Source organism: Allobaileyella intestinalis (assembly GCF_009695865.1).
Taxonomy (GTDB): Bacteria; Bacillota; Clostridia; order Peptostreptococcales; family Anaerovoracaceae; genus Allobaileyella; species Allobaileyella intestinalis.
This window is the reverse complement of the sequence record NZ_VUNB01000004.1, coordinates 1-57,671: the sequence shown is the minus strand read 5'-3', so window position 1 is coordinate 57,671 and position 57,671 is coordinate 1. Positions and strand designations below refer to the sequence as shown.

Annotated in this window: 54 protein-coding genes, 1 pseudogene and 1 riboswitch (1 of these 56 running past the window's edge); of the genes and pseudogenes, 12 read left to right on the top strand and 43 right to left on the bottom strand. The window is 44.5% G+C overall.

The genetic code is table 11. The features are described from left to right. Positions 1 to 280, bottom strand: the 5' portion of a protein-coding gene (locus FYJ66_RS05260) for an O-acetylhomoserine aminocarboxypropyltransferase/cysteine synthase family protein (protein ID WP_154572470.1). It extends 995 nt beyond the left edge of the window; 280 of the gene's 1,275 nt are visible here — the first part of the coding sequence; it begins with the start codon at positions 278 to 280; its stop codon lies off the left edge, out of view. A gap of 316 nt (positions 281 to 596) precedes the next feature. Between FYJ66_RS05260 and sstT the strand changes: the two genes are divergently transcribed. Beyond that, a complete protein-coding gene (gene sstT, locus FYJ66_RS05255) occupies positions 597 to 1,865 on the top strand; it encodes a serine/threonine transporter SstT (RefSeq protein WP_154572469.1) in 1,269 nt (422 codons plus the stop codon). A 126-nt stretch (positions 1,866 to 1,991) separates the two neighbouring features. Here the strand turns inward: sstT and cls are convergent, their stop codons facing one another. Further along, on the bottom strand, positions 1,992 to 3,566 hold the full coding sequence (gene cls, locus FYJ66_RS05250; RefSeq protein ID WP_154572468.1) for a cardiolipin synthase: 1,575 nt from the start codon (positions 3,564 to 3,566) through the stop codon (positions 1,992 to 1,994). Positions 3,567 to 3,864: 298 nt separating this feature from the next. Here cls and FYJ66_RS05245 point away from each other — a divergent pair, with 298 nt between their 5' ends. The 3 genes from FYJ66_RS05245 (at position 3,865) to argF (ending at position 7,624) form a co-directional block, all read left to right on the top strand. Beyond that, positions 3,865 to 5,097, top strand: coding sequence for an argininosuccinate synthase (locus FYJ66_RS05245; RefSeq protein WP_154572467.1), 1,233 nt, complete (start codon positions 3,865 to 3,867; stop codon positions 5,095 to 5,097). A gap of 124 nt (positions 5,098 to 5,221) precedes the next feature. Beyond that, positions 5,222 to 6,595 (top strand): argininosuccinate lyase, encoded by a 1,374-nt coding sequence (argH, locus tag FYJ66_RS05240; RefSeq protein WP_154572466.1) that lies wholly within the window; start codon positions 5,222 to 5,224, stop codon positions 6,593 to 6,595. An 18-nt stretch (positions 6,596 to 6,613) separates the two neighbouring features. Further along, the gene (gene argF, locus FYJ66_RS05235) at positions 6,614 to 7,624 is read left to right on the top strand and encodes an ornithine carbamoyltransferase (RefSeq protein WP_465250560.1); all 1,011 of its coding nucleotides are present in this window, start codon (positions 6,614 to 6,616) and stop codon (positions 7,622 to 7,624) included. Between the two features lie 220 nt (positions 7,625 to 7,844). On the opposite strand, the gene FYJ66_RS05230 is transcribed toward argF, so the two are convergent. Then, positions 7,845 to 9,254: a FadR/GntR family transcriptional regulator gene (locus FYJ66_RS05230; RefSeq protein ID WP_154572465.1), complete on the bottom strand. Its 1,410-nt coding sequence runs from the start codon at positions 9,252 to 9,254 to the stop codon at positions 7,845 to 7,847. A gap of 257 nt (positions 9,255 to 9,511) precedes the next feature. On the opposite strand from FYJ66_RS05230, the gene thiT reads away from it, so the two are divergent. Then, on the top strand, positions 9,512 to 10,183 hold the full coding sequence (thiT, locus tag FYJ66_RS05225) for an energy-coupled thiamine transporter ThiT (protein ID WP_154572464.1): 672 nt from the start codon (positions 9,512 to 9,514) through the stop codon (positions 10,181 to 10,183). 37 nt (positions 10,184 to 10,220) lie between these two features. Here thiT and FYJ66_RS05220 read toward each other — a convergent pair whose 3' ends face one another. From FYJ66_RS05220 to FYJ66_RS05185, 8 genes are all read right to left on the bottom strand, one after another. Further along, a complete protein-coding gene (locus FYJ66_RS05220; RefSeq protein WP_154572463.1) occupies positions 10,221 to 10,679 on the bottom strand; it encodes a threonine/serine exporter family protein in 459 nt (152 codons plus the stop codon). Between the two features lie 11 nt (positions 10,680 to 10,690). Continuing rightward, on the bottom strand, positions 10,691 to 11,479 hold the full coding sequence (locus FYJ66_RS05215) for a threonine/serine exporter family protein (protein WP_154572462.1): 789 nt from the start codon (positions 11,477 to 11,479) through the stop codon (positions 10,691 to 10,693). Beyond that, on the bottom strand, positions 11,460 to 12,224 hold the full coding sequence (locus tag FYJ66_RS05210; RefSeq protein WP_154572461.1) for a 5'-methylthioadenosine/adenosylhomocysteine nucleosidase: 765 nt from the start codon (positions 12,222 to 12,224) through the stop codon (positions 11,460 to 11,462). Before FYJ66_RS05210 ends, FYJ66_RS05215 begins: the two co-directional genes overlap by 20 nt. Before the next feature lie 19 nt (positions 12,225 to 12,243). Beyond that, positions 12,244 to 13,923 (bottom strand): AMP-binding protein, encoded by a 1,680-nt coding sequence (locus FYJ66_RS05205; RefSeq protein ID WP_154572460.1) that lies wholly within the window; start codon positions 13,921 to 13,923, stop codon positions 12,244 to 12,246. Between the two features lie 163 nt (positions 13,924 to 14,086). Continuing rightward, positions 14,087 to 15,784, bottom strand: a complete 1,698-nt coding sequence (locus FYJ66_RS05200; protein WP_154572459.1) for a sensor histidine kinase — start codon at positions 15,782 to 15,784, stop codon at positions 14,087 to 14,089. Between the two features lie 2 nt (positions 15,785 to 15,786). Continuing rightward, positions 15,787 to 16,455, bottom strand: coding sequence for a response regulator (locus FYJ66_RS05195; RefSeq protein ID WP_154572458.1), 669 nt, complete (start codon positions 16,453 to 16,455; stop codon positions 15,787 to 15,789). 56 nt (positions 16,456 to 16,511) lie between these two features. After that, positions 16,512 to 18,284 carry a Na/Pi cotransporter family protein gene (locus tag FYJ66_RS05190; protein WP_154572457.1) on the bottom strand — a complete coding sequence of 591 codons (1,773 nt, stop codon included), beginning with the start codon at positions 18,282 to 18,284 and terminating at the stop codon, positions 16,512 to 16,514. Positions 18,285 to 18,405: 121 nt separating this feature from the next. After that, positions 18,406 to 18,867 carry a YbaK/EbsC family protein gene (locus FYJ66_RS05185; protein WP_154572456.1) on the bottom strand — a complete coding sequence of 154 codons (462 nt, stop codon included), beginning with the start codon at positions 18,865 to 18,867 and terminating at the stop codon, positions 18,406 to 18,408. A gap of 180 nt (positions 18,868 to 19,047) precedes the next feature. On the opposite strand from FYJ66_RS05185, the gene FYJ66_RS05180 reads away from it, so the two are divergent. Continuing rightward, positions 19,048 to 21,558 carry a bifunctional diguanylate cyclase/phosphodiesterase gene (locus FYJ66_RS05180; RefSeq protein ID WP_154572455.1) on the top strand — a complete coding sequence of 837 codons (2,511 nt, stop codon included), beginning with the start codon at positions 19,048 to 19,050 and terminating at the stop codon, positions 21,556 to 21,558. A 56-nt stretch (positions 21,559 to 21,614) separates the two neighbouring features. Here the strand turns inward: FYJ66_RS05180 and FYJ66_RS05175 are convergent, their stop codons facing one another. From FYJ66_RS05175 to FYJ66_RS05150, 6 genes are all read right to left on the bottom strand, one after another. Beyond that, positions 21,615 to 22,889 carry a bifunctional folylpolyglutamate synthase/dihydrofolate synthase gene (locus FYJ66_RS05175; protein ID WP_154572454.1) on the bottom strand — a complete coding sequence of 425 codons (1,275 nt, stop codon included), beginning with the start codon at positions 22,887 to 22,889 and terminating at the stop codon, positions 21,615 to 21,617. 47 nt (positions 22,890 to 22,936) lie between these two features. Further along, positions 22,937 to 23,485, bottom strand: a complete 549-nt coding sequence (locus FYJ66_RS05170) for a folate family ECF transporter S component (protein WP_206157003.1) — start codon at positions 23,483 to 23,485, stop codon at positions 22,937 to 22,939. A gap of 97 nt (positions 23,486 to 23,582) precedes the next feature. Next, positions 23,583 to 23,680: riboswitch (THF riboswitch) on the bottom strand. A gap of 74 nt (positions 23,681 to 23,754) precedes the next feature. Continuing rightward, complete coding sequence (locus FYJ66_RS05165; RefSeq protein ID WP_154572452.1) at positions 23,755 to 25,308, bottom strand: GGDEF domain-containing protein; 1,554 nt, start codon at positions 25,306 to 25,308, stop codon at positions 23,755 to 23,757. 109 nt (positions 25,309 to 25,417) lie between these two features. Then, the gene (locus FYJ66_RS05160; RefSeq protein WP_154572451.1) at positions 25,418 to 26,335 is read right to left on the bottom strand and encodes a cation diffusion facilitator family transporter; all 918 of its coding nucleotides are present in this window, start codon (positions 26,333 to 26,335) and stop codon (positions 25,418 to 25,420) included. A gap of 20 nt (positions 26,336 to 26,355) precedes the next feature. Further along, positions 26,356 to 27,303 (bottom strand): AEC family transporter, encoded by a 948-nt coding sequence (locus FYJ66_RS05155; RefSeq protein ID WP_154572450.1) that lies wholly within the window; start codon positions 27,301 to 27,303, stop codon positions 26,356 to 26,358. Between the two features lie 3 nt (positions 27,304 to 27,306). Continuing rightward, a complete protein-coding gene (locus FYJ66_RS05150) occupies positions 27,307 to 27,957 on the bottom strand; it encodes an HAD family hydrolase (protein ID WP_206157002.1) in 651 nt (216 codons plus the stop codon). 285 nt (positions 27,958 to 28,242) lie between these two features. Here FYJ66_RS05150 and FYJ66_RS05145 point away from each other — a divergent pair, with 285 nt between their 5' ends. Continuing rightward, the gene (locus FYJ66_RS05145; protein ID WP_465250538.1) at positions 28,243 to 29,058 is read left to right on the top strand and encodes a beta/alpha barrel domain-containing protein; all 816 of its coding nucleotides are present in this window, start codon (positions 28,243 to 28,245) and stop codon (positions 29,056 to 29,058) included. 110 nt (positions 29,059 to 29,168) lie between these two features. On the opposite strand, the gene FYJ66_RS05140 is transcribed toward FYJ66_RS05145, so the two are convergent. The 5 genes from FYJ66_RS05140 to FYJ66_RS05120 all read right to left on the bottom strand — a co-directional run bounded on the left by FYJ66_RS05140 (position 29,169) and on the right by FYJ66_RS05120 (position 36,101). Then, complete coding sequence (locus FYJ66_RS05140) at positions 29,169 to 30,980, bottom strand: sensor domain-containing diguanylate cyclase (protein ID WP_154572448.1); 1,812 nt, start codon at positions 30,978 to 30,980, stop codon at positions 29,169 to 29,171. 160 nt (positions 30,981 to 31,140) lie between these two features. Beyond that, complete coding sequence (locus FYJ66_RS05135; protein ID WP_154572447.1) at positions 31,141 to 32,460, bottom strand: MATE family efflux transporter; 1,320 nt, start codon at positions 32,458 to 32,460, stop codon at positions 31,141 to 31,143. A gap of 15 nt (positions 32,461 to 32,475) precedes the next feature. Continuing rightward, a complete protein-coding gene (locus FYJ66_RS05130; RefSeq protein WP_154572446.1) occupies positions 32,476 to 33,258 on the bottom strand; it encodes an aspartate/glutamate racemase family protein in 783 nt (260 codons plus the stop codon). A gap of 129 nt (positions 33,259 to 33,387) precedes the next feature. Further along, positions 33,388 to 34,170: a TSUP family transporter gene (locus FYJ66_RS05125; protein WP_235897366.1), complete on the bottom strand. Its 783-nt coding sequence runs from the start codon at positions 34,168 to 34,170 to the stop codon at positions 33,388 to 33,390. Positions 34,171 to 34,364: 194 nt separating this feature from the next. Next, positions 34,365 to 36,101 (bottom strand): diguanylate cyclase domain-containing protein, encoded by a 1,737-nt coding sequence (locus tag FYJ66_RS05120; protein WP_154572445.1) that lies wholly within the window; start codon positions 36,099 to 36,101, stop codon positions 34,365 to 34,367. 212 nt (positions 36,102 to 36,313) lie between these two features. Here FYJ66_RS05120 and FYJ66_RS05115 point away from each other — a divergent pair, with 212 nt between their 5' ends. Next, a complete protein-coding gene (locus tag FYJ66_RS05115) occupies positions 36,314 to 36,850 on the top strand; it encodes a type IV pilin protein (protein ID WP_154572444.1) in 537 nt (178 codons plus the stop codon). Between the two features lie 108 nt (positions 36,851 to 36,958). Here the strand turns inward: FYJ66_RS05115 and FYJ66_RS05110 are convergent, their stop codons facing one another. The 5 genes from FYJ66_RS05110 to FYJ66_RS05090 form a co-directional block, all read right to left on the bottom strand. Continuing rightward, positions 36,959 to 37,582 carry a type II secretion system protein gene (locus FYJ66_RS05110; RefSeq protein WP_154572443.1) on the bottom strand — a complete coding sequence of 208 codons (624 nt, stop codon included), beginning with the start codon at positions 37,580 to 37,582 and terminating at the stop codon, positions 36,959 to 36,961. Positions 37,583 to 37,641: 59 nt separating this feature from the next. Further along, positions 37,642 to 40,611 carry a bifunctional diguanylate cyclase/phosphodiesterase gene (locus tag FYJ66_RS05105; RefSeq protein WP_154572442.1) on the bottom strand — a complete coding sequence of 990 codons (2,970 nt, stop codon included), beginning with the start codon at positions 40,609 to 40,611 and terminating at the stop codon, positions 37,642 to 37,644. A 204-nt stretch (positions 40,612 to 40,815) separates the two neighbouring features. Then, entirely contained in the window at positions 40,816 to 41,715 is a 900-nt protein-coding gene (arsB, locus tag FYJ66_RS05100) for an ACR3 family arsenite efflux transporter (protein ID WP_276529032.1), read from the bottom strand. Between the two features lie 34 nt (positions 41,716 to 41,749). Further along, positions 41,750 to 42,082: an ArsR/SmtB family transcription factor gene (locus FYJ66_RS05095; RefSeq protein WP_154572440.1), complete on the bottom strand. Its 333-nt coding sequence runs from the start codon at positions 42,080 to 42,082 to the stop codon at positions 41,750 to 41,752. Between the two features lie 162 nt (positions 42,083 to 42,244). Next, on the bottom strand, positions 42,245 to 42,769 hold the full coding sequence (locus tag FYJ66_RS05090) for a TetR/AcrR family transcriptional regulator (protein WP_206157001.1): 525 nt from the start codon (positions 42,767 to 42,769) through the stop codon (positions 42,245 to 42,247). Between the two features lie 135 nt (positions 42,770 to 42,904). Between FYJ66_RS05090 and FYJ66_RS05085 the strand changes: the two genes are divergently transcribed. Both FYJ66_RS05085 and FYJ66_RS05080 read left to right on the top strand, forming a co-directional pair. Then, positions 42,905 to 43,696, top strand: coding sequence for a DUF1295 domain-containing protein (locus FYJ66_RS05085; RefSeq protein ID WP_154572438.1), 792 nt, complete (start codon positions 42,905 to 42,907; stop codon positions 43,694 to 43,696). After that, positions 43,696 to 44,223 (top strand): hypothetical protein, encoded by a 528-nt coding sequence (locus FYJ66_RS05080; protein ID WP_154572437.1) that lies wholly within the window; start codon positions 43,696 to 43,698, stop codon positions 44,221 to 44,223. The genes FYJ66_RS05085 and FYJ66_RS05080 overlap by 1 nt, the downstream gene beginning before the upstream one ends. Positions 44,224 to 44,241: 18 nt before the next feature. Here the strand turns inward: FYJ66_RS05080 and FYJ66_RS05075 are convergent. The 4 genes and pseudogenes from FYJ66_RS05075 to FYJ66_RS05060 all read right to left on the bottom strand — a co-directional run bounded on the left by FYJ66_RS05075 (position 44,242) and on the right by FYJ66_RS05060 (position 46,770). Further along, positions 44,242 to 44,754 (bottom strand): annotated as a pseudogene (locus FYJ66_RS05075) (nitroreductase family protein). A gap of 107 nt (positions 44,755 to 44,861) precedes the next feature. Continuing rightward, positions 44,862 to 45,425, bottom strand: coding sequence for a pyridoxamine 5'-phosphate oxidase family protein (locus FYJ66_RS05070; RefSeq protein ID WP_154572436.1), 564 nt, complete (start codon positions 45,423 to 45,425; stop codon positions 44,862 to 44,864). Between the two features lie 2 nt (positions 45,426 to 45,427). Then, positions 45,428 to 46,126 carry an alpha/beta hydrolase gene (locus tag FYJ66_RS05065; RefSeq protein ID WP_154572435.1) on the bottom strand — a complete coding sequence of 233 codons (699 nt, stop codon included), beginning with the start codon at positions 46,124 to 46,126 and terminating at the stop codon, positions 45,428 to 45,430. A gap of 11 nt (positions 46,127 to 46,137) precedes the next feature. After that, the gene (locus FYJ66_RS05060) at positions 46,138 to 46,770 is read right to left on the bottom strand and encodes a GyrI-like domain-containing protein (protein ID WP_154572434.1); all 633 of its coding nucleotides are present in this window, start codon (positions 46,768 to 46,770) and stop codon (positions 46,138 to 46,140) included. 286 nt (positions 46,771 to 47,056) lie between these two features. On the opposite strand from FYJ66_RS05060, the gene FYJ66_RS05055 reads away from it, so the two are divergent. Further along, positions 47,057 to 47,593, top strand: a complete 537-nt coding sequence (locus FYJ66_RS05055) for a methylated-DNA--[protein]-cysteine S-methyltransferase (protein WP_154572433.1) — start codon at positions 47,057 to 47,059, stop codon at positions 47,591 to 47,593. Positions 47,594 to 48,199: 606 nt separating this feature from the next. Here the strand turns inward: FYJ66_RS05055 and FYJ66_RS05050 are convergent. The 4 genes from FYJ66_RS05050 to FYJ66_RS05035 form a co-directional block, all read right to left on the bottom strand. Beyond that, positions 48,200 to 48,421, bottom strand: a complete 222-nt coding sequence (locus FYJ66_RS05050; RefSeq protein ID WP_338071150.1) for a hypothetical protein — start codon at positions 48,419 to 48,421, stop codon at positions 48,200 to 48,202. 135 nt (positions 48,422 to 48,556) lie between these two features. After that, positions 48,557 to 49,234, bottom strand: coding sequence for a DsbA family protein (locus FYJ66_RS05045; protein ID WP_154572432.1), 678 nt, complete (start codon positions 49,232 to 49,234; stop codon positions 48,557 to 48,559). A gap of 31 nt (positions 49,235 to 49,265) precedes the next feature. After that, a complete protein-coding gene (locus FYJ66_RS05040; RefSeq protein WP_154572431.1) occupies positions 49,266 to 50,144 on the bottom strand; it encodes a B12-binding domain-containing radical SAM protein in 879 nt (292 codons plus the stop codon). Between the two features lie 101 nt (positions 50,145 to 50,245). After that, positions 50,246 to 50,560: an ArsR/SmtB family transcription factor gene (locus FYJ66_RS05035; protein ID WP_154572430.1), complete on the bottom strand. Its 315-nt coding sequence runs from the start codon at positions 50,558 to 50,560 to the stop codon at positions 50,246 to 50,248. Between the two features lie 185 nt (positions 50,561 to 50,745). Here FYJ66_RS05035 and FYJ66_RS05030 point away from each other — a divergent pair, with 185 nt between their 5' ends. After that, complete coding sequence (locus FYJ66_RS05030) at positions 50,746 to 50,910, top strand: integrase (RefSeq protein WP_154572429.1); 165 nt, start codon at positions 50,746 to 50,748, stop codon at positions 50,908 to 50,910. Between the two features lie 52 nt (positions 50,911 to 50,962). Here the strand turns inward: FYJ66_RS05030 and FYJ66_RS05025 are convergent, their stop codons facing one another. From FYJ66_RS05025 to FYJ66_RS04990, 8 genes are all read right to left on the bottom strand, one after another. Beyond that, positions 50,963 to 52,264: a hypothetical protein gene (locus FYJ66_RS05025; protein WP_154572428.1), complete on the bottom strand. Its 1,302-nt coding sequence runs from the start codon at positions 52,262 to 52,264 to the stop codon at positions 50,963 to 50,965. Positions 52,265 to 52,560: 296 nt separating this feature from the next. Further along, positions 52,561 to 53,502 (bottom strand): hypothetical protein, encoded by a 942-nt coding sequence (locus tag FYJ66_RS05020; protein ID WP_206157000.1) that lies wholly within the window; start codon positions 53,500 to 53,502, stop codon positions 52,561 to 52,563. A 53-nt stretch (positions 53,503 to 53,555) separates the two neighbouring features. Next, positions 53,556 to 53,780 (bottom strand): GNAT family N-acetyltransferase, encoded by a 225-nt coding sequence (locus FYJ66_RS09310; RefSeq protein WP_417281402.1) that lies wholly within the window; start codon positions 53,778 to 53,780, stop codon positions 53,556 to 53,558. A 68-nt stretch (positions 53,781 to 53,848) separates the two neighbouring features. Continuing rightward, a complete protein-coding gene (locus FYJ66_RS05010) occupies positions 53,849 to 54,007 on the bottom strand; it encodes a hypothetical protein (protein WP_465250559.1) in 159 nt (52 codons plus the stop codon). Between the two features lie 560 nt (positions 54,008 to 54,567). Next, positions 54,568 to 55,476: a radical SAM mobile pair protein B gene (locus FYJ66_RS05005; protein WP_154572427.1), complete on the bottom strand. Its 909-nt coding sequence runs from the start codon at positions 55,474 to 55,476 to the stop codon at positions 54,568 to 54,570. After that, the gene (locus FYJ66_RS05000) at positions 55,464 to 56,153 is read right to left on the bottom strand and encodes a radical SAM mobile pair protein A (protein ID WP_154572426.1); all 690 of its coding nucleotides are present in this window, start codon (positions 56,151 to 56,153) and stop codon (positions 55,464 to 55,466) included. Before FYJ66_RS05000 ends, FYJ66_RS05005 begins: the two co-directional genes overlap by 13 nt. Then, positions 56,150 to 56,587, bottom strand: coding sequence for a radical SAM mobile pair system MarR family transcriptional regulator (locus FYJ66_RS04995; RefSeq protein WP_154572425.1), 438 nt, complete (start codon positions 56,585 to 56,587; stop codon positions 56,150 to 56,152). The genes FYJ66_RS05000 and FYJ66_RS04995 overlap by 4 nt, the downstream gene beginning before the upstream one ends. Positions 56,588 to 56,810: 223 nt before the next feature. Beyond that, positions 56,811 to 57,272 carry a hypothetical protein gene (locus FYJ66_RS04990; RefSeq protein WP_206156999.1) on the bottom strand — a complete coding sequence of 154 codons (462 nt, stop codon included), beginning with the start codon at positions 57,270 to 57,272 and terminating at the stop codon, positions 56,811 to 56,813. Positions 57,273 to 57,671: the final 399 nt, after the last annotated feature.

Sequence of the window (57,671 nt, the reverse complement as noted above, 5' to 3'; positions counted from 1 at the left end):
GGGCCAGATTGAAAACTGCAAAGAAATTTGCCGCCTGCCCGGAGGAAGTGAGCATAGCCGCTGAACCGCCTTCAAGAGCACAAATTTTTGCAGCAACATAATCGCTGGTTGGATTCTGGAGCCTGGAATAAAAATATCCTGATGCTTCCAGATCGAACAGTTTGCCCATATCCTCACTTGTATCATATTTAAAGGTGGTGCTCTGAATAATAGGAATCATTCTCGGATCACCATTTCCCGGGTTATATCCAGCCTGAATACACTTTGTTTCCTGCCTCATAAGCGTAATACTCCTTTCGCTTTTCTTAGATCAAAGGATCAAGAGCATCTGAAACTACGTTCATCTGCAGATGCCTTTAATAGTATACATCTCATAGGCTCCTTACTTCTACGGAAATTTCCCTGTTTTCATAGTCCAGGTATATTTTTTTGTTATTATAAATATAAATTCTTTTTATCAACAGTTTGTATCTAACACATTTATATGTTATTGTATTATCGCTCAATTAATAGTGAATTTTGTTGTACTACGGTACAATAAAATTCAAGAAAAACGAGGAAATACGAAATACTATTTAGTTCAGAAAGGAAAAATCATGTCCGTCTTAAAGGGTATCGTAAAGAAGTATAACGACACCAGTCTGATAGTTAGAATTGTAATTGGACTGATCATCGGCGCTGCTCTTGGAGTTGCTGTTCCAGGAGCAAAGGGACTAAGCGTTTTCGGTGATATGTTCGTAGGCGCATTGAAGGCTGTTGCGCCGATTCTGGTGTTTGTTCTCGTCATAGCATCTCTATGCCAGAGTTCCAGCAAGCTGGACCGCCGCTTCGGTCTTGTTATAGTACTCTACCTTGCAGGAACAACACTGGGCGGTGTAACTGCAGTTGTGGGAAGCTCTATTTTTCCACAGACCATCACATTTGCAAAGGCGGCAGCCTCTGAAACAAACCCTCCAAGCGGCTTTGCCGAGGTTTTTCACAATCTCCTGATGAATCTTGTAGACAACCCTGTCAGCGCACTGGTCAATGCCAATTATCTGGGCATACTGGCCTGGGCAGTCATTCTCGGTCTTGCTCTGAAGATTTATGCTGCTGATTCAACAAGGAGATTCATGAGCGACCTTTCCGACGCAGTATCCCAGGCCGTAAGATGGGTCATTAACCTTGCTCCTTTCGGTATCATGGGACTTATGTTCACCAACGTTTCTTCAAACGGACTGGCTATTTTCAAAGACTATGGCTCTCTCCTTCTCCTTTTGATAGGATGCATGTTCTTCGCTGTGCTGATAGTCAACCCATTGCTCTGTTTCATCATTCTCAGGAGAAATCCGTATCCCCTGCTTATGAGATGCCTGAAGGAATCTGCTGTCATGGCCTTCTTCACCCGTTCATCTGCAGCCAACATACCGGTTAACCTTAAACTCTGCGAGAAATTAGGCCTTGACGAAGATATGTACACTGTATCTATTCCTCTGGGTGCTACTATTAACATGAACGGCGCAGCTATTACCATTGCTGTAATGACCATGGCCGCCTGCCACACTCTTCACATACAGGTGGATATTGCCTCCTCCGTTGTTCTGTGTGTTCTTGCAGCCCTCTCTGCTGCAGGAGCTTCCGGAGTAGCTGGCGGTTCCCTCATGCTGATACCTATGGCATGTTCCCTTTTCGGAATCAGCAACGACCTGGCCATGCAGGTAGTAGGGGTTGGCTTCATCGTTGGAGTTATCCAGGATTCTCTCGAAACAGCTCTGAATTCATCAGGTGACGTATTCTGGACAGCAACAGCTGAGTATAAGACATGGATGAGACAAGGAAAAGAACTTCCTACATTTCTTGGAGGTTCACGTCAGGTTGGAATATAACCATTTTCCATATTATTCCATCTCTAACAGTAAGGGGAGCCGCGGATACGGCTCCCCTTGCTGTTATTAAAAAGCATCTACTTTACTGCATAATTCTGCCTTATGCTGCCTCATATTCTGCAGATTCTACAGCAACGGGGCAATGAGTCTCAGGAGGCATTGAGCTGCCCTGACCGGAAGACTTCTCTTAATGCTGAACCGAGTGGTTACATCCTCGCACTCCCGGAACATTTCCTCAAAATCTTTTCTTATTTCTTCCACAACGTGAGAGTTGTAGATCAGACATCCATTCTCAAAGTGAAGGTATAAGCTTCTGTAATCAAGATTAATAGTTCCGACGGTGGCCAGATGGTCATCAGCTATGCACATTTTTGCATGGCAGAATCCCGGTCTGTACTCAAATATTTTCACTCCGTTTCTGCAAAGCCTGGTGTAAAAAGACCTGGTAAGCTTGTATATCACCTTTTTATCAGGGATTCCAGGAGTAATTATCCTTACATCAACCCCTCTTCTGGCAGCCATCTGCATCTCTCTCTGCATCTCGTCTGTGAGAACCAGATATGGAGTAATGAAGTAACAGTATTTTTTCGCATCTTTCAGGATGCTCATATATACATTCTCTCCAGTCTGTTCCTTGTCCAGAGGACTGTCACCATAGGGCTGGATGTAGCATCTCTCCACTCCATCATAAGGAATATCAGGAAGATACCGGAACAGCTCCTTATCTTCTCTTCCATTTTTGCTGGCACCGTTCCACATTTCAAGAAAAGCCACTGTCAGATTTTTTACTGCCTTTCCTTCCAGCCTTATTCCCGTATCCTTCCAGTGACCGTAAGGCTGAGTTATGTGAAAATATTCGTTTGCCAGGTTGTAGCCGCCGGTAAATCCCACCTTCCCGTCAATTACAGTAATCTTCCGGTGATCCCTGTTGTTCATGAAGATGTTTATAAGGGGCATTACCGGATTAAAGGCTCTGCACTTTATACCCAGTGCCTCCATTCTGTAAGCAAAGTCAGGATTGATGAATCCAATACTTCCCACATCATCGTAGAACAGCCTGACTTCCACTCCTTCCCTGACCTTTTCAATCAGTATTTCTTTTATTCCCTGAAAAGCTTCCTTATCTTCAATGGCGTGGTATTCCATGAAGATAAACCGTTCCGCCTTCCTTAGATCCGCCTTCTGGGCCTCAAGGCCTTCCAGGGCATCTGAATAGTAAGTTATGTCAGTTTCCGACCATACTGGAAAACGAGCATAATTTGAAACATATCTGAAGATATTTGCAACTGACAGATCTTTTTCTTCTATCTCATTTAGGATCTCAGGATCCTGAGGAATCAAAGGAAAAAGTTCATCGTCCACCTTCTGAAACCGCCTCTTCATCCGGATATTTGTATATGGCACTCCCATAAGAAAATACAGACACAGGCCCACTATAGGGAATGCCATGATAAGCATGATCCAAGGTATTTTATATGCAGAGTTAAGATCACGGCTGAATATTGTCAGAACTACTATTAATGTAAGAAATGTTATCCCGGTCTGGATCCACGTGCTGTAATGGCTCAGCCTGTAAGCCAGCCTGACAATAAAATATATCTGCAGTGTCACAAGCACTACTACAGTAAACAACCTGAACACACTGTTCTTTACTTCGTATTTGGTTTCATTGGTAAGATCGGAATAGTTTTTTAAATCCATCACTTAATTCCCCGGAAATACAGAAAACTGCAAAGATGTTTAAACTTTTAACTTTCGTAAGTATAACACAAGTTGCAAATGTATATTTATTAAACATTGTATTCCCAATAATACAGTATTTTGCCGATTTTTTACAAATTTGCCCTTGCATTTATATTCATTTTTCCATATAATCATACCATCGATTGAATGAATATAACATTTTACGCAAATTTATACCAAATCGGCAATTTCCTTCCGGCAGAGATACAGCAGATTATTTTATCCGGAGGGTTTCAAAACAAAGGGAGGCTTGAAAATGAACAGTTCAGAAAAGAAAGAGATCAAAAAAATCGTACTTGCATATTCCGGCGGTCTGGATACATCAGTTATTATTCCGTGGCTGAAGGAAAACTACAATGACCCTGAGATCATCGCAGTTTCCGGAAACGTAGGACAGGCCGATGAGCTGGAAGGCCTTGAGGAAAAGGCAATAAAGTCCGGAGCATCCAAGCTCTACGTTGAGGATCTGACAGATGAGTTCGTAAACGATATGATAATCCCTACTCTGAAGATGGGTGCAAAATATGAAGATTATCTTCTCGGAACAGCTCTGGCAAGGCCTGTTATCGCCAAGCGTCTGGCTGAAATAGCTATTAAAGAAGGGGCTGACGCTATCTGCCACGGCTGCACCGGAAAGGGAAATGACCAGGTTCGTTTTGAGCTTACACTGAAAGCTTTTGCTCCGGGGCTGACAATAATTGCCCCATGGAGGGAGTGGGAAATCAAGTCCAGGGAAGAAGAAATCGAGTATGCAGAGGCTCATCATGTTCCGCTTAAGATCAGCAAGGAAACAAATTACTCTAAGGACAAGAACCTGTGGCACCTTTCTCACGAGGGAATGGATCTGGAAGATCCGGGCAATGAGCCTCAGCTTGAGAAACCAGGATTCCTTGAACTGGGAGTTTCCCCCCTCCAGGCACCAGACCAGCCTGAGTACGTAACTATCGGATTTGAGTCAGGTGCGCCAGTATCTCTTAACGGTGAGACAATGACTGCAAAAGACATCATCCTGGCTCTCAATAAGATTGGCGGAAAGAACGGAATCGGCATCCTGGATATTGTTGAGAACCGTCTGGTAGGAATGAAGAGCCGCGGAGTTTATGAGACTCCTGGCGGAGAAATTCTGTACGCTGCTCATCAGTACCTGGAAACCATCTGTCTCGACAAGATGACCCAGCACAAAAAAGCTGAACTTTCCATTACATTCGGCGAGCTTCTCTATAACGGACAGTGGTACACACCTTTAAGGGAAGCCCTGTCAGCCTTCGCTGAGAAAACCCAGGAACACGTTACTGGTACAGTAAAGCTGAAGCTCTACAAGGGAAACATCATCAAAGCAGGAGTTTGGAGCGACTGGTCCCTGTATTCTGAAGAAATTGCCACATTCAGCGAAGATCATGTTTACGACCAGAAGGATGCAGGCGGATTCATTAATCTCTGGGCACTGCCTATTTCCGTACAGGCTCAGGTAAGCAAGAAGAACAAGTAAAAACAATTCTGGTTCCGGAACTACAGGGGTGAGAAGCAGCCTGAAAGGCCCCTCACCCTCTGGGTGCCGTAACCACCGGACAAGAGAAACCATTTTTTTCATAGTAAACACGCGAGGTAAGGAAATGAACAAACTGTGGGCAGGAGACCTTCACAAAGCACTGGACAGCAAAGCAGATGATTTCAATTCTTCAATCAAGACAGATTCCAGAATGTACAGCCAGGACATAAGAGGCTCCGTTGCTCACGCTACAATGCTTGGTGCCATGGGGATTATTCCGAAGAAGGCAGCAGATGAAATAACTGAAGGTCTTCTGTCAATTCTGGATGATCTGGATTCAGGAAAGCTTCAGATAGACCAGACTGCAGAGGATATTCACACCTTCATTGAGGGAGAGCTGACAGCCCGCATTGGCGAGCCGGGAAAAATGCTTCATACTGCAAGGAGCCGTAACGATCAGGTTGCAACAGATCTCCGCATCTATCTCAGGGATCAGGCTGAAGAAATTTCAAATCTGATCAAGGAAGTACTGAAATCCATTATTAAACAGGCTTCTGAAAACGAGAAGACTATAATGCCGGGGTACACCCACCTTCAGAGAGCACAGCCTATCAGTTTTGCCCATCACCTTCTGGCCTATGGAATGATGTTTACAAGAGACCTGACCCGCCTCCAGGACTGCGTGAAGCGGATGAACCAGAATCCTCTGGGCTGCTGCGCTCTGGCAGGCACAACCTACCATACTGACAGGTATATGACAGCCCATGCCCTGGGTTTTGACGGAATCATGATGAACAGCCTGGACGGCGTTTCCGACAGGGATTACTGCATTGAACTACTAAGTACATTGTCCACAATCATGATGCACCTTTCCCGTTTTTCAGAGGAAATCATTCTCTGGGCAAGCTGGGAGTTCAAGTTTGTCCAGCTGGATGATTCTTTTACCACCGGTTCAAGCATAATGCCTCAGAAAAAAAATCCCGATATTGCGGAACTTGTGCGGGGAAAGACAGGAAGAGTATATGGGGATCTGGTCACCATTCTGACCATGCTTAAGGGACTGCCTCTGGCCTACAACAAGGATATGCAGGAAGATAAGGAAGCTGTTTTCGATGCTGTGGACACTGTCAAAATGTGCCTCACAGTTTTCGCACCAATGCTCAGCACCATGAAAGCAATTCCCGAGAACATGCTGAAGGCTGCAGGCCAGGGATTCATTAACGCTACAGATCTGGCAGATTACCTTACAGTAAAGGGAATGCCTTTCCGAACTGCATACAAGATTACAGGAGATCTTGTATCCTGGTGTATGGCTCAGGGAATCACTCTGGATCAGGTTCCTATGGAAAAATACAAAGAATCCAGCGACCTCATTGAGGATGATATCTACAGCAAGATTGACCTGGCATACTGCGTTGCCAGCAGGACCTCAGAAGGAGGTCCATCCTCTGATTCAATCCACAAGCAAATAGAATATATAAACGGTTTCATCAAATAAGGGGAAAAGGAGCATATTGTGACTAAGAGTAAAATAAGAATTTACGGGAAAGATTTTCTTACCCTGCTGGATTTCAGCGAAGAACAGATACTTGGAATCCTTGACCTGGCCCAGGAACTGAAGGATATGAAGAAAAACGGCATTCCCCACCGGCTCTGCGAAGGCAAGAACATTGCACTGATATTCGAGAAGCACAGCACCAGAACCTTCTCCAGCTTCAACGTAGCAGCAAACGATCTGGGAATGAGCGCAACATTTTTCGACTCCCACGGTTCTCATATTGGAAAAAAAGAGTCCATTGCAGATACTGCCCGGGTTCTCACAAGGATGTTTGACGGCATAGAGTATCGTGGCTACGGCCAGGAAGTAGTTGAAGACCTGGCAAAATACTCCAGTGTACCAGTGTGGAACGGCCTTACCGACGAATTCCATCCTACACAGATTCTTGCTGACATGCTGACAATCAAGGAGCATTTTGGCAAATTGAAAGGCATAAAATTCGTGTTCATGGGTGATAACAGCTTCAACATGGGAAATTCTCTCATGATAGGCTGTGCTAAGCTGGGCCTGGACTTTGTTGCCTGCTGCCCTGAAAAATATCTCCAGAGCAGTGAAATATACGAAAAATGCGTTGAAATGGCCAAGGAAAGCGGCGCCACTATAACTCACGAGCCTGATCCATACAAGGCTGTAATAGACGCAGACGTTATCAGCACAGATGTGTGGGTTTCCATGGGAGAGCCTGACGAAATCTGGAAAGAAAGAATCGGAGATTTAATGGATTACCAGGTTACTTCCAAGCTCATGAAGGCAACTGGGAAGGAATCCACTGTATTCATGCACTGTCTTCCTGCATACCACAACCTGGACACTGCAAACGGAAGATATATCTACGAAAAATTCGGTATCGATGCTATTGAAGTTACCGACGAAGTATTTGAAAGTCCTCAGTCCATCGTCTGGGACGAGGCAGAGAACAGGATGCATACCATCAAGGCAATGATGGCAGCTACCCTTCTCAATATCTGATGATTGCTCATCCTGCTTCTTGATCAATGAAGATCCAGGAGGCAGGAGCAATATAAAAGCTCTTTCTGAACTATTTTTTCAAGCAGAAACAGAACCGGCGGAAATACTCCCTCTCTCCAGATGATTCATCACTGAGAAAGGGCTACAGATCCTCCGGTTCTGTTTCATTTTGTTTTATTGTGTTTCATATCATTTATTCTTCCCACGCCCCTGCTCAATACTAGAAAGCTGCATCTGCAATGACCTTAAGATGCCTTTCACATAACTGTCTCACAGCATCTTCGTCTCTCACCGCAATATATGACAGCATGTCAGAATGCTCATCGTAAATCTGTTTCATAAGCTGCTGTGCAAAATGTGCAGGAAGTTTAACCAGCTTTGCACCGAGAAGGTCATGGCAGAACTGAGAAGAAATCCTTTCTACCCAGTATAGAACCTTATTCCCGCAGATTTCAGCAGCCTTGCAATCGAAGTTCACACCGTATCCCATATAGTGATCGATGCTGTCTCTCCCCTCTGTCCAGGCCTCGTCTAGTGCAATCTGGATCTGCCTGATATCAGAATATTTCCTGAACCGGGCTGCAAACTGGAAAGCCACGGGCTCACATATTTCTCTCACTTCAAACACGTGTCTGAAAGTTATCTCTCCCCGCCGGTACATTATATTAAGGATTCTTTCTGCCCCCATGTCATCTACATTTCTGACCACAGTGCCGCTTCCTCTGTTTCTCTCAATATAACCTCTGACCTCCAGCATTCTCAGGGCCTCGATCAATACGGGCCGGCTTATTCCAAGAGTCTCAGTAAGCTTCCTTTCTGCCGGCATTTTCTGTCCTCCTTTAAGCTGACCTGAAATTATCATGCCCAGAATCTGGCAGTAAGCCTTCAGCGAAGCTCTGGAATCCGTCTTAACACCGTACAATTCTTCGGTAAGGGCCTTTCCATCATAGGTGTATTTCTCTCCTCTTATACCCTTGCTATCATAGAAAAGGCAGCTCTTTCCCTCTTTCAGGGCTTTCACTGCAATTGCAGGATCGTCTGTCCTCATGGCATCAATAAGCCTGCGGTGAGTCTTTATAAGATTCTTAGTATCAAATGTATTGATTTTATCCTTATTTTCTTTTTTTCTTACGTATTCTATCCACAGAAATGACAAGGCAGAAAAGAGGGCTGTAAGACATGGATTATTCATGCCTTTTATCATCTCAATATGTATTCTGCTTAACTGTTCGTGAATACCATCCTGCTCCGGACTCTGGCAAATCAATTCCAGTTTCTCGAAGGCCATCTCCATTTTTACAATGGATTCCTCATCTATCCTGTAAAAGAATTTACTGAGCAGCCGGGGTTCAGATTCTTTTACAAATTCAATTATCTGTCCCATGGAAATGCGGGAAGAAGCTAAGATCTCTACGACTGTTTTGTAAAACGTATCTGTGGAACTTATGACTTCTGCCCCTCCCCCAGGTATTATCCTTACCATTCCCATGGCCTGGAGCATCTTGATCCCGTCTCTGACTGTACCGTGACTCCTGTTGTAACGAAGCATCAGCTCCTTTTCCGAAGGCAGTTTCTCTCCGGTCAGGTACTCTCCCCGTATTATTCTCTCAGACAGATCTTCATAAACCATCTGCGAGGATCTCCCTGTGTTTACTTGTTCGAAGCCACCGGCAGCAGAATGTTCAGTCAAGGCAACATACCTCCTCTATAATTTGCAGCGTAAAATGCAACTGATGTAGAAAAATTCTAATTCACCCAGGTCCGAAGGTCAACGGAATGGAAAATAATCTTCGTTTATGATAACCTCTTTCAGTAGGACTGACACATAAAAGTCCAATAGGAAAAATATCAATCCATTGTTTTGTTATAGAAAGGACGTAAATACCCATGGGTAATCTTCAGAGTTTTTTTGAATCTGGCAAAGGGCAGATTTCTGTCATTGCCGTAATAGTGGTCTTTTTTCTTCTGGCGCTTATTCCACCAAAGAATCAGAAAACTCCTGGCAGAGGTGCAGATGTTAAGGCTCTCACCATTTCTGCACTGATGGTTGCAGCTGCCATCGTTCTGGGACAGTTCAAGCTTTTCTCCATGCCCCAGGGCGGCTCCGTTACTCCCCTGTCCAACCTTCCAATAGTGCTCTGTGCTTACTATCTGGGAACAAGAAGAGGTGTTACTGCCGGAATGTGCGTAGGACTCCTTAATCTGATTTTCGGACCATATGTAATCCATCCTCTCCAGATGCTGGTGGACTATCCCCTGGCCTTTGGAGCTCTAGGCCTTGGAGGGCTCATGAGAAACAAGAAGAACGGCATCGTAAAAGGATATATTGTAGGATTAATCGGAAGATATGCCATGGCTGTTCTTTCCGGTATAGTCTTCTTCGGTTCCTATGCACCAAAGGGATTCAACGCTGTAACATGGTCTGTCTGGTATAATTTCACATATCTTGCAGCAGAAGGAGTTATTACCGTAATAATCGTGAGCATCCCTACTGTAAAGAAAACACTGGAAAAACTAAGATATCAGATTGATCCGGAATTTGCATCACTGACATTCTAATTTATAAACTTAAACGTGAAAAAAGGGAGCAGGCGTATCAGCTTTGCTCCCAGTTTTTTATTCTTCTTATAAAATCCACCAGAACCCATATCACTGCAGCCCCTGCCACTATACCCAGTGCGAACTGAACCAGCTGAGCGGCGTTGTACTGCATCTGCTTCCAGTCATTCTGTACGGCATAGCTCATGACGTAGTACAGGTTCTTTCCCGGAATAAGGGGAATCAGCCCCGGAACTAGGAAAATCGTTGAAGGTGCCTTCATCTTCCTTGCCATAACTTCCGAGTAAAGGGAACAGAAAAGGCTGGCGATCATTGAAGGCCAGAAAACTGCCGTACCTCCAATGAGGTTGTACGAAATAAGATAAATCGTCCATTCAAGCATGCCGCCAATTGCCGCAGCAGGAAGAAGTCCTTTTCTCAGTCTGAAAACCAGGGCGAATCCCAGCGCACCCACAAAGGCCCCTGCTATCTGAATATAATCGTGTAAACCCAGCATCTGACCACCTCCTACAACAGTACCATGATGGCCAGAAATCCTATGGCAAGAGCCGTTGCCCACAGGAAAGTTTCAATAAGCCTCATAAGACCTGCAATAGTGTCTCCAAGAATAATGTCCCTTACTGCATTGGTCATGGCCAGGCCCGGTATTAGCAGCATGATATCGGATATCAGAACCACATCGGGATTGGCTGCTGGAAGGAACACCGCAGTAGGATATATGCAGAATCCTGTAATAAGAGATGCAATAAGGTTGAAAACGATAGTGTTCATGCAGAAAGGAGCCAGATAAATCTGACAGGTGAAAATAATAAGACCTCCAATAGTGGAAAGAATCACGTCCCACAGATTTCCTCCAAAAAAAACTCCGAAACCTGCTCCCACCAGAAGATAGCCTGCCAGATCGGCCACCCAGTTGTTTTTCGCCTTAATAATTGCTGTCACCCTCTGATCCAGCTGATTCAGAGGCACAGGATTTCTGCAGACAGCACGGCTAAGGGTGTTTATGGCATCAAACTTCGTAAAATCATTGCCGGCTACACTTTTCATTCTCCTGGTCTGGGTACACTCATGGCCTCCCTTGAATCTCACCGTAAGCATAATACTTGCAGTGATGGCCATAACGTCCACCTCCACAGCACCGTATGCCTTGGCGATCCTGGACATGGTATCCTCCACACGGCTTACCTCTGCTCCATAACCCATCAAAGCCTCCCCCACATCCAGAATGATGTGAAGGAGGCGGTTTTCGTCATCTCTGTCTTTTATCAGTAAGGAATTATTGATGTTCCTGATCATTTTCAATCTTGCCTATCATCGTAATTACTATCATTGCCGAGAGCTTAGCAGCATTGTCCTCGAATTCTTCATAGGACTGAATTGCTCCCATTCCACCTTGGGCAAGATCAGAGATCACCCTCATAGATGCAAATGGAACATTATTATAGGCTGCAGCCTGGGCAATTGCTCCACCTTCCATCTCTGCCGCCATGGCACCGAACATCTGGAAAAGCTCTTTTTTCTTATGAATCTCGGAAACGAACTGATCGCCAGTGACGATATACCCTTCCTTCACCTGCTCAGCTGACATAAGCTCGGAAGCCGCCTCGGCCATGAGATTGGCACATTTTCTGTCAGGCAGGTACACCGTAGGCCTGGTATCGTCTTCTCCTGTACTCATATATCCCTTAACGTGACCAAATGCTGTTACATCGAAGTCATGCTGGATCAGGCCTCTGGCCACAACTGCATCTCCCACTGAAAGGGAAGGATCCAGAGCTCCTGCAATACCTGTGTTAATAACCAGGTCTGGTGAGTATTCATCAATAAGTATCTGCGTGCAAAGTGCAGCGTTTACCTTTCCAATGCCGCTCTTTGCCACAATTACCTCAGCTTTTCCCAGGTTACCCTTCCAGACTTTAAGGGTTTTACCAGGTCCGGCCATTTCCATTTCCCCATTTTCAATGGTTTCCTTCAGATGAAGAATCTCATTGTCCATTGCTCCTATAATTGCTATTCTTGAAATCTTCTTTTCTTCGTTCATATTATCCTCTGCTATTACGCTATTCTATATTGCTGCCGTATCGCATTATCTTGGCGGTAGTGGTCTTTTCCAGTTCCTTGTCCAGCACCTGGATTACTTTCATAGCCTTGTAACCAGGCATCTCATCGTTTACTGCTCCTACGATGTCCTTAACTGCCTTCTCCAGTTCATCTTTGTCAGGCTGGTGGCCCAGAGCCTCAGCAACAACATCCTTATCCGGCAGAATTTTAACCTTTACCACCTGTTTGCCGTCCTTATCTCTGGCACCGGTAACAATGCACTCCTTCACTTCAGGATAGTCCATAAGGCGGTGCTCAAGCTCTTCCGGATAAATGTTCTTTCCGTTGTTAGTAACTATTACGTTCTTGATCCTGCCCTTAATATACAGCCAGCCCTGATCATCAATATAACCCAGGTCTCCTGTGTGGAACCAACCATCTACCAGCACCTTTGCTGTTGCATCCGGGTCATTGAAATATCCCAGCATGATATTGTCTCCACGGGTAATGATCTCACCCACTTCCTCGTCGTTTACGTTGATCAGCTTCATCTCGTTGCCAGGCATGACTTTTCCTGTTGAATCCATTTTCTGGTTAAAATCACTGTTTCCTGCTACCAGTGGAGCACATTCAGTAAGGCCGTAGCCCTGCAGGGTTTCTATGCCAAGAGCCTCGAAATCCTCTACCAAAGTGGTATCCAGCTCTGCAGCTCCAACGATAAACAGCCTCATCTTTCCACCCAGTGTGGCTCTTACCCTGTTCTTCACGATGGTCCGCAGGAAGAAAGGAAGCTTGTTCAGGGCCTGAGCCAGGGAGAGAGTCTCGAAGTATTCTTTATACCTTGAAGGAACAGATTTAGTAACTGCCTTCCTGATTCTCTTGTCCAGAACTGACAGAAGGGCAGGCACAACTACCAGGATTGAAGGATGGTATTCCTCAAGGTTCTTCTGGATTTTTGTAAGTCCGCCGCAGTATGTAATCTTAGTTCCTCTGGAAAGCAGCAAAAGGAGATTAAGAGTACATTCGTAAGTGTGGTGGAGAGGCAGAATAGAAAGAGTAACATCGGTAGGATGTATCTTTACCACCTGTACGGTAGAATAAATGTTAGAACATATATTGTACTGGGAAAGACATACTCCCTTTGCGCTTCCTGTAGTTCCAGATGTAAAAATCAGAACCTGAGTCTGGTCTTTGGGAAACTCTATGCTGTCTACGGTTTCCGTGAATGTCTGGCTGTCCGGTGTGGATGCATTGAAAACATCCGTAAAAGACAGCTGTCTCACATTTGAAGGCAGCTCAGCGAGAAGTGTCCGGGCAAAATAGTCTCCATAACAAATAGCCTGACAATCTGCAGCCTCTACGAAATTCTTAATATCATCGGTGTGGATTTCCTTATCCAGAGGAACTACGCATCCAACAGTAGAAGCACAGAGATAGCTGAGGCTCCACTCAAAACTGTTTTTTCCTATAACGGCAATCCGCTTGCCCCTGAGCCCCATCTCGATAAAAACATTGCAGAGCTTGTAGTATCTCTCCCAAAGTTCTTTATATGTGATATAGACATACTTCCCTCCTGGAGCTTTTATCTGAAAAGCCGTTCTCTGAGGGAATTTCTCATAACTGGAATTAATTATTTCTCTGTAGTTGTTAAACCTTGCTGTATTATAGGTCTTATCACTGGCCCTGACGTAATCTGCCATACCCTTGTCACCTTTCATTAAACATAGGAGAGCCCGGCTCTCCATACAAATACACCCTATATAATAACAGAAATTCCGCTGATTTTCATTTCAATAATTATGCTCCCCTGTCCCTGATATGGAGAAAAGGGCCCGCCATGAGGCAGACCCTTTCTCCTTTCTATTAAATCTCACTAATTGCTCCACTGTCTTCTGAATCCGTGTTATGCATTATAGGCAGAAGAATTTCTATCTCCGTGCCGGCGCCCTTTTTACTGGAGAGATTCACGCTTCCTCCCATGTCAAGCACCGCATGTTTTACTATGGAAAGGCCAAGGCCAGTTCCACCCGTTTCCTTGGAGCGGCTCTTATCCACTCTGTAGAACCTTTCAAAGACCCTTTCCTGATCCTCCTCTGGAATACCAATACCCGTGTCTTTTACAGAAATGCTGGCTCTGTCCCCTTCCATCTTAGTGGTGACTGTAACACTTCCCCCGTCCACATTGTATTTAATGGCGTTCTCTATGAGGTTGTAGAATACCTCGTGAAGAAGTTCTCTTGATGAAACCAGGAAAACCTGATCTCCATTTACACTTGTGGTGACATTTTTTTCCTGTGCCAGGGGTGCAAGAGCCTCTGATTCTTCTGCTATAAGTGATTTCAGCTCCAGGGGCTCACTGATTACAGGTGCGCCCTCATCCAGCTTGGACAGGTGGATTATATCCTCTATCAGCTCCACAAGGCGGCCTGCGTCTTTTCTGATCTTTCCTGCAAACACCTTCACATCTTCACCCTGGGCCATTCCACTTTCAATAAGCTCTGCACTTCCCATTATGGAATGCATTGGAGTCTTCAGCTCATGTGAAACATTTGCGGTGAATTCCCTTCTGTTCCGTTCTGCATGAACCCTGTCAGTATTGTCAAAGACCAGGATTATTATACCAAACCGGTCTTTTGAAGAATCAACCCTGCTCATATTCAGCTGGTACTCTTTGCCGTATCTGCTGATCTGAAGGCTGCTGTGCCCCTGCTCCTTTGTCTTCAGAATTGCCATGTCGATTCTCTGATCTTTCTCGATGGCCATGATGTTCTTGTTGAGGCAGTCTCTGTCAGTGCCGAAGAACTTTGCAGCTGACGGGTTAATGCTGATAATCCTTCCTTCGGAGCCTATGAGGAGCAGTCCTTCTTCCATGTTAGAGGTAATGGCGTCAAACTCCATCTTCGAGGATTCCAGTTCCCTCCTCTGACTGTTAATCAGGGTAACCTGCTGCTGCACCTTGTTCATAAGGGGAACCAGTTCCTCATAAGGGCAGCTTCTGGACGGATGTTCCAGATCCATGGCCTGCAGGGGATCTACAATGCCCTTTGTCAGTCTGTAGGCCAGGAAAAGTGAAATCAAAAGGGCGATGGTTACGATAATGATAATTGGCTGGAGAAGAGATACTATAAGTCCGAACAGTGAAATGCGAACTGCCGACACCCTCACTATCGACCCGTCATTAAGCCTTCTGGCTATGTAATGGGTCTCTTCCATTCTGGTCACAGAGTAACGAGTGCTTTCTCCTTTCCCGGTCTTCTGCGCCTCCTTTACTTCTTCTCTGTTTTTGTGGTTCTCCATTCCAGAAGCCTTTGCTTCTGAATCATAAATCACTGTCCCGTCCTTAGCTATCAGAGTATATCTGTCACTGTTGTCCGGTGCGTGCTTCAGGAAGGAAGCCCCTTGCTGTTCGACTCCAGCCGAGGCCAGCTCCGCCTGGTTAATCAGTTCATCTTTCTGAATCTTTGTAAAGTATCCGTCAAGAACGCCAAGAATTATTACCATGATCACAAGTATGGTGATCACCGCAGTACCAAATATCGAAGCGAATATCTTTTTTCTCATGACTACGCCTCCAGCCGGTATCCTACTCCTCTGACTGTCTCAATTTTGCTGCCGTAAGGGCCCAGTTTCTGCCTCAATGTTCTTATGTGTACGTCGATGGTTCTGGAATCACCAATAAGCTTCTCTCCCCAGACAGACATGAACAGCTGCTCTCTCGTAAATATCATTCCGGGTCTGGACAGGAAAAGCCTTAAAATCTCATACTCCTTCAGGGTCAGAGACAGCTTCTCCTCATCAAGAGTAACTGTATGACTGTTTTCGTCCAGCACAAGTTTTCCCATCCTGTATTCCTGCTTTGAGTGGCTGTGATCCGCCCTTCTGAGAACAGCTCTTATTCTGGACACCATTTCCATCATTCCAAAGGGTTTCACAAGATAGTCATCTGCCCCCATGTCCAGACTTTGGACTTTGTCATATTCCATACCTTTTGCGGTGGCCATAATAACAGGAATATCTGATGTTGAAGGATTGATCCTGATCTCCTTCAGGAGTTCTACTCCATCTACGTCAGGAAGCATGATATCCAGCATTATCAAATCTGGTCTCTCCTTTGAAAGAGCTTCCATCATGGATTTTCCATTCTCAAAGCCCCTGGCTTCAAAACCGGTAGACTTCAATGTATACAGTTCTATTTCCCTGATATCCGAATCATCTTCAACACACCAGATCATTACTTCCTGCCTCCATAACAGCGAAAACTAATTATTATAGATTATATCAAGCTGATTTAATTTATTGCCTCGTCAAGAGGGAACATATGCTGGTACTTAGTGTACTCTTCCTTGAAGGAGTTCTGATCCTTTATTGCTCTCTTTGTTTCATGGCGTCTGTCAACGTTCATATCTTCCTGAGCCAGAGTTACACCGATGTTTGAGCAGTGGTCGGCTATTCTCTCAAGGTTTGTTGTCATATCCTCAAGAACGAAGCCCATTTCAACGGAACAGATGCCGTTTCTCAATCTGATTATGTGCCTGCTCTTCAGCTCATAGCTAAGATCATCCACTACCTCTTCAAGAGGCTCAATCCTCTCTGCCGCATCAGGGGTAAGCTGCTTAAGTGATTCTCCTGTAATCCTGAGAAGTTCTCTGACGGCGTTCATCATCACCCTCATATCCTCTGCGCCGTTATCGGAGAAGTGCTGATTTTTTGTAACCATTTCCAAAGCGCTGTCCCGGAGATTTACTGCATGGTCTCCTATTCTTTCCAGATCTCCAATTGACCGTAGAATTATGGTAGTCTGGTGGCTTTCCTTCTCAGAAAGGGCCTGGGGAGTAATGCCCAGAATATATGTTCCTATTCTGTCCTCAAAACGGTCTGTAGTCTTCTCAAGCTTCTTAACCCTGGCTGCTGTTTCTTCATCGTAATTGTCAAACAGGCTCATTGCAGTTTCAACAGCTTCTATTGCATAATCTGCCATTTTGAAAACTGCATCGATGCTTACTGAAATGGCAACAGAAGGCTGATTGAGAAATCTGTTGTCCAGCTTCTTGAGGAATGGATCCATATCCTCTTCAGCGTGTTCATGACCATCTCTGATGGTAGCAGTTGCCAGCTTTTCCAGTACCTTTGAGAAAGGCAGCAGTACAGCTGTCGCTGTAATGTTGAAGGTCGAGTGGATAACTGCTATTCCTGCCGGATCCGCCACATTCTTCAGAAATGCAAAACTAAGGAACGCATTCAAACTGTAGAATACTGTCATAAACAATATGGTACCTATGATGTTGAAATACAGGTGAATCATGGCAGCTCTCTTTGCATTCTTTGAAGCTCCAATGGCAGACAGAAGAGCCGTAACACATGTTCCGATATTCTGTCCCATGATGATAGGAAGGGCTGCTCCGTAAGTTACCGCACCTGTAGTGCACAGAGCCTGGAGAATACCAACTGATGCAGAAGAGCTTTGAATAATGGCTGTGAGAGTAAGGCCTACCAGAACTCCCAGTACAGGATTGGAGAACTTAGTGAACAGGTTGATGAAATCAGGCATCTTGCTCAGTGGTTCCACAGCACCGCTCATGGTGTTCATTCCAATCATGAGAACCGCAAACCCCAGCATGATAGTTCCTGCGTTTTTCTTCCTGTCAGAATGAGAAGCGAACCTGAGAATCACACCTATCATTGCCAGAACAGGTGAAAAGGATGATGGTTTCAGCATCTGCATGAAAAAGCTGTCACCGCTGACCGATACAAGAGACAAAAGCCATGATGTCATCGTTGTACCGATGTTGGCACCCATTATCACTCCCACTGCCTGGTGCAGTGTCATGATTCCGGAGTTTACGAAACCAACAACCATTACAGTTGTTGCTGAAGAGGACTGGATTACTGCTGTAACCCCTGCTCCAAGGAGAACACCCTTTACGGTGCTCGATGTCATGTTTCCCAGTCTCTTTTGAAGTTCTCCTCCTGAGAAATTCTTCAGGGCTTCGCCCATGACGTCCATGCCGAACAGAAACAGGGCCAGTCCGCCTACAAAAGAGAGTAAATTAAATATACTCATAATTCCTCCAACACATTTACATACACTTAATGCATATTATCCATACTTTGAAGTTTAATAATCTTTTGTAAAATGGGAAACACGGTAAATGTTAAATCTATGTTAAGTTTTAATTTCTTCTTTACTTACATACGTCTATCCACTTAAGATAGCCGGAACACTTTTCCAGCTCCGGAACTGTCAGCTTAACCGCACTGTTTCCAGTTCCTGCTGCCGGATATACGACCTCATGCTTCTTAAGGCTGTTGTCTAGATAAACCTGAACTCCTTCTTTTACCCCAAATGGGCAAACACCACCTGGAGCGTGACCCACCAGAGCTTCCACCTGGTCACTGTGTATCATCTTCGCCTTTGTCTTAAATTCTTCTTTAAACTTATGGTTATCAATTCTCGCCTTGCCAGATGCAAGAACAAGAACTGGAACGTCCTTTACCAGGAAAGACAGGGTTTTTGCTATCTGATCAGGCTCCACCCCAACTGCTTCTGCTGCCAGATCTACAGTAGCAGAGGATTCATCCAGAAGTTTAACCCTGTCCTTGAATCCATACTCATCAAGACATCTAACTGCACTCTCAAGTCCCATGACTTCACCTCTCATCAAAAGAAAAATATTCCCTTTAACTGATTTTTTCAGTTAAATAAGCACATAAAAATTTTACAATCGTTTGATTATAGGCCATGGAATACAGTATGTCAAAATGATACAATAATCACGTAAAAACAGGGTATTCTAACATATTTCAGAGGGAAAAGAGATTATTCTATGGAAAGTGAAAATGAAAATGATTTAGGCATCAGCGGGGAGGATAAAGACTCCCTCTCCCATGTTATGTTACAGAAAATAGGCAGGCTTCTACTATTTAATAATTACCGGGGAAATGAACAATTTACTAAAAACCCTGAACTGTTAAAGGCTGCAGCCAGAAATAACTGCACCTCAGGAATCGGGGTCTTTTATCTTGTGCTGCTCATTGGTGTCCTGGGCACCATTGGAGAGTTTCTACCTTTCGTAACACCGGAAGTCTTTCCCCAGATTAACGGAACCCTTGTCTACATCATGATGATAGTTTTAAACGCCGGGTTCATTCTTATTTTTCAAGATATGAACAAGAAAGTAGACCTGATGGATCCGGTCCGTGTGCTCAATGTAGCTTATATCTGTTTCTCCGTAGATGCCCTCCTTGCTGGTCTGACCATCTTCAGTACACAGCAGGGAAGTTCTACTTTCTTTGAACTGACTCTCATCATGACCATCCTTTGCTATCTGCCATTTTACAGAAAAGCCAGAGGCTGGTTCATTCCCTTTATCAGCCTTGTAGTTCCCGTTCTCACCGTCAATATAACAGACTCTGACATTCCTGCGGCATGGCAAGACCAGTTTGATATCGTAATTTTCTACATTTTGTGTGAAATCTATATTTACATAAAAAGAAACTGGTTCATTACAAGTGTCCGCCTTCAGCTTGATTTGAAGGAAGCAAACAGAAAACTGGCTGTTAAGAGCCGTACAGACGGGCTTACAGGATTGATGAACCGCACCGCCCTGGAAGAAGACAAGGTATTTTTTCTTCATCACCACCTGTGCATTGCCATGATCGACTTTGACTCCTTCAAAAAGGCCAATGATACATTGGGCCATACCTACGGAGATAAAATACTGAAAGATTTCTCAACTCTTCTCCAGAAACAGGAATACTTCAAAAAGTGTTTCTGCTACCGATATGGTGGTGATGAATTCATCATTATTGCAAAGGAAGCTGATCTTTCTGAATTTGCTAAGGAAATCACTGATTTTCAGAACCTGTTCAACAGCAGTGCAGAAGAACTACCTGTAGCGGTGAGCATCGGATACTCTTATGGCATTGTTTCCACAGCATATCAGTTTGAATGCTGCATAAGAACTGCTGATTCCCAGCTTTATGAATCTAAGTACGACGGCTACGGTCGTCCTTGCGGCAAGCCCTTCACTTCAGATACTGTGAAAACAGAAGAGAAAACATTATCCGGAGATTACGATTATGAAATGAAAGACATGGCAACAGGTCTCCTGAACCGAAAGGGCTTCTACAAGTGTGTCTCCAAAGAGCTGAAAAACAATACCAACTGGACAATAGTATTTCTGGATATTGACCGTTTCCAAGACCTTAACAAGAGATTCGGTTACAAAACGGGAAACACAGTAATAAGGAAAGTTTCATCTGCCCTTTCCTCCTCCTTCCAGGATGCTGTCATCACCCATACAAATTCAGATCATTTTGCCATGATGATTCCTTCAACAGACAGAGAGAATATTCTCCGGCGGATCAGCAAGGCTCAGCAATTATTTTCTACCATGGTACCACACTGGCATCTGGTAGTCCGGGCAGGTGTTAAATTCAATGATGTAGAGGAAGATCCGCTGAGTATCAGAACTGCCATTGATATGGCAAAGTATGCCTGCGACTCCCTGAGGCACCAGTCCAACTTCCTCATAAAAATATATGACAACGATCTGGAGCAGCAGAGGATATACGAAAGCTACGTCATAAACAATCTTGACGATGCCCTTAGAAAGGGCCACATCCAACCATACTACCAGAAAGTGGTAAATGCTTCAGATGGCTCTGTTGCAGGTTATGAGGCTCTGTCCCGGTGGATCACCGAAGACGGCAGTATAATTTCACCGGCCCGGTTTATTCCTGTCCTTGAATCCAACAACGATATATACAAGGTTGATTTCTATATTCTCCGCCAGGTGTGCAGCGCATTCTCGAAAATGCCGGAGGAATTCAAGAACAGCCACTTCGTTTCTGTTAACTTTTCAAGAATAGATTTCGACGTTGTGGATATGGTAAAAAGTTTAAGCTCTACCGTGGAGGAATACGACATTCCGAAAGGAAGTATTATATTTGAAATAACAGAGTCAGCCATGGCTGACAGCACAAAAATACGTAAAAGCGTCACCCACCTTCGGGCCATGGGCTACCACGTGTGGCTTGACGATTTTGGTTCAGGCAATTCTTCTATGAACCTTTTAAAAGATTACCAGGTGGACGGAACTAAGCTGGACATGGGTTTCATCAAGGATCTGGACAGTAACCCAAAAGCCAGAATAATAATAAACGAGCTTATAAGGCTCAGCCACGCTCTTGATATGGAAGTAATAATGGAAGGGGTTGAAACTGAAGAACAGAACCAGTTCATCCGGGACTGCGGTGCCGAATTCATTCAGGGCTTTTACTACGGTAAACCTCTCCCCCTTGAAAAAACTCTTAATCCTGAACTGTTTCAGTAATATGTGCACATAAATTTTCAGGGGCCGGATTAATCCGGCCCCTGAATTAGTTATCCCTATAAATGTTTTTTCAGAACTGTTCTCAAGTTCCCTATGTAATAAAGAGATCCAAAGGCAACTGTCTTGTAGTCCCTTTGACTCCACGCCTTTTCACCAGCTTCTTCTATGGAATCAAAAGCTTCCGCTTCCGCCCCAACGCTTTTCAGATACTCCCTCAGATCTTCTGAACGCAAGGCTCTTGGGCTGTCCGGCGTAACAGTATAATACTTCTCCCCCAGGGGCAAAGTCATCTCAATCATAGAGCTGTAGTCCTTATCTTTAAGAACCCCGGTAACAAACAGGAATCTCTCCCCGGGAAACATCTCCTTCAGACTTCTCACCAGGGCACTCACTCCGTCAGGATTGTGGGCACCGTCAATGAGAAAAACAGGATCTTTTCTCATTAATTCCAGCCTGCCAGGCCATTTTGCATTTTTCAGCCCTCTCAATATGGCTTCTTCCGTCAATCCTGGCCATCTGTCTCTCATCTGCTGAAGAGCGGTGTAGGCAAGAGCCGAATTTGCCAGCTGATAGGAACCTAATTTTCCTATTCGAATCTCTGCTCCACCGAAGCAGTAATCCTGACCTTCCAGATCCCTGGACAAAAGCTTTATGCTGCTAGTATCAGCAAGAACCAGCCTGCTGTTCTTCTCCCTGCATGTTTTCTCGATAACAGCCATCGCAGCCCCGTCCTGAGGACAGGTTACAGTAATGCCATTTTCTTTTATTATCCCCGCCTTCTCGAAGGCGATACTGGAAATACTATCTCCAAGAAACTCCATGTGGTCCATGGCAATTCCTGTAATTACAGATACTTCAGACTCCTTGATAATATTGGTTGCGTCCAGACGGCCGCCCATTCCAACTTCAAGGACCACTATGTCGCAATTGTTTCTTGCAAAATAGATGAACGCCACGGCAGTTACCATTTCGAAGACAGTAGGTTCTTTCATTCCATTGGCCAGCATAGACAGAGACGCCTCTTTAACCTTCTCCGTAATGTCCGCCAGGTCCTGATCTGGAATATCCTCACCGCAGATTCTGATTCTCTCGTTAAATCTTTCTATGTACGGAGAGGTATATAATCCAGTTTTGTATCCTGCTTCTCTCAGGGCCCTTTCTATAAACGAAGATGTAGAACCCTTGCCATTAGTACCTGTAATGTGAACGAATTTCAGCTGGTCCTGGGGATCTCCCAGTCTGTGCATCAGCTCAGTTACCGGACCCAGTCCAGGTCTGGTTTCCGAATACTTAGGTGCGTTCAGAAAGGCCAGCGCCTCTTCATATGTCATTGTTATCCCACTCCCTTACTAAACTATATCCTGTGTGAAACGGCGCCTTACCTTTGCTGAGGCATAACCCCGGCTCTTGAAAGGCCTCTGATAATCACATCTCCAAGGAAGGCATTAATAAATGCCAGGGCAACTGCAGTTACTACTCTGGCCGGAACACCTGCCAGCACAGATTCACCGTACATCTGGTACAGCCACAGTGTATTCATGAATATAGAGCATACTACTGCAACTATGAGCTCTGATAGAATAAGTCTCCTGATTGTGAGAGGCTTGTGGTATGTCATTGCACCTCTTATGAATCCTGCAACTACTGCAGTAAGAGTGAATCCAGGATAGAACCCTCCATTTGGATTGGCAATGTAATTCAGAACATCTGTTACGATTCCGGCACAGGGCGCCATTACTGGTCCGAATAAGTACCCTATCATGAGATTGGCAATTCCGGAAAAACCTATCTGGAACGATGGTGAAATCCTTATTGTGAAATAGCTGAGGGCCATTCCCATGGCGGCCAGCATTGCACAAAGGGTGATGGAACGGACTTTTTTCAGTTCGTCCCTGGATTCAAGAAATCTTTTTCTGAAATCAGTCATAAAAAAAACCTCCATTCCCCCGTGACTACAAATTTGTGGTTCCGGGAAATGGAGACAGGCGAAAGTCCTCATGTCTCCCGCCAGGTGCCAGTATATTTGCAGCGGGATGCGATCCATACACCGCAAGAAATTCTTTTCGCCCGGCAGCAACTCCCCGTCTGTCCGGTACTTAACGCGTATGGATCTACTCTTGTAATTACATAAAATAACCTGCCCAAACATTATAACTGTTCAAACTATGTGGTTCAACTATCAAATACAAAATTGCATTATTTTTCATCCAATCTGATGAAATTTGTAAATACCAGAGGAGTGCCGTCCCCCATGATCTGGTATCTGCCTCTGCATATCATTTTGTATTCACTTCCGCTGGAAAGCATGTGATATAAGGTTACATGCTCTTCAATGTTCTGCATGTTCCCCATAAGGTTTCTAATGGTTTCCACATCTTCCTCTGCCACATAATCCATTCTGCCGCTGTTCAGATAGCGGATAAGTGCAGATCTGTCCATCTGATAGTACTGGCACAAGCCGTTGGAAACAAGAATAGCAGTGGGTTTATTGTCTATTATCTGATAAACGGCGATTGCAAGAGCCGACTTCTCATAAACAGCTCTTTCTTCTTTTCTGAACAAATACGCTGCTCCAACGCCGTCATTGTCCCCAAGAGAGTCCTCACTGCCGGATACCAGTTTTCTGCCATTCTTTTTTCCCTCATAAAGGGCTGCATCTGCACCCTCGATCAGGCCCCGCACATCCGCAAAATTTTTTGCAAAACCGTGAGTGAACCCGAAGGTCATTGAAATACTCTCTGAGGTATCTTCGATCTGTATCTGTCCTATCTCTTGAATGACCTTTTTCATCTTATGGGTGAAATCTTCTGAGGGAGAATCGTAGATTAGGAGGAACTCGTCTCCACCGTAACGATAGCAGGTATCATGAAAGTTCTCCTTAAGAATCATTCCGCAGGCCTTTAAAACCTTGTCACCGCAGCTGTGGCCATATCTGTCATTAAAAGATTTGAAAGCGTCTACGTCTCCGAAGGCAATCCACAGCTCCTTATTGCAAAAGGAATCAAAATCTGCCCGGAGGCCGCTTCTGTTCCTGACCCCCGTAAGAGCATCCACCTGGTTGTCATTTCTAAGCTTGTTTTCTGTTTCGGTATTGATGAAAAATGACATAACAACAGTGGAGAGGGCCATTACAAGATTGGAAGTGCTGGAAGAAAAAACGGTGTTCACTGTTCCCGTGAAGACAAACAGTCCACAGAAAATGTTCATGCCGAGGCAGAGGCTGAACATGCTGTTCAGTTCCTTCCTGTATTTAATTATGACACATATAACCATTGCCACATAAATAATAGCGGCATCAACGATTATCCAGCGCAGTCTTCCTAAGCTGTAGACACCGTTTTTATCAACGAAGAATATTTCATTTCTGGTAGAAGGAATGGCCATGAGAACGAAAACGACTAAGGCCGGTATTGCGGCCATGAATCGTTCAGCTCTGGGCATCTGGTGATCTGGCCTGCAGAATATCACATAGAACCTGAAGAGCATGATATACACAAGAAGATGTGCAACGTGAGCTGAAAAATTTGTTATAAAAACGGTAGTTCTGTCCTGGTCCGTAACTATTCTCAGATAAAGAGCAATTATTTTGAGAACTGTGTACAGAAACATCATGGCTTCAAGATCAATCAAGGCATAGGAAAAACTGGCCTTATACTTCTTGAACCTGAGCTGCAGCACAAGAAGGAACGCTAATATCATGAAAACAGAGATATTAAATGTAACCCCGATAACGGGAATGTAAGCAGCCATTTCCCACCTCTAACTCAGCCGGCACACTATGTATAACATATAAAGAATATATATATGTTACAACGAACCAAGGGCACATTCCATGGAATTTATTCCAAAATAATCATTATTATTCGTAATGCCTGTGGTTATTAATTTTGTGGTAAGGGTTTACGTGAATCATGATGTGCTTGATATTGCTGTCATGGGCCTCAACCTGATTGTGAACCTTTTCAGCAATGGCATGGGCCTTGTCCAGTGACATGGATCCGTCCACAGCGATTTCAGCGTCTACATATATTCTGTTTCCGAAAATTCTGGTGTGAAGCAAGTCTATTCTTTTTACTCCATCCACCTTGCTGATGAGTTCGGACAGCTGGTCTTCATACTCCCTTCCGCAAGAAGTGTCAACCATGTTGTCCAGAGCACCTCTGATAATATCATAAGCTACTTTGAAAATGCAGAGACATATAAAAAGGCTGGCAATGGGATCCAGTACAGGAAATCCCAGTCTTGCTCCGCCAATTCCCACAAGAGATCCTATTGATGAAAGGGCGTCAGACCGGTGATGCCAGGCATCTGCCATGAAGGCCTCCGAATTCAGCAGTTTTGCACAATGTCTCGTGTAGTGGAACATTGCTTCCTTAGTCGCTATTGACACTATGGCGGCAATCAAAGCAATCATTCCGGGAACTGCCAGAGGCTGTCCGCTGATTATTTTCTTGATGGTTACAATGCCAATCTCAAAGCCTGTCATGAAAAGAATGAACCCCAGTATCAGGGATGCTGCACACTCTATTCTCTCATGACCGTAGGGATGCTCCTGATCAGCCTTTTTCTTCGACATGTTTACTCCCATGTATGCAATTACGGTTGCAAACACGTCAGACAGCGAGTGTACGGCATCAGATATCATCGCTCCGGAATGGCCCAGTATTCCTGCGACGAGTTTAAACACTGAAAGCATTATGTTCCCGGCAATTCCCATAACAGAAACCCGGTTAACTATCTTTCCCTCATTAATCTTTTGATCAGATTTATCATTCATATATATTTACCTCTTTCCCATCAGATTATTCCCATTGTTCTGAACAGGAACAGCCAGATTGTCAGCGTAAAGGAGCAAAGGACTGTTGAAAGCATAACCACTGCAGCAGTCAGGGTGCCCTGATGGCCCATTTCTCTTGCCATTACATATGAGCTTACTGTTGCAGGAGAACAGCACATAATCAGCGCCGCTGCCAGTTCGTCATTTCTAAATCCAAGGTGAACTGCCAGGGGAAGAAAAAGTATCCCCAGACCTGCAAGTTTGATGAATGTGGAAACTGCCGCTTCCTTAGCTATGCTCCTGGATGCAGTCATGGAAAAAGATGCTCCAAGTGCTATGAGCCCCATTGGAGTAGCCGTCTTGCCCACACTGTCAAGAGTGGTGTTCAGCACTCCTGGCATGGGCATAGCCAGAAGGGACCAGACCAGTCCCCCGATAATGGCAATGATCAGCGGGTTTTTAATTATTTCTTTAATTGTCCTGCCTATGAGCTTCTTATCCAGCACGCCCCTGTCAGGCTTGAAAAAAGAAAGCTCCGCAACTGCGGCAATATTGTAGAGAGGAACAGCTCCGATAATCATGAGGGGAACCATTCCGGGATTGCCGTAAAGATTCGTTACAAGAGCCGCCCCCAGCAGGGCCGCGCTGCTCCTGTAGGATGTCTGAATAAACTCGCCTCTCAGTTCTTTTCTTTTCAAGAGAAAAGCCCCTCCGGTTACCAGGAGAATGGATGCAGCTGACACCGCAAAGCAGAAGAGCACAAAAGAAGTATCCCAGGCAGTATAGAAATCCATGGCCCTCATGTCATTGAACAGAAGAACTGGAAGAGAAATTCTGAATACGAAAGAGTTCATCTTCCCGGTGAACTCCTTTGTCATAACGCCCTTCTGGCGCAGAAAGATGCCCAGAACCATCAGGAGAAAAACTGGTACAGTGGCGTTCAGGCAGAATACTAGGTCCTTTACCATTGCTTACCGGTTCTCCTGTTCTCTGTTTGTTCTGTTGAAAGCATCCAGAAGGCTCATCAGTTCACCGTGGGCCTGCTGGTAGTACTCAAAAGGAATAGTATTGAAACCCATGGCTGAGGCGGCCTCTATATTATTTTTATTATCGTCAAGAAAAACGCACTCCTCTGCCTTAAGATTGTATTTTTTCAGAAGAATATTGAATATTTCTCTTTCCGGCTTTATCCAGTTAACATCGCAGGAAAAAACGCCTCCATCCATATAAGGAATAAAGTCCAGAGCGTGACTGCTCCTGGTGCTCACATATTTTGAATAATTTGACAGATAAAGGACCTGAAACCCTTCATCCTTAAGTTCTTTAATCCATGGAATAGCATAATCAGTGCGCTCAGTACATTTTCCTACGTTCTCAAAGGCTTCTCTGATGGGAACGGCAATGTCCGGAGCTGCTGCAACGCATTGCTGCATAATTCTCTCTCCATCAAGAAGGCCTCTGTCAAGGCTGCTCCATCTGGGACTGTGAAAAGTTGCTTCTGTTACCTTTTCCACCAGCCTGTCCGGATCTTCGTACCTGCCATCATATAATTCATGAAGATAAGGGAACCACTCAAAGCCTATGAGAACTCTTCCAATATCGAAAACAACTGTCTTTATCATTATCATCCACCTTCTTGTGCAATTTTTACCTATGATTATATACCAGCCAACAGGCATTTCCTAAATAATCGAAAATAATACAATTACGGCTCAGACTGTGTTGAACAAATTTTTGTATTCTCACTGCCACTCCCTTGTTGAATATGTGTCGCAGTGTTAAAATTCCAATGTGTACAAAGCATATAAAATCAGGAAAGGAGAACGGGTGCCGACGGCGGGATAAACTGTCCCGGTTGTTCCTGAAACTGAGTACCAGCACAGGTTAGTATCGGCGCCGGAAAAACAATGGAAGAAAATAAATATACGATTGATGCTGCAGGCAATGTCAGTGATATCACAGATACACCTCAGGTAATCACCAATCCGGACGGAACCCCTGAAATACCTTCCACCCCGGTAACACAGGAAACAGTTATCCCTTCAATAAAATCCCGGCTTCGCCACAACATCCTTGAAATGCCTAAGGAAATCAGGAAGGCCAGCGGAATTATGATCTTCGGCCGCAGAATCAAGAGCCTTGTATTCACAACGGACCTGGCCATCATCAAGAATTGCGATGCAGATGCAATTTTTGCAGTATATCCTTTCACTCCGCAGCAGTCCATCAGCAATGCCATTATTACCGCTGCAAATGTGCCTGTTTTCACGGGAGTTGGCGGAGGTACCACAAAGGGTTTAAGAACAGTTTCACTTGCCAAAGACTGCGAAAGCCAGGGAGCAATGGGTGTCGTACTTAATGCGCCTATTACCAACGCCAACCTGAGAGCCGTATCAAGGGCCATTGATATTCCTGTGGTTATTACTGTTATAAACGAGAACACAAGCATTAAGGACAGACTGAGAAACGGTGCTACTATCATCAATGTTGCCGGTGGCAGAAAAACTCCAGAGATCATCCGGAAAATCAGAAAGGAATTCCCGGAAGTTCCCATTATCGCCACAGGTGGAAACAAGCCTGAAAGAATTCTGGAAACTATTGAAGCCGGTGCCAATGCAATAACATACACACCTCCTTCAATCCAGGATCTGTTCTCCGACATGATGGATGATTACAGGGCGAAGAGAGAAATGGAATATTCAAAAAAGAAATTCCGAAAATAGGTTTGTTTCGAAAAGCCGAACCCCTGCATCAGCCTCAGGCTGCTGCAGGGGTTTTACTATGTCCTTTTCAGTTTCTTATTCCATCAGCTCACTGCAGCTCATAGACCTGGCTACAGACTTACGAAATCCTTGTCATTATGTTCTATGGTATCCTTGTCCCTGATAAATGAGAAGAAAATGTTTCCGTAATGCTCGTCATAAACCAGCCGGCCTATGTCCTTTACATGCTTAACAATTCCATCTTTCGTAACTATTCTGTACTCCACATAGTCGTCAAAGTGTTCCTGACCGTCACTAGTCTGGTCTTCATTGTCATTAATCTGGGCCATGATCTGATCTGAAATTTCCTCATCCACTCGTTCATAATCATCTGGGTGGATCATGTTTTTAATTGAAAATTCAGTAAACTCAAGGAAGTCTGCATAGTCCTTGCAGTTGAACAGCCGCACAAGGTCCATGTTTGCAAACAGAATTTCTCCTTTTTCGTCAGCCTTGTAAACTATGAAGGCTCCAGGCATTCCCGCTGCAATACTCTTTGCACTGAATCCCAGCTGTTCTCTCTTAATATTGGACATTCTGGTTTCGTAATGCTCCGCACAGTGACGTCCGTTTATTTTTGCAGCATAAAGAGCTTCATCTGCCATTGACAGAAGGCCGCTTATGGTCTCGGTCTGCAGTGGATAGTCTGCATATCCGGCAGAAATCGTATACCATGCAGATTTATTGTCAGAAACCACAACCCTCTTATTCTTAATGGCACCTTCTACAAGCTCTCTGGACTTTTCAGGATCTGCGCCAGTAATCATCACGCAGAACTCGTCACCGCCCGTCCTGCCTATAATAGATTTTTCCGGAAAAGACCTTGTAAGGTGGGCGGCCATGTCGCAAAGGGCCATATCTCCCGTTTTGTGACCATAAAGGTCATTGACTATCTTAAAATTATCAAGGTCCAGAACCACCATGGTGACATTGTTTCCAGGATTGCTGTTCAGGAATTTCTCGCATTCTGTCATGAACCCTGTTCTGTTGAGAAGGCCCGTAAGACCGTCAGTATACGCCATTTTCTGCAGGGTCTTTCTCTGCTCATATACTCTCATCAACAAGAAAAGAAGGAACAAGGCAATAATTCCAATTATTATCCCGGTAACAACGGACCACAGGAACTTCCCGGAAGTCCATCCACCTGAAGGTTTTACGCTGAGTTTCCAGATACACTGGCCGGAGCTGAATTTATTGCTTACCATGTTTCTGGCATCGTCGCCATCTGCAAAAGAAGTTTCCACCGGTGTCAGCTTATTGGTGGCAGGAGTTATATTCGTCGAAAGCTTATAGTCATATCCGAAGGATCTGAGGGCGCTCAAGGCATGTTCGTAAGTATCTGGTGCCTTCAATCCAACCAGCACCATTCCCCAGTAGACCTTATTTCCTCCCTGGTCGGTAAAGTAAACCGGGTTCATTATTACCACAACTCTCCCGGTTTCTGGTGTTGAAACAGGTCCGTGAATCACCGTCTCATCTTTATTAATTCCATAGCTTACAGATTTCTTTATATTTTTATTGCTGAAAAGTGAATCCAGCCGATTGCCTCCTGCACCTTCAGGATAAGCCGCTTGTGAACCATCTGCCTTCACTACCTCTATCTGGCTCACATAATCTCTCATAAGAAGCTGTGCATCCGTTTGAAAGTCTCCAGATTCTCCTTTGTTTTTGATAATCTGGCTCTCAATTGCTTCAGAAATTGTGATTCCATAGCTGAAGTCTCTGTTAATCTCGTGGGAAGTAATGCTGATTATCCGTTCAGCTCTTTCCTTCTGCAGTGAAATATCCTGTTTGTATATATTAATGGAGTTAATAACTATCAAAATAATCATTATCACTGACGAAACAGCAACAATATTTCTCTGACCCCTGCCAGTATCCATCAAAATCAAATCCTTTAAATGCTATTAATTACATACAAATACTAAGTTGTTGTATTTATATGGTATTCCCATTTTGCACATAGTCAACAAAACGGTCACAAAAAACTCCATCGTCATGTGATAGTTTCCATGTTTGTTACCGAAAAAGTTCGATTTTTGTTCATCTCTTTTTACCGAACTCCTTATTTGCCACATAATAGCTGCCAATGACCGTCAAACCGTCTGCAATAGTCATTGCCAGCCATATTGCATTTCCTCCTATTGCGGTGGTTATCAGACAGCCGGCAAGGAGGAAAACAGTGCACCTCAATCCAGATAAAACGATGCCTGGAAGAGGTTTCTCAAGACCTGTCATGGTAATAGCTACGATTACCACAAAACCGTCAAGGAGGGCAAAAATCAGATAGAACCGCATCATTCTTGCAGTGTAATCCACCAGGGGCTGCGCATCTCCGCTGAGGAAGATTTCTGCATAGTTTCTTGCGAAAATGCATACCAGTATATACAGAATTACTTCCAGGGAAAGGCCTGCTACCAGCTGGTATTTCAGCAGTTTTTCAATGGACTTTCTGTCGCCCTTTCCATTCTGGTAGCTAACCAGAGGCTGAGCTCCCTGAGCAACTCCAACTGCCATGATGATCATTACCCCGGCCATGTACGCCATGGCAGAAAAGGAAACAAGTCCCTTCTCTCCCAGGTTATATCTAATAAAATGAACGAGAATAAAAGTGATTATTCCAGGGGAAATCTCCATTACTCCTGATGGAAGTCCTCTGTAGACCGAACCGGCCACCTCCCTCATGTTAAGGCTGAACCTGTGGAATTTAATAGTTCCCTTTGGTCCCAGGAAGTGAAAGAGATATGCCACTGTTACCATCAGCTGGGAAATACCTGTGGCGAAAGCTGCACCGAACACGCCCCAGTGGAAAATAAAAATCATCACATAATCCAGGACAAAATTTGCAATAACTCCTATGGTTACGATTTTAGTGGCTTTTGAAGGAAATCCGTCTGCTGCCAGAAGTATCTCGAAAATATACGAATAGATAAAGAATACAGAAAATGGCGCCAGGGTGCGCAGGTATTTCACTACGAAAACTTCCGTATGCACCGTTGCTCCCAGCAGGCCTGCAACAGGCACAGCAAAGACAAGGGTAACCACTGTAATGATCAGTGAAAGGACAGTGGCAACTGCAAAATTCATGGAAAACAGTCCTGAAGCCTTTTCAGACTGACCTTCTCCCTTCAGCCTGGAAACCTGTGTGGATGTACCAACGGCGGTGATAATTGAAATAGAAAAGAGCATGGTAACAAAGGGCGCTGCAATATTCACTCCTGCAAGAGCATTTGCACCCACCCCTCGTGCCACAAAAATAGCATCTACCATGGTATACAATGTAAATACCAGCTGGGATGCTATAGAAGGTACAATGTAATTAATGAATTTACGCTTTAGATTATTGTTTACGTCTTCAGTCATTTTATTTAAGTTTCATTATATGAACCCTCTGTACGGGGTCTGTGTTACGGCTGAATGCATCCATCTTATCAATGTAGTAAAATCGAATACAGGGACTCCTGCCTCTGCCTGAATAGCATAGGCATACGGTGGCATGTCGCTGCACTCCAGAAGAATAGCTCCCACATCGTCAGAAGCCATGATCTCTCTGGTTTTTTCCAGAAGCTCCTCTTTCACCTTACCGTTGTGGAATTCCCCCCTGCCTTCAAGGATGCAGGAAAATTCTTTTTCCTTCCCCAGACCTCTTACTACAAGCCGTTCCTGAAGCTGCGGGCTGATTCCGCAGCTTTCATAAAGCCTCGGTGTAATCGAAGTTTCGTCAGCTGTGAGAACGCCTATTTTCTGGGACGGTTTAAGCAAAGTCTCTATCCAAGGCAGCTGCACCAGGCTGGACAAAGCCACAGGAATATCAATCTCATCGGCAATCTGACGGTGGTAGTTTCCAAAGAAGCCGCAGGCTGAGCTGATTGCCCTTATTCCTTCTCTTTCCAAGGTTCTGCAGGCATCAAGGATTGCATCGTGGACCTGGTCACCGCAGTTAAACAGGTTTGGAATATCCAGGCCCTCCACTGCCTTCAGCCTTACAGGAAAATCAAAAGTATATCCGTTTACAATGTTGCCGGGCATCATCGGGTAGTATACATCATCTATATATATTATTCCAATTGGCCATCCTGCAATATTCTGACCTCTCTTCATGGAAACCGTAACCTGATCTGAATATTCATCCAGATATCCGTATCTTATATTACTTTTCATTTTACTTCTCTTTCTTCCCCGACTTCTTAAAAGCATCATGGAGGAACATTACTGCAGTGTACATTACCACAACGATAACCAGCCACATCAGAATGGTCAGTGGAAGGGATTTTACAAGAAAGTAAGCAATCAGAACTCCCGCAGAACCGAATATGGTATTGGCCAGAGTTGCAACCAGATCAATCTTGTTTTCCTGATGAACTTAGGAGCATTACCGTATGCCATAAGCAGTGAACAACCGCCCATCATGATCGGAAAAGCAGCCTGAACGTTCATTCCCAGGGTAGAAACAAGGGCGAACATAGGAGCATACGCACCTATTCCGATGTTCATGAGCATTCCCAGAACAAATGATACTACAACTGCGCCAACCAGCTTTGCCCCCGTAAGCCCCAGGGCATTACCGGTGATTCCAAAAGGTCCCCAGCCCATCTGACGGACAGCCATTATTATTCCAAGGGCAAACAGACCGAATCCCATTCCCATGCGGATCTTATGAGCATCCCACTTGATAACAATGCCGGCACCGATGTTGGCACCCAGCACCTGGGCGACTATCATTGTGATCAAAGTAATTGTATCTACCTGGACAAACCCTACGAACAGAAAAGCTTCCAGAAGTACAGGAATGCAGTCTCCGGCGTTGAGAGTACCAGGAATATTCACATCATCCACCGATCCCCTGATTTTATATGCACTGGAAGCAATGGCATAGGACCCGATTCCCAGTGTGTCGAAGAAGTTGGAAACCAGAGCAACAACAATATTATAATTCCTGTGCTTCTTCTGTTCTTCTATCTGCTTCCTTCCCTCTTCTGTGGAACGCTGCTTCCTCCAGGCAGAGAAAAGCATGAATCCGATGAATACCATGCCTGCAATAAAAAGAATCTTCATAATCGTGATAACATTCATATCTGACCTCCAGTCCTGAGTATAGTAGTATGCAATACACCCACGATCATCATTGAATATGATGATATTTTAACAATCGAAAAACAAAATGTAAATAGATTGTATTATTTCCCAATCATTAGAAAAATTATTTGCATTATTAGCAAAAATTGCCAGCCAGAAGGCCGGAAGCTGCATTTATGATTATTTCATTTTTAATCAGGCTTTCCATAATAACCGTACTCCTTCATGGATTCAACGTCCTGAATAATCACATAATAAATGTCTCCATGATGATCGTCGTGAACAAGCCTTCCGTTATCCATCACCCTTCTTATTTTTCCAGTTTTCGTAACGATTCTGTACTCAACATAGTCTTCCAGACCGGCAGAAGCCTCTTCAACGGTCTTTCTCCCCTTTTCAATCTGGTCTTTAATGGACTTCTCCACTCTTTCCCTGTCCTCTGGATGAATCATATATTTGAAGCTGGATTTGGTGAGTTGCAGAAACTCGTCATAGCTGTCACACTCATACAGAGAAACCAGATGGTCATTGGCAAAGAGAATCCTCTCGCTTTCATTTGCACTATATACCAGAAACGCTCCTGGCATTCCTGAAGTCATGTTCTTCACGCTGAATCCAAGCTGCTCTCTCTTAATATTTTCCATCTCCGGTTTGTAATGCATTGCACAATTCTTTCCCTGGGTCTTTGAAGCATAGAGAGCGTTATCCATCATGATCATAAGCTCCTCTCTGTTTCCTGCCTGGGAAGGGTAATCTGCATAGCCCGCCGATACCTTATATATAATGGTCCTGCCCTCTGATTCGAAAGATTTCGGGATGCTGGCAAAATCCTGTATCATTTTCCCGCACTTTTCCGGATCTTCATCTTTTATTATGACGCAGAACTCATCTCCACCTGTTCTTCCGATTATTGAATTTTCCGGGAAAAATTCTTTCAGGCTTGCGGCCATGTGGCGAAGCGCTGCGTCTCCTGTGTTATGGCCGTAAACATCATTGATCAGCTTGAATTCATCGAGATCCATAAATACCCCTGTAAAGCCTGCAGTCGTTTCATCATCTATCAAACGGTCCAGGCTGTAAATCAATCCCCCACGATTGAATATCCTGGTCAGGAAATCTCTATGTGCCTCTTCTTTAAGCTCTTTGTTTTTCTCCATTAATATCTTGTTGAATCTTGTAATAAATGAACCTGTGGTCAGGAGAATAATCAGCAGACAGACTACAGACATAATAATATCTATGCCGATGAGATACGGTTTCATTCTTTCCTTCTGGATTTTTTCATATACCCTGATACTGTTCAGGTTCTCTCCTTCACAGATTACCCAGTTATATCTTTTGTACACCCGCGCATATGTAATCTTCTCAGTAACTTTGTTACTATCTAATTCCTTGAAATAGTAATTGTAGAAACCGCTGCCCTTTCCGTTTACAATATCAAGTTCTTGTCTGTAAGGATAATTCCCCTTCTTATCCCTGGTATTTGTTGAAAGAAGCTGTCCCTCTGTTTCCGGAAGGTTAGGATGTATAAGCCTGATTGCATACCCATCTCCTCCGTTGTAATCAATGATCTCGTTGACCCACATGTATCTTCCATCAAGATACTCGTCTGAATGGATCTTTGCGTACACCCGTTCCTGAACGGATTCCTTTACCTGCTCATCAGTCATTCCCTTTTTTTCAAGCAACACCCTGGTGGAATCAATGTCTTTTACTGTATTATCCACAGACGACTTCAGGTCCTTCTTTTCGTTTTCCAGCATGTTTTTGTAACCAAAATCAGTAATCAACTTTGACTGTACTGAAGTGCTTATGAAAAAAATGATATTCATCTCAATCAGCAGGATTACGGCCATGAGAAGAAAACCATAAACAGTCTTCTTATTTATGAACGGGAAAACTCCCCTGGTATCTGTATTTTTTCTCATGTGTACCCCCGCAGTTAGAGAATTTCGTGAAAAGAAACGACCTGGCAGCTCATAATTTGTATTTTAACACAGATTGCGCTGATTCAGTACATACAATAGCCAAAATGCCCATTTTCTATATGCTTGAATTTTGGTAAATATGGGTTTACAGTATTGACAGTAGCTTATTCAGTTAAATTGCACAAAAATATGCACTAAACCAGAGGCGAAATATGAAATTGACTATTGATTTAAAGAATAATATAAAGAACAGATTAAATGATACTGAGGGAGCTAAGCTTAAGAGCACAAAAGGCTTCACCCTTGCAGAGCTGCTCATTGTGGTTGCCATTATCGGAGTTCTTGTGGCAATATCCATTCCGATTTTTACCAGTCAACTTGAGAAGAGCCGGGATGCGGCTTCGGTGGCAAACATCAGATCAGCATACGCTGAGGCCCAGGCAGCATACCTCTCTGGAGACACTACAAAGTCAGGATGGTATGAGGGCAAGCACCATATGTGGATTAATTACAATAGATCTCTGGGATATGTAAACGCTATAGACGTGGTTGTCCAGATTAAGAGCAAGAAGCAGAACAACTGGAGCGGAATGGGAAATAATCTCCCGGGTGACCTTAAAGGCGTAAAAGACAACAAGACTTCAGGTAAATACCTTCTGGCCATAAACTATGATAGTGATGGGAATATTACCAGTGCGTCTCTGTCAGAAATAATTCCTGCCTGGAAGGATCTGCCTGACCTGAATTAGCCGGGAAGGATTATACCGACAAGTACGTGATAACCGTTACAATCTATCCTCCAAACCAATGCGTTACCGCATATTTCAGCCGGTGGTAGCTTAGCTGCTATGCCGGCATTATTTCATTTTACTTTCTTTAAACTTTTCACCCATGTTATCTGTCCGGTTCACCTTGGATCCAGTTTCGGGAAATGCCCCGGACTGGCCTCCGAAACCGGAATAAACAGCAGTTCGGTATCCTGTTTTCTGATCATAGACGAAAGCTGCGCAGTACCAGTCCCAGCCCATAGAACCGTCCTTTTCCCATCGGCTTTTTACATGAATCTTATCTGTATCAACGCTGTGTAATTTAAGGAGTTTTTTCAGCTCTTTGTTCTGCCGGAGTCCGCCGGCACTGGTTTTTCCATCAATGGTTACGCCCGGATCAGCCAAAACCAGTGCATTTCCCTTTCCCGGAATATTCCCATACCCGCTCGGCAGTTCATCTCTGCCTTTGAATACGATTACATATATTCCACCCCGGCCACCTTCTCCCGAAGTAAGATCCACATTGCCGGCTTTTACAGCATCAGTCAGTATTGTCTGTACCGTCCTGGCATTGGTGATATCAACATTCTCTCTGCTCTTCTCAAGATGGCGGCTGAAAGCAGGAAAAAAGATGATCATCAATAGTGCGATGGCTCCGATTATTGCCAGGAGCTCTGCAATTGTAAAACCATGATTATCAAATTTTCGCAACATATGCAGAACCTTCTTTCAATCCCCCTTATGTCAAATTGCAGCTTCAAATTTCTTCCCAGTCAATCTACACAGGCAACCCTGTTTTTGCCTTCTGACTTGGCCTTGTACATGGCTTTATCAGCCCTTCTTATCATGTTTTGATAATCCTCTGGCTTCGATGTATAACCTATTGACACGGTAATATATATGTCTGTATTTTCTCTGATATGTATCTTGGTATTTCTAATCTTTTCCAGAAGATCTTCTGCTTTTTTCCCAATATCAAGTCTGTGATCAGAGGTCAATCCTACAAATTCCTCTCCGCCGTAACGGTAAAAGGTTATGCCGTTAGCTGTACCGAAGTCCTGCAGGATTTTTCCCAGAGTCTTCAGACAGGAATCACCACCGTCGTGGCCGTAATTGTCATTAACCAGTTTGAAGTTATCGATATCGATAAACAGCACCTCCCTAACCTTTCCGTCCTTCTGTCCTTTTTCCCGGTTCAGAACGTTGTAAAGATCCAGACGGCTGTTCAGACCGGTAAGACAATCGTAGCGCCTGTCCCTGTCAGCCTGGGCGTACAATTTCCATGCCTCATCCACCTCCTTGCGGAGCTGGTTTCCCTCCCATTCTTCATGCTGCTGCACTTCTTTGGAAATATCCACACCATAAATGATGCTCTCAACATGATTGTTTGAAGGGTTGTCTATCATGTGGGCAGTGATCCGGGACCATCTGATAGAAAGATCATCATAATAGGATTTTGTTTCCAGAATGATCTGGCGCTTGTTGTTCCCGTATTCTTCCAGCTGTGAATCCCTGCAGAAAACACTGAAGAAATGATCCTGTCCTTCTTTGTCTGGGACAAAGGATGCAATGCGTCTGATCAGTTCATCTACACTTCCCAGTCCCTGCATCTCTCTGGCGTTACGGGCTTTTCCCTGAGAGCTCAGCCATCTGTCAGCTGTCAGGTCCATGTGGAAAACACCTTGACCCTCGGGAATATTCTCCAGAATGCTGCGCAGCTGATCGGCATAACGTCTTTGTGCTGTTTTTGTATTTGTTACATCACGTCCGTATTCGATAAAGACCTTTCTGCCGTTCCATGTAGTATATCTTGCTTTCAGCGCAAATGTGTGAATTCCGTCGTCTACTTCAACTTCTTTTTCCGTCTCACCGTCCATGAGTTTCATAGGACAATGACCGCATGGAGCGTTAAGGCCCAGCATATACTGATAGCACTTCTTCCCTTCGTAAGGAAGATCCGGATGACCAGAGACCATCTTCGTCAAAGCATTTGCATATACCATTGTATGGTCCTCCGGGTAACAAACCTGGATAAACTGTCCTGAATGGTCAACGAGATCGAGAATGGTGTGAAGGTCGAACTGATGAGGCCTGTTTTCCACTGGCCCGCTGGTTTCTTCAGAATCGGAAATCAAGTTTGAATTTAAATATTCACGATATTCTTCTTCTGAAAGAGGTTCTGAATAGTAATATCCCTGAATACAATCACAGCCTAGCTCCTTCAGGTACTTGAGCTGCTGGGGGTTTTCCACTCCTTCTGCCACCGTTTGAAGACCTATGACATGACACAGGTTGATGGTGGATTCAATAACAGCTCTTGCAGTCGGTTTTGTAACTATCTGGTCAATGAAAGACTTGTCTATCTTAACCATGTCAAAGGCATAATCGCTGACCATTCCAAGGGACGAATATCCTTTTCCAAAATCGTCCAGCAATACCTTGGAACCGGCCTGACGTATCTGCTGAATAAGATAGTCGCAGTTTTCCTTCAGAATTGACACTGCTGTTTCCGTTATCTCGTAGTGAATGTACTTTGCCGGCAGCAGACTTTCCTGGGTGAGATCAAGTATTTCGTTTATGAATGAGTCATCGTAAAAATCCTGACGGGACAGATTAATTGAGACAGGTACTATCTGGCTGCCCTTATTTCTCAAGTCGTTCTGAAGATCGTAAACCTTTCTCAGAACATATCTGTCAAGCTGCGTTATGAATCCGCTGGTTTCCAGTGCAGGAATAAACCTGTCCGGACCTATAAATCCCTGAGTAGGGTGCTCCCACCTGATAAGGGCCTCAGCAGAACAGATCTTTCCCGACGCAGTCTCAACAACAGGCTGATAGTAAATTTTGAATTCGTTATTTCTCAGGCTGTCGTTAAACGTTGAAATAATTTCTACCTGGTCTATGTACTTCTCAACCACTGCAGGGTCAAACAGAGCAACATTTCCATCTTTCCAGAGATCTGTATTCTTTTTGGCGAAAATAACCTTATCCACCATGTGTGACACAGAAAGTTCTGAATCTTCCACAAAATATATACCGCAGCGCAAGTGCATGGTAATATTGCGGTCGTCTCTGGGCCACTCCATAGTGAGAATGTTTTCCAGACTATTTTTCTGGAGATTTTTCTTCTGTACAAGGAAAAGAAACTTGTCTGACTCCAGCCGTGCAGACACTACAGGTTTAAGGAAGCTGTCCCTAAGCTTTGCAAAAACGAACTGGAGAATCCGGTCTCCCGCCTCATTTCCAAAGGTGTCGTTCAACGCCTTGAAATTGCGTATGTCGAACAAGATCAATCCGTAGTCCGTCTTATTGTTTCTGGAAAAAATCCGCTCTGACTGGCGGATAAACCCCTTTCTTGAATATCCTTCTGTAAGGGTGTCAAAATACTCCTGTTCCAGCAGCTTGTTCAGCTCCTCTTTCGTGCGGGGAAGCTTTGCTGAAATAGTAGCGCTTTCACCAACAGTACTCATTACAAGGGCGTGACCAATTTTTCCATTTCCCATGGTGACTTCAACTGCGTCCACCGTTTCATAGATGTTGCGAATAGGGTCCAGATATGTCTGAGGCCCCTGAATATTATTGGCCACAGGACATGGAGGACAGGGCTCATCCAGATTCATGAGACACTGATAGCACTTCTTGCCTACTTCAAGAGACGGATATAGTTCTTTTATAGTGTTATTGATAAATAAAACATTGTAATCTTCATCGATAATATATGTACCCGATGACTTTTCATTCATTTTTTTATGACTCCTTGGCGATTATACTTACATTTAATTATACTTCCCATCAATGGAATTTACCAATAAGCACCTTGAAAAAAACGAAGGACCCCTTGGGGGTCCCCCGTCTTCTCTGAATAAATCTACGGCTATACCTCTCTTGTGTATTTCTTCAGCCACTCTTTTTCCTCATCATCAAGATATGGATTGAACTATTCCACATTATCGATCCACCTGACTCCTTTTATTTGCTATTTTTACAAGAATCAGCATCACAGGTACTTCAGTCAATACACCAACTGTTGTTGCAAGTGCTGCCGGTGAAGTTGTTCCGAAAAGTGCAATTGCAACTGCCACAGCCAGTTCAAAGAAGTTGGAAGCGCCAATCATTGCCGCTGGTGCAGAAATATCATGAGGCAGCTTAAACAGAGCACAAGCGCCGTAAGCAATAAAAAATATCAGAAAGGTCTGAATGATCAGCGGCACGGCGATCAGAATAATGTGAATTGGATTTGACAGGATCACCTCTGACTGGGAACTGAAAATTATCACCAGCGTCAACAGCAGCCCGGCAGTCGTTGCATTATCGAACTTATGGATGAAAATATTTTCCAAGTAATCCTCTCCTCTGTTCTTGATGACTGTTATCCTGGTAATAATACCGCCAAGAAGAGGAATTACCACAAACAGAAAAATGCTTACAAAAAGTGTGCTGTAAGGAACTGCCACGTTTGAAACTCCCAGCAGGAACTTCACAATAGGCACAAAAGCCACAAGGATGATAAGGTCGTTAGTTGCCACCTGTACAACTGTATAGGCCGGATTTCCTTTTGTCAGAGTACTCCACACAAAAACCATTGCTGTACACGGTGCTGCTCCCAGAAGAACCGCACCGGCAAGATATTCAGTGGCCAGCTCTGGAGTTATGAAGGCTTTGAAAACTATAAACAAGAACAGATATGCTATTCCGTACATGGTGAAGGGTTTTATGAGCCAGTTAGTTACCCAGGTAATGAACAGTCCCTTCGGATTTTTTCCAACTTGTTTTATGCTCTGGAAATCGACTTTTATCATCATTGGATAAATCATTACCCATATGAGTATTGCAATAGGCAATCTCAATGGATTGCCTGTGTTTATAAAACTTATTACAGCATTATCGCTGGCCCTGTGCTTTGCATTTACACCCGTAGGGAACACTGGAGTCTGTTTCACAGTCACATCTTGCATATGAACCGATCATTTCGCGGAATTCTTTCACCCCTTCTGAAGAAATGAAATAATGCATCCACTTTCCCTCTTTATAGTATTCGACCAGTCCGCTGTCTGAAAGGATCTTCATATGGTGAGACAGGGTTGGCTGAGTAATATTCAGTTCCTCCAGCAGCTCACATCCGCACTTTTCCCCATGCTGAAGAGCAAGCATGATGGCAAGTCGATTTTCATCGGTAAGCGCCTTTATTTTTTTTACATCTTCCCGTAACCCCATTGAACCACCTCCAGATTCCGGACATATGATAGCAAACGCATTTACAATTGTCAATGTATCAATACAACTGTTTACCGGTATGCATCCTTTATGATTGTATTCTTCAAGAAGTCATTAAACATTTCGTATATATTCCAACGCGAACATGTGCTAGAAAAGCTCTTACAAGGACGAAGCGATCTGTGCCATTTCCTCCGGTGTCTCCCTCATATCATGAGAAAACCACAGGAGCAAACAGGAATAAATCCCGCCAATCCGGTAAGCCGTCCGGTATTGATCTCTAGCCGCGTCATTTGTGCCCTGATCTTCCAATTCTTTTTCTTCGTCAAAATCGAAATAGTCCCTCAAAACATCCATGAGCAGTCCCGAAAGCCCTGCACTGTCCATGGAAAGAATCTGTTTTTTCTTATCATACAGTGCCTGGAAGACAGGCTTAATAAAAGAAGCAAAGTCCTTCTGAAGAATTTCTCTGTCACCTTCAGCTTCCTTTATTATTTCTGAAAGGCAGCAGCGAAGCACATCTTCTTTTGAGCTGAAATGCCTGTAAAAAGTGGCTCTGTGCACCCCCGCCCTCTCTGCGATCTCGCCAACTGAGATATCACCATAATCCTTTTTTTCCATGAGCTGCATAAGAGCCTCAGTCAGATATTCCCGGATCAGGCTGTGATCAAGATTTTTTCTTCTCAAAAAGCGACACCTCCCCCTCCTCTGTTGCAGATATTGGTTTTCCCGCTGAAAAGCATTGAAAATAACGACACCTGTCGCTATCATTGATTATGCTTCAATTACATAGAACCTTTCAAGCAATATTCGAGGAGAAACATGAAAACATTTCTGATGATCTTTGTGCTGGCCATGATCGCCAGCTCCTGCGGTTTCCGCAAATACGTGTGGTTCATCTCACTGGGGTACGGCGCAGCCGTTGCACTGATTGGTGCAGGCCTTCTGTTTCTATTTTCCCGGGTACTAACCGTGGGAACGATTCTGGAGTGCGTGCTGTTTATTGTATACGGCTGCAGGCTGTCCGGATATCTGGCCTACCGGGATCTGAAAACTGCGTATGCCGGGCGCATGAAGGGAGAGGTAAAAACTAATGACGGAGTCTCCTTTGCGGCTAAGATGGGAATCTGGATCTCAGCAGCGATTCTGTATGCCCTTCAGACCTCTCCTGTTACTTTCCGCCTCATGGAAGGAAGTGGCACCGATGGATTCTGCATGGCAGGCCTTGTAATTTCTGCTGCCGGACTTATCCTGGAAACAACCGCAGACCTTCAGAAAAACAAAGCTAAGAAAAAGAATCCCCGCCGTTTTGTAGACACCGGCCTGTTCCGCCTGGTGCGCTGTCCCAACTATTTCGGGGAGATGGTCTTCTGGACTGGAGTATTCATCTCAGGCTTGAATGTATACAGCAGCACCCTTCAGTGGATCGTCGCCATCCTCGGTTACGCCGGGATCATCTACGTTATGTTCGGCGGAGCCCGCAGGCTTGAGATCCGTCAGGACAAGAACTACGGAAATGATCCGGAATACCGGAAATACAAATCCGCCACACCGATCATGATTCCCTTCATTCCTCTCTACTCGGTGAAAGATCATAAATGGCTGGTGGCGTAATGAATATGAATAAGAACAGGAAAAAAGAAATTTCGAATAGTCGGGTTTCTTCGGCCGTGCCTGAGGGATTTTCTCTTGCCATGGCCATTGTGGACTGTCTGCCAGTGCTGTTTTTCAGCATCAGCTCAGCTATCCTGGCAATGCGTTTTGACAGCATATTTTTCCGTATTGGAGTCACCCTTGTGATTATTGCCGGAGCACTTAAAGCAGGCTGGAAATTCGTCATCGCCCTGGTTCACAAAGACGTGCCTTTTCTCAGCAGGCAGATGGGGTTTCTTATGCCTGCCGGTTTCCTGCTGGTGCTTATAGCTCTCATAATTGATCACAGGAATTGGTCCTTCGGCGCCGTTGCCGGACATATGGTACACATGCCAGCTCTGTTATTTTTCCTCTGCGGAGCAGCCGGCCTGGTGATAATGACATGGCTGGCCAGAAGCCAGGACCGGAGAAACCCAAAAGCTAACTGGATAGAACAGATAGTAAACTCCTTGTCCCAGTTCTGTATAATGATGGGGATTTTTCTTTAGAAAGGCATGCTATTACAGTCACTCCACCATGCTGTCCCATTCTGGATACTCAGTGTGCCTCGGGGCCGGCTTGCAGTCCGGGTCTGCATATCCTGCAGGCATCAGGAGAACCGGAACAAGATTGTCCGGCAGGCCGAAGGCTTTTGCGGTCTCTGTGTTTGGGAAAAAGTTTACCCAGCATGTGCCTATTCCCAGGTCTGCTGCTTCCATCATCATGTGAGTTGCAACGATCGAAGCATCTTCCTGTCCGGATCTCACGCCCTCTTCCAGGGGATTGTGCCACTCTTTTTCCTTATCATAGGCGATCAGGAATACTGTTTTAGCCCCGAAGATGCACCTGGTCAGACTATTTATCTTATCCAGAGCTTCCTAGCTCTGAAGCACATATATCTTCACTGGCTGAAGATTTTTTGCCGTCGGCGCCACCTTGGCTGCTTCCAGAATTTTTTCCAACTTATCCTTTTCTATAGGCTTGTCAGTGAATTTACGCACTGAGTAACGCTCTTTTGCCAGATCGAGAAAATTATTCATATCAAAATCTCCTTTCTTATCAGCGCTTGATCAATTTGTCCGATACTCATAGTTCAACTTGTCAAAAGTCCTGCCATTTATGCTTAATGCCGAGGGATCAACACTTGTCAATTGCATACCGCTCTTTCAGTTTCAATACGCACTGTTCCTCCCGTTTCACCAACTGAATGCCAGATCTGTCTGGTTCCATATCCGTTTTTCTTGAAGTCTGAATTAAGACAGGTCATTTCTTCCGGCACCAGTTTAAGGAGCCACATGGGCTCAGCCAGCTTTTTCAGTGTCTCCAGTGGAATCTTCCGGAAAGCTGCTGCTGAATTATATTCATCAGTAAAAGGCTCTATTATATCTATATTTCCTTCAACTTGAATGGACTTCAGACCGCCGAAAGATGGGTCAGGATCAAAGATCGCCGCTGCTCCATGCCGGTTCTCCTGCAGGGCCTTGAACTTCATGCCCCCTTCTGTGAATATCCACAGCGCACCATCATGCCATGAATATTCCAGAGGTGTGCAGCGGATGAAATCCCTGGTGCTGACTGCCAGGGCCAGTACCTTGTGAGAAGAGAGAAAGTCGTCAATCCACCCGGAAAGCCTCTTCTGATCCAGCCTCTTTTCTCCCTGATCCTTCTTCGTCCAGAAGGAGATAGCTTGAGAAAATTGTTCGTCAGTCATTCTTACCTCCATTTATCTGCTTCTATGCACCACAGAAATCCCTTTGCCGTTCTTTTCCCTGAATCCTGAAAATGGCCGCCTGCATTCCACTCTAATGTGGACATGATGTTCTGCTCTTTCAGGATTTCCGCCTGAGTTCTGATAGAATCCCTCACACGCCTCATTATCTGGTTCTTTGTTTTTTCCTCTCTGTCTCCCAGACTGAGATAGATGATATCTGTCATAGGCTTGTGTTCTTCTGCGTATTGAACCCAGCCTTCGAACCACACAGATGGAGAAGCGGCGGCTATGGCATCGAAGGTTTTCGTCTGATAGCCGCTCCAAAGGCTGAACAGCCCTGCCAGCGAATATCCCCCTAAGATGATCCTGACGTTTTCGTCAAGGCGGTATTTTTCACGGACCTGAGGCAGTAACTTTTTTTCTAGAAAAAGAAGAGTCTCTCCCGCGGACCCGCCGAAGCCTTCTTTTCCAAAGACCGCAGCCATGGCCCACGGCGACAGTTCATCGTTCCAGTTCTCGGCCTGAAAAGCAACAAATAAAATGCCTTCATCTGCCTTTGCAGACAGGATATCCATCTCCTCACCCAGGGCTTCTATATCGTGTTCATCCACAGGCTGCAGCAGAAGGTATCCGGGCTTGCCGCACATATATGCAATACAGTTCTTTCCATCAACATTAAATTCTTCTTTTTTCCAGTTCATTTATATTTCCTTTATGCTTTCTTTATAGGGTGCCTGATTACGGTCTTCAGCTTCTCCGGTGCCACCTTTCTGGCGTCGCTGAGATAGATCTCGTGGTGGTGTCTCTCATCTGTGATATCCAGTGTATATCCCTGCTGATCAATAAACTCATGCATCCGCGCTACTGTTTCCGGCTCAGCGTCATAAGGACCGATGTGCATGCACTGAACGCAAAGTCCCTCATCAATTGACAGGAATTCAATCTTTGAAAAATCCTTTTTCTTTTTCCTCGTCCCTTCTTCCACAGCCCATTGATATTCATCCCTGGTCACGAAATCCGGGAGGCGTATAAGTGAGATCCACCGGAAATCTTCCTTACGACTGTAATCTACACCTTTTACGCCATCCTGCCACCAGAAGCCTTCAAGAGGAGGAACCACGAAATCAAAATACCCGTCCATCTGGTGATTGCCTTTCTTGCTCATCTTTATGGTATAGGCGATTCCATAGAGCAGGCCAATGGACTGCTTGTATTCTCCCTCTTCCTCATTGGGGTCACCCTTCCCGCGGACTCCAATGTAGTTCATGCTTGGGACCATCACGATGGACGGCTTTTTCTCTGGCATGTAGAATTCTTTGTATTCTTTCTTATAATCAAACGCCATGGGACGACCTCCTGTTTACATGCGATATATGTCAGTCTTCCAAATGCTTGCATATGGATTCGCTGTAAAATGCCTTGCTTAGATTATAAATTTTGCTCGCAGATCAATCAAATTATTGTTGATACTCTTGGCATCACCCATTTATTTTTGCCGTTTACGTCGCCTTTATTAAATGATAAAGTCTCTCCCCTTAAGGAACCTTGCTTGTGTTTTGCGCTCTGAGTGTTACACTTTTCAGAGGGTGACAAGTTTTTTCTAAAAAGGCGAAAAAGATCGGGAGGTCGAAATGATCTATACAAACCATTACAAATCACCTCTGGGAAATATTTTGCTTGCAGGTGATGAAGAAGGACTGACCGGCCTCTGGTTTACGGACGGCGGCAGATATACAGGCCTTGGGCTGAAAAAAGATGCCATTCCACGAGATACAGAGTATTTTGAACAGACGAAAAGGTGGCTGGATGTTTATTTCACAGGCCGCGATCCCGGCTTCGTGCCGAAAATACATCTGGTTGGTTCGGACTTTCGAAACCGTGTGGGCGAGATCATGTGTCAGATCCCCTTCGGCCAGACCGTCACATATGGATGGATCGCTGACAGAATAGCGAGAGAAAGGGGTCTTGAAAAAATGTCTGCCCAGGCCGTGGGCGGTGCGGTGGGACACAATCCTATCTGTATCATTGTCCCATGTCACCGTGTTGTTGGTGCCAACGGAAGCCTGACCGGATACGGCGGAGGAATCCTTAGAAAAAAAGCACTCCTGGAACTGGAAGGATTGGACATGGGCCGGTTTTCGATTCCAAGGAAAGGTACTGCATTATAAATAACAACAGAGACAAATATACCTGCTTCGTATGGAGTATGAAAGTTTTTCTGTAATTAAAGGTTTTCCGTGAGAAGTGTATAGTGGGCTGGTCAGTTCCTTCTGACCAGCTCTTGAACATATGATCTTGTGATCTCTGCTATTCAGGCAAGCGCTCCGGGTACATAATCTTGTTCCCCCTGTTTCTTTCTTTGTCGGGCTTTAAATATTAATAGCGTAATTGTATTTGGCAGAATCAAGCTTATTGAGGATGAGGATACCGCAATAAAAATCTGTACCAATCTCACAAAAAGTTCACGGATGATGAAGAGTATTTACAAAAAGAATTGAAAAATGCTCTGCCGAGAGTACAGTGCCTTGAACTCATTCCTGAGCATATGACAGGGAAGCTGGTTAATGAATCATAAATAGTGTCTGCTGAATGATTCCGGATTTTTTGAAATCATCAGATTTCCAGAGCTCTGGTCAAAAGCTCATCGAGAAGATCACCGTCTTTGCCGACCGCTTCACCGCGAAATTCAAATCCCGGCTTGCAATCGATATCGAAGCATAAAAAGGCTCCTCGCCGCCGACGCATTTGCCGGTAGTGAGGAGCTTTGGTCTCGTTTAGATAATCTGTCCCGGAAGTTTCAACTTCTTCTTTGCGGGGAATCCCTTGTCGAATTTCTCCACATCGGAATCATCCACATAATATCCCTGCGGTGTCTGGTATACACCAGTAACGCCATCGAGGTATCCCGGAATCAGTTCCTTGCAGAGGAAAAATGAGTCATCCGCGCCTTCCGGCGGCCTACTGTGACGAAATCCACCATGCAGGCCCACAGCCACGGATCAAATTCCTCAATCACACCGTTCTGTTCTTTCAGCTTCCCGATGAAATCCTCGATCCGTTCTGACCTTGTGTTATCGTGATTGGTTCAAAGATTTTCGTCAGTTTCATAATGCCCTCATTCAAATAGCTTATTAACAACCTGTACCGTCGATATTACAGGCAACGGGCGTATTGTATTCATCATTAAAGATCCCGCCCTTTTCCTTAATGATATTCAGATTTTCCTCTAAATCATTGAGGGTAATTGCACTTCCTTTTAAGTCATAATATTTCCCATTTATTTCAAGAAGCAGCGTCGGGAAGGATGTGACGCCTATTTTTCTTGCCTCATAAAAGTCCGGATGGTACTTGCCCTCTTCAGAAATACGGATGAACTCCTCTGCGATCTTGTCTGCAGGAAGGTCATAGGATTTAGCAATTGATTTGATCGTCTCCACGTCAGAAAGTGATTTACCATCCAAATAGAATGCTTCATGCATCTTTGACGCAAGATTAACATGTTCTCCTTTAGGTAAAAAGCTCCTGAGAACTCCAAATCCTATTGCGGCATCATTCGAATCAGGAACCATACTCCCCGTTTCTAACAGGTTCAGATATGGCTTGCCGAATTCCACTCCAAACATATCCGCAATTCTTTTATTCGTATCACTCATATACGGAAATGCCGAAAGCGGATGACCGTCCATAAATAATCCACCTGATAACGCCGTTACTTCCAATTCCGGATGTGCTTCAATAAACGGTTTAAGAATTGTTTCAAACCCATAGCACCATCCACAATAGCTGTCAAAAATATAATACACTTTCATCTAAATACCGCCCTTCTGATTTTTATCCAGGTTACAGGCTTCTCATGCTGTCTCTTCGTATCCGAAGCCGTTCCTCGCCCTGTTCATTCACTCCCTGTTTGAGCATCGCCAGTATCTTCTCTTTGTCATCTGGAAGATGTCCATATACCGGCATCATGTTGGAGACATTCGTTGCATCCAGCAGAGTGTGGATATCAAGCGTCTTCACAAAGGTATATAGTTCCTGTATCTTCTCTGTCTCTGTAGCTTCTACAAACTCACCTCTTCTTACTTCCTCCATAAGCGGTGTGTCAGGGAAGATGGAGAGTCCGGAAGCCAATACCCTGACAGGCGACAGGTGGTTTAACACTTCCGCCGTTTTTATTGCATGCCCCATTCCATAATCATGGCCTCCCAGCCCGTATAAGAAGATGACAGAATAATGCATTCCTGCTTCATCCAGCTTGGAGAGCTGCTCCACTATATCACTGGCATGATAACCCTTATTCATCTTATCGAGAACAGCATCATCACCCGACTCGATTCCGAATACGATCATGTCGTATCCCATTTCTTTCAGTGACTTAAGCTGCTCCACAGACTTGTTCTTTACGCTGTCAACCCGGCCATATCCACCAACGGAAACGCCCCATGGCAGATATTCTTTGATCAAGTCCATGATTCTTTTAAGCCTGTCGTAACTCAGCAGGAACGGATCTGCCCCCTGCAGAAAAATCCGCTTTACCTTCCATCCGGAATCCCGGATCTCCTGAAGATCCTCCCGTATCTCACTCTCCGGAGATACGGAAAAAGGTGCTTCCTTGTAAAAGGTGCAAAAGCGGCACTTATTATGCGAACAACCCGACGTTACTTGTAAAAAACAGGAACCAGCCTCATAAGGCGGTCTGACGATTCCACATGAAAAATGCATACAAATTCCTCCTCGTTTCTATATATCCTTATATCTCGCTTTGTCGATATGTAATGGTTTAAATTAAACGGGATCTTCATCCCGTCTAATCTATGCACAACTTAAATTTCGTGACCGAAGTAGTCTGCCAGCGCAGTGATGGTCTCTTCATTCCGTCTGTAATATGTCCACTTTCCGTGCCTTTCGGAAAGAAGCAAGCCTGCTTTTTGCAGCATATCCAGGTAATGAGATGCGGTTGACTGTGATATCCCGGCTTTGTCGCGGATGCTTCCAACACACACACCGCCTTTCAGATTCACCACATCATCAAAATGTCCTCCCTGCGGCGGAAAGTTTTTCTCCGGTTCCTTCAACCACTCAATAATACTGAGCCGTGTTTCATTTGATAGTGCTTTAAAAATTTCAATCTTATCCATGCACCTATTATATCTATTATTCGCGATATATCAATGCTTATCAGTAAAAAAACGGCTGATAGAGAAATATATTTACTCTATCAACTGCCACATCAGAGCCATACAATGCCATCGATGATGAGATTTTCCGGCTCCGTGACCAAAAAGAAAAGTCCGAGGTCGATAGTTATCACCGGGAAGAAGCCATGAACCGGATCAAGGAGCTTCAAGTCTTCAACTCCGGGCAGGAAACCGACATCACAGAGTTCGATGATGCGTTGGTCAAAAAGCTCATCGAGAAGATCACCGTCTTCTCCGACCACTTCACCGTGGAATTCAAGTCCGACATCACAATCGAAATCGAAGCATAAAAAGACTCCTCGCCACTGAACTTAATCAGTAGTGAGGAGCCTTTCTCTTTATTTATTCTGCTTTATCTATTGGCAAATAGAAGATTTTACCGTCTTTTGAAATCAGTTGCACATCCTCGGCGTACAGTTCACTGTTATCCTGCGGATGTTCAATAGATTTCGCTGACGCTTGAGCCGTTATCATGCCCACTGTTTTTTCGTCAATCGCCCTGAAATTACGTTCGTCGTTAAATAATCCGGGAAGAAAGTGAATAACACCATCGAAGCCAGTTCTTTTACGCCTGATTTCATCGGTATCAATGCCTAATCGTTTTACGGATGTCTGATGCCACCCAGTCAATAATGCTTGGGTATCTTCCACCTGCTTTGTGTATGTCGGCAATAGCGCTACACATTGCTCTCTTGATACAGCACCCATATGAAGCGTATACCTCAAGTCGGAAATCTTATACAGAACATCAAGTAATGCTTTCTGGTACGTATACCAGTTTTGCGCCTCTTTTAATTCCTTTTCATAGGCTGTATAATCCAGATCGTTTTTCTTTGAATAGCCAGCCAGTGTTAAATTGACCTGACCAAGCAACTGCGTGCATTCTTCTTCCAGACTATCGAGCTGTGCAATCTTTGACAGCCTCAATTCATCATTCTCAAGGATCTCTACTTGAAAATCAGCAATTTTCTTAACATGAGCAACGAGCGAAAAAACTCGGCTTCGAAACTCGTTGTCTTGGAAATCAGACATTTTAAATATACCATCGCTGATTTCACCCAATTCCGCATTTATCTGCGTCATGTAATACTGCCCGACAACCATTGACGCAACTCCCATAGCTGCCGCTGCAGTGTTTGCTACTACAGCAGTTCCTTTTTGAGCTTGAACTGCCACAAGATTTGCATGACCTTGAATTCCATCAGCACCGCGATAAAATCCTCGAACCGCTCCTTCCATAGCCTGAGAATTGGTAAGCTTAGCACCAGCCGGAATTATGGCACGATACAATACTTCGTTTCCCGCTTTTGCAGCTTGGACTGCATTTGTCCCAGCTACACCAGCTTGCGCCAATCCGGGAACAAGATTATTCACCCGTGCCAGAACTTTACTATCAGTTATCTCTACCAGCCTACTCTCGTCCGGTATTTCTTCTGCAGGGAGCATTTCCATCTGAATAACAAGTTCATTGAGCTTTTGATCTGACTGAGATAATTCGCTGATTTGCTTTGTAATTATCGTACCGCTATCCTTATCAGATTTATCCTCATCTTCGGGCGAACTCACTCGTTTTCCCCTATAAGTTAGCAAAGCAACAATGGCTACCACCGCCACAATGCATATTCCAACGACAACATACTCCATTTTCGAAGTTCCTCCTTTTACTGTTCTATAATAGAAACAGTAAATTTTGCGAATAAATCAAGCCTTACCAGCGTGGAATTCTTCATCGATATTCACCTCCTTGTTGATAACAAGGTAAGTAATTTTTATGCTAATTGCAATGCATTTTCATAAAATTGATAACAGTAATATTTTGAAATTGTCAATTCTATTTCCCTTTCATAAAAAACAAACTGGATGCCGCCTGTAAGGTACAGGTCAGCATCCAGTTGTTACATGGCGCCGCTAGTCAATGTGTTCAGGATTCTGGGGACCCCTCATTTTCCTGTTTGTTCTTTTCTCATCGTATCGCGGGCTTTCCAAATCGCATTCCAGTCCGTCTCGCCTTCATCCGTAAGGCCATTTTCTTGAGCATATTCATGGTTGTTAGACCATGTACTGTTCAAACCAAAAGAAACCTCCGAAAGACCACCTCCGGCAAAAGTGACATATACGTTCTGTCCATTTGCTAATTTGCCGAGGTCTTTTACGTAAATATTGGGCCAAGGATTATCCGCTGCAACCACAATGGTAGCACCTCCAACCGGGTGATTATTCGGCTTGTATTCAAGCTTCCACTTCACGCTATTGATCTGCTCCACGCTCCAATCCCTTGATGTCCAGTTATCCGGCACATCAATATAGAAATAGTCGTTGCTGTAATCGTGTCCACTCGAAGATGCAGCTGTTTTTTCAGCCACCGCATCATCTCTGCGTGTCTGCGCTTTTTTCTTGAGCGTTTTCAATTTAGAAGTGCTGATTCCGCTGTCTTTCGCCGCATCGCAGGCTTTTTTGATTTCTTCGTCCGTCACTTTTTCTGCGGCAATCGGTGTGATTGTGATTTCCGACTTAACTGAAACTTTGCCGTCTTTGGAAATGCTGACATCTGTGCTTGCGCCATCGACATTATATATTGTCCCATCTTTTGCAATAGGAGAATGACTCACAGTGAACGTGTATTTTCCAGGTTTAAGTGCAATATCAGATGACGATGTGCCGCCATAAAAAGACTTGTTAACAGCGGTCCCCCAAATATCCTTCCCTTTTACGTGTATGGGAATTTTCGTCCCCTGCTTCGTATCCAGCCCTTCTGCGTTAATCACGAGGGGGACACTGTAGGTTTTCGAATGCTGAATGTGTATATACCAGATTGCACCGCAGCAGAGTACAGCTGCCGCTATCACGGCCACCAGGATTTTTATTTTTTTGCTTCCGTTCACTTTTGCTTCCTCTCTATGTTTTATCTATGATTCTAGCACGTATACGCGGAGATTTATAGTGCTGACCGCCGCATAGAGGCGGCACAGATGCGGCCTTTGCCTTCCCGTATAAAGCTATTATTTTTCTCCAGCGCTCTCTGTGATGCCACATTCGGAGCATATACAAGCCCTGTGATGCGGATGATATCTAATTCCAAAAAGACTGCGGCACAAATCTGACGAACAGCTTCTGTCATGATTCCCTTTGACCAGCAATCTGTCAAGAGCAGATACCCGATCTCTCCGTCCTTGCAGTAGACATCTGATTTTTGCTCGACTGAGATGTTTCAGACAATTTTACCATCAGCTACAATTGCTCGAAAAATACCGTCCTTTCCATCGTGCTCAGATATATTTCATGATGCAAACTTTGCTCTGTAATATCCAGAATATAGCCCTGCTGCTCCATGTATTCATGCATAAGTGCGACTGTGGCAGGCTCATCGTCATAAGAACCAATGTGCATGCACTGAACGCACAAGCCCTCATCATCAATCGTACTGCTCTTGCTCTTCCTCTTGCGCTTCCTTCACGCTAGGCGTCCGCCTGTGCTGCATATCAACCGACCTGTCGCATTCTCGCCTGATTGCGCTGTTCGCCGCCTTAAGGCGCTTCTCGGCGTCCCACATCTTGCCGCGCTTCTTCACCCAAAAATCAAGCCTATTGGCGATTTAAGTGCATTTCTTATCTGATGCATGACCACGTGCAAATAATGTGAGAACACTTATCATCAAGTGCTCTCACATCTTTTTTCATGACTTAGAGTGATTTTTTGCTTATTAGCTGTCTCTATTCAACCTTCTCGAAGTGCCGAAATGCCTCCACTATCGCGTCATGCTTCTCTTTCGGGTTAAGAGGCAGACCGTCTCCACATGCCCCGAGACAGTAGAAAAAATAATCATACTGGTTCATGCTGTCTGGGAATTGGTCAAGGTAGGGACATGCTGTTCGGGAATTTGTCAGAAATATGATGCTCCATTACCTTCAATGATATCAGCGACATTGCAAAACACATTGAACTGGAAGTTAGCGATTTCTTTTTCCGGTATTCTCTGTCCCACGGATTTCTTCATGATAGAAATAATCTACGATCACCGGATGCCCCTGTGGAACTCTGCCATAAGGCATTTCATTATCCACAAAGGCACAATCATACTTCTTAGCCATTTTCTCAGCTTTTACTTCAAGTGCTTCAAAGTAGCTACGGTTATGCTTGTTATAGATCTCGTCGTAAAGTGGTACCAGATCAGGATATTTTCCGGCGATATAATCCATAATTGTCTTTTTGAAACTGCCTCGAAGATTGAGATTTTCGAGCCAGAACAGATCGCACTGATCCTTTACCCGATCAAAGATTGCTTCAAAATCCGTGATACCGGGGAATACCGGGGATACGAAACAGACTGTACGGATACCTGCTTCATATACCTGCTTCATAGCAGAGATACGGCGCTCAATGCTCGAAGCAGAGTCCATATCGTTCTTGAAATTTTCATCCAGTGTGTTGATTGACCATGAAACGGTTACACGTCCAAGCTTCTTCAGCAGATCAATATCCCGTACCACAAGATCCGACTTTGTGCAGATCAGAATATCTGCGTCACTGCCGATCAGCTGCTCCAGAAGTTTTCTGGTATTCCCGAATTGCTCCTCCTGTGGATTGTAGCCATCTGTCACAGAACCGATGACTACCCGCTGTCCGGCATATTTCTTCGGATTTTTAATTTCCGGCCAATGCTTCACATCAAGGAAAGTGCCCCATTCCTCCTTGTGCCCGGTAAAGCGCTTCATAAAAGAAGCATAGCAATACTTGCAGGCATGTGTACAGCCCACATAGGGATTGACCGAGTAACCGCCTACCGGCAGACTAGACTTTGTCATGATGTTCTTTGTTTCCACCTCACGAATGAGGATTCCATTTATTACTTCTTCCATGATTTCTGTGCCTCTAACACTTTATTAAATTCTTCCGGCATTTTCTGAATCATATTTTCATCCCCTATGATAGGGACAAGGTCTTCCTTCATAAACACCGGAATGCCGAGCCTATGTGCCTGGTCCGTCAGAGACCATGCCCATTCCGGCTTCGTATGAATCTTCCTGCTCTGAGCTCCGGTCATGGTGCCCACAACGATCCAATTGATTCCGGAAAGGTCAACTATGCCGGGATCGTCGAATAACGGCTCAAAGGTAACGTGGTAATGTTTTGCTCTGACATTTTTCCGAATGGCGTCGATACGCCACAGTTCTGCTTTCCTCGTCACCGTAACGCCAAACCATGCGTTTTCCAGATCGGTATCAAAATCCAGCAAATCAGGTCGCTTGGTAAGGAACAGGAACTGATGCTGTGGATTTTCGCGGATCTTTGCAAATACCTCGTCTCTCCATTCCGGCTTCCATCCGGAGAGATCGCTCATGCCGGTAAGTAGAAAGTTCTGCGGACGTTTCTTTTCCATCATCTTGAGCTTACCCGGAAAGAATTCAGGGTAAGCGAAGTCATCAATCATATGCCAGCGTTTCACATTGTTGCGGGCATAGCAATATGTACACCCCAATTTGCAGCCAATGACGATATTCATGTTCTGAATCTGATCTTTGATACAAATACTCATGACTTCTGCCACTCCTCAAGATTCTTTCTGATGCGGTCGAGGTATTCCTCAAACTGGGTAATTTCTTCCTCTGAAAAACCTTTGTAGTAAATACTGCCCATCTCATCAGATACAGAATCGTACACGCCCTTTAAGGCATGTGCTTTCTCAGTCAGAAACAGGAGTGTTTTTCTTTTGTCCGTTTCAGACTGAACACGGCTTATCAGCCCTTGATTTTCCATTCTTTCCAGCATCGTAGTAAGAGATGTTATCGCTAATCCGCATTTAGTCGAGAGTGCCCTGATTGAGATACCATCCTCCTGCCACAGCACATAAAGAATACGTCCCTGGGCTCCATTAAACGCATCAATATTCTTTTCACTGAGAATCTTCTCGAAAATCCGGTCTCCAAGCTGTTTTATTTTGGTGACAAGAAATCCTCCATTCATGTCCATACAAATGCTCCTATATAGTAGTTTATTAAAAACATACTATATAGGAGCTTTATTGTCAACAATTTATATGTCTTAATAGGTAAATTCCGATTTCACGGCCAGTTCGACCGCGCTGTTTTCTTCCTCGGCAGACTCTCCTCCGCCTCCCTTTTCACATAGGTCAATTCTGATTTTTCCGGATCGTCCATTTGACTTCATAGTCTGTAACCTCATGTTCAGGCTCTCATTCATTCAAAAGATTCCTTAAGTTTTCTCCGATATCACCTGTCAGGGCTAATGTCCTGTCTGCCAGCGCATCCGGAACGTTGATTTCTCCCGGCATATTCATCGTAATGAACTTCCAGGAAGGGTATTCCGCTGCCATTCCCATCGTCGGGGCTTTGATCAGCTGGTTCCGGCTCCCAATGCCAAGCTCAAAGAGCAGAGCATTCTGCTCGGAATACTCCTGAAGGAATGCGTAAAATCTCTGCCGCTGGCCGTTCCACTCCTCAGACCCCTCCGTAAGGCCTTCGAAGTTACCTTCCACTTCGAAGATTCTGTCCCGGTCAAAACCATTCATCTGAAAATGCGCGTCGCCGTTACTGGTCACGATAAAATATGGTTTATTCCTGACAATTGAAAGCAGGTTTTTCATTACCTCACTGCCATGGTAGTCGTCAATTAAATACTGATGAACCGTCTGCATATATTCCTCATGATCGGCCGCCGTCATCGGCGTGAACACACCGCGGATCAGGGAGTCCAGGCCGTACTTCTGACGGAACTTCCAAAAGTACCTTCTGAACGACCCATCATCCGCAAAAATATGATACCCCTCCGCGATGGAAAGCCCGTTGCTCGCCGTGATCAGAATGGCGTCCGTGTTCTTCAGCCAGTCTTTTGCCTCTTTATAATCGTTTACTTTATATTCCGCTATTTTTCACCTTCTATAATCATGCAACTGTGACTTTCTTCTCCATTTTCACCAACGCCGCAAGGCAGGAAGCCCCGACTTCTGTAAGTCGTGGGAGGAATGCCCGTTTTAGCGGCGTATTTTCTTTATGTAACATTGTTCTTCGCCAAAATATATAATATAATAATTTTG

Excerpts from the sequence above, each read along its gene's own strand:
- sstT (WP_154572469.1), top strand. The coding sequence starts at position 597 with ATGTCCGTCTTAAAGGGTATCGTAAAGAAGTATAACGACACCAGTCTG.
- cls (WP_154572468.1), bottom strand. The coding sequence starts at position 3,566 with ATGGATTTAAAAAACTATTCCGATCTTACCAATGAAACCAAATACGAA.
- FYJ66_RS05245 (WP_154572467.1), top strand. The coding sequence starts at position 3,865 with ATGAACAGTTCAGAAAAGAAAGAGATCAAAAAAATCGTACTTGCATAT.
- argH (WP_154572466.1), top strand. The coding sequence starts at position 5,222 with ATGAACAAACTGTGGGCAGGAGACCTTCACAAAGCACTGGACAGCAAA.
- FYJ66_RS05230 (WP_154572465.1), bottom strand. The coding sequence starts at position 9,254 with ATGGTTTATGAAGATCTGTCTGAGAGAATAATACGGGGAGAGTACCTG.
- thiT (WP_154572464.1), top strand. The coding sequence starts at position 9,512 with ATGGGTAATCTTCAGAGTTTTTTTGAATCTGGCAAAGGGCAGATTTCT.
- FYJ66_RS05220 (WP_154572463.1), bottom strand. The coding sequence starts at position 10,679 with ATGCTGGGTTTACACGATTATATTCAGATAGCAGGGGCCTTTGTGGGT.
- FYJ66_RS05215 (WP_154572462.1), bottom strand. The coding sequence starts at position 11,479 with ATGATCAGGAACATCAATAATTCCTTACTGATAAAAGACAGAGATGAC.
- FYJ66_RS05210 (WP_154572461.1), bottom strand. The coding sequence starts at position 12,224 with ATGAACGAAGAAAAGAAGATTTCAAGAATAGCAATTATAGGAGCAATG.
- FYJ66_RS05205 (WP_154572460.1), bottom strand. The coding sequence starts at position 13,923 with ATGGCAGATTACGTCAGGGCCAGTGATAAGACCTATAATACAGCAAGG.
- FYJ66_RS05200 (WP_154572459.1), bottom strand. The coding sequence starts at position 15,784 with ATGAGAAAAAAGATATTCGCTTCGATATTTGGTACTGCGGTGATCACC.
- FYJ66_RS05195 (WP_154572458.1), bottom strand. The coding sequence starts at position 16,455 with ATGATCTGGTGTGTTGAAGATGATTCGGATATCAGGGAAATAGAACTG.
- FYJ66_RS05190 (WP_154572457.1), bottom strand. The coding sequence starts at position 18,284 with ATGAGTATATTTAATTTACTCTCTTTTGTAGGCGGACTGGCCCTGTTT.
- FYJ66_RS05185 (WP_154572456.1), bottom strand. The coding sequence starts at position 18,867 with ATGGGACTTGAGAGTGCAGTTAGATGTCTTGATGAGTATGGATTCAAG.
- FYJ66_RS05180 (WP_154572455.1), top strand. The coding sequence starts at position 19,048 with ATGGAAAGTGAAAATGAAAATGATTTAGGCATCAGCGGGGAGGATAAA.
- FYJ66_RS05175 (WP_154572454.1), bottom strand. The coding sequence starts at position 22,889 with ATGACATATGAAGAGGCGCTGGCCTTTCTGAACGCACCTAAGTATTCG.
- FYJ66_RS05170 (WP_206157003.1), bottom strand. The coding sequence starts at position 23,485 with ATGACTGATTTCAGAAAAAGATTTCTTGAATCCAGGGACGAACTGAAA.
- FYJ66_RS05165 (WP_154572452.1), bottom strand. The coding sequence starts at position 25,308 with ATGGCTGCTTACATTCCCGTTATCGGGGTTACATTTAATATCTCTGTT.
- FYJ66_RS05160 (WP_154572451.1), bottom strand. The coding sequence starts at position 26,335 with ATGAATGATAAATCTGATCAAAAGATTAATGAGGGAAAGATAGTTAAC.
- FYJ66_RS05155 (WP_154572450.1), bottom strand. The coding sequence starts at position 27,303 with ATGGTAAAGGACCTAGTATTCTGCCTGAACGCCACTGTACCAGTTTTT.
- FYJ66_RS05150 (WP_206157002.1), bottom strand. The coding sequence starts at position 27,957 with ATGATAAAGACAGTTGTTTTCGATATTGGAAGAGTTCTCATAGGCTTT.
- FYJ66_RS05145 (WP_465250538.1), top strand. The coding sequence starts at position 28,243 with ATGGAAGAAAATAAATATACGATTGATGCTGCAGGCAATGTCAGTGAT.
- FYJ66_RS05140 (WP_154572448.1), bottom strand. The coding sequence starts at position 30,980 with ATGGATACTGGCAGGGGTCAGAGAAATATTGTTGCTGTTTCGTCAGTG.
- FYJ66_RS05135 (WP_154572447.1), bottom strand. The coding sequence starts at position 32,460 with ATGACTGAAGACGTAAACAATAATCTAAAGCGTAAATTCATTAATTAC.
- FYJ66_RS05130 (WP_154572446.1), bottom strand. The coding sequence starts at position 33,258 with ATGAAAAGTAATATAAGATACGGATATCTGGATGAATATTCAGATCAG.
- FYJ66_RS05125 (WP_235897366.1), bottom strand. The coding sequence starts at position 34,170 with ATGAATGTTATCACGATTATGAAGATTCTTTTTATTGCAGGCATGGTA.
- FYJ66_RS05120 (WP_154572445.1), bottom strand. The coding sequence starts at position 36,101 with ATGAGAAAAAATACAGATACCAGGGGAGTTTTCCCGTTCATAAATAAG.
- FYJ66_RS05115 (WP_154572444.1), top strand. The coding sequence starts at position 36,314 with ATGAAATTGACTATTGATTTAAAGAATAATATAAAGAACAGATTAAAT.
- FYJ66_RS05110 (WP_154572443.1), bottom strand. The coding sequence starts at position 37,582 with ATGTTGCGAAAATTTGATAATCATGGTTTTACAATTGCAGAGCTCCTG.
- FYJ66_RS05105 (WP_154572442.1), bottom strand. The coding sequence starts at position 40,611 with ATGAATGAAAAGTCATCGGGTACATATATTATCGATGAAGATTACAAT.
- FYJ66_RS05095 (WP_154572440.1), bottom strand. The coding sequence starts at position 42,082 with ATGGGGTTACGGGAAGATGTAAAAAAAATAAAGGCGCTTACCGATGAA.
- FYJ66_RS05085 (WP_154572438.1), top strand. The coding sequence starts at position 42,905 with ATGAAAACATTTCTGATGATCTTTGTGCTGGCCATGATCGCCAGCTCC.
- FYJ66_RS05080 (WP_154572437.1), top strand. The coding sequence starts at position 43,696 with ATGAATATGAATAAGAACAGGAAAAAAGAAATTTCGAATAGTCGGGTT.
- FYJ66_RS05070 (WP_154572436.1), bottom strand. The coding sequence starts at position 45,425 with ATGACTGACGAACAATTTTCTCAAGCTATCTCCTTCTGGACGAAGAAG.
- FYJ66_RS05065 (WP_154572435.1), bottom strand. The coding sequence starts at position 46,126 with ATGAACTGGAAAAAAGAAGAATTTAATGTTGATGGAAAGAACTGTATT.
- FYJ66_RS05060 (WP_154572434.1), bottom strand. The coding sequence starts at position 46,770 with ATGGCGTTTGATTATAAGAAAGAATACAAAGAATTCTACATGCCAGAG.
- FYJ66_RS05055 (WP_154572433.1), top strand. The coding sequence starts at position 47,057 with ATGATCTATACAAACCATTACAAATCACCTCTGGGAAATATTTTGCTT.
- FYJ66_RS05045 (WP_154572432.1), bottom strand. The coding sequence starts at position 49,234 with ATGAAAGTGTATTATATTTTTGACAGCTATTGTGGATGGTGCTATGGG.
- FYJ66_RS05040 (WP_154572431.1), bottom strand. The coding sequence starts at position 50,144 with ATGCATTTTTCATGTGGAATCGTCAGACCGCCTTATGAGGCTGGTTCC.
- FYJ66_RS05035 (WP_154572430.1), bottom strand. The coding sequence starts at position 50,560 with ATGGATAAGATTGAAATTTTTAAAGCACTATCAAATGAAACACGGCTC.
- FYJ66_RS05030 (WP_154572429.1), top strand. The coding sequence starts at position 50,746 with ATGAACCGGATCAAGGAGCTTCAAGTCTTCAACTCCGGGCAGGAAACC.
- FYJ66_RS05025 (WP_154572428.1), bottom strand. The coding sequence starts at position 52,264 with ATGGAGTATGTTGTCGTTGGAATATGCATTGTGGCGGTGGTAGCCATT.
- FYJ66_RS05010 (WP_465250559.1), bottom strand. The coding sequence starts at position 54,007 with ATGCACATTGGTTCTTATGACGATGAGCCTGCCACAGTCGCACTTATG.
- FYJ66_RS05005 (WP_154572427.1), bottom strand. The coding sequence starts at position 55,476 with ATGGAAGAAGTAATAAATGGAATCCTCATTCGTGAGGTGGAAACAAAG.
- FYJ66_RS05000 (WP_154572426.1), bottom strand. The coding sequence starts at position 56,153 with ATGAGTATTTGTATCAAAGATCAGATTCAGAACATGAATATCGTCATT.
- FYJ66_RS04995 (WP_154572425.1), bottom strand. The coding sequence starts at position 56,587 with ATGGACATGAATGGAGGATTTCTTGTCACCAAAATAAAACAGCTTGGA.
- FYJ66_RS04990 (WP_206156999.1), bottom strand. The coding sequence starts at position 57,272 with ATGCAGACGGTTCATCAGTATTTAATTGACGACTACCATGGCAGTGAG.